The sequence below is a fragment of the Patiriisocius sp. genome, assembly GCF_051252435.1.
In the GTDB taxonomy this organism is placed as follows: domain Bacteria; phylum Bacteroidota; class Bacteroidia; order Flavobacteriales; family Flavobacteriaceae; genus Patiriisocius.
The window spans coordinates 1-57,671 of sequence record NZ_JBPOFW010000001.1; the positions used below are offsets into that span (position 1 = coordinate 1).

Sequence of the window (57,671 nt, forward strand, 5' to 3'; positions counted from 1 at the left end):
GCTCTTATTAATAACTAGAAAACTACTATATTTATATTCAATAAATTTAGAATGTAAACATACGAGCCGAGACCGTTGGTATTTATGCAAATCTGCTCAAAAAGAAAACAAAAATTGAGGCCAGTCATTACTTAAAAATGAGCTTTCTTCGAGGATTATAAAAGGAATTAATTTTAAAAAAGGTACACACGGAATTAATAAAGACACGTTTGCGGAATTAAGTTATGCAGGACAAGCTAGAACTCTAAATTCACAAATTTTAATTTTAGAAAAAGGTTTGAATGCAAATATAACAAGAGCAGTAAAAGAGGGTAAAAAAATAAATGAACTAAAAGGGAAATATAAGGTCCAATTGGAACGACTTATAAAAGGATTATTATAAAAAATGTTACTAATAATGTATATAATCCAGCTATCAAATTGGAGTTTAAGTACAGACCTTAACGATCTTACATAAATTACACATAAAAAAACCGCCACGGTTAAACGTGGCGGTTTCCTTAATAACATTAAAACGACTATTTTCTATTACGCTTTTCACGCCTTCTTTTACGCCAGGGTGCATTTTTCTGCCAGTCGCCTGCCATAATACAACCGTAAGGCAAAACTTCGTCCACAACGTATCCCAAATCAAATTGTTCCATTTGGTCTCGAACATTTGGGGCAGACTTGTATGCACTAGGTAGTTCGGAGATATCGATTTCATTACTGTAAAAACGAATATCCAATCCTTCCGTTTCTTCGGAAAAGATGTCTTCATCGGTCTTATGAGCTAAGTTCCTTTTATGCTGACTTCTGCTCATGTTCCTTCCTGCACCATGAGGTGCAAATCCTAAATTGTTTTTTGTTGTTGCTCCTTCCACGATTAATATAGGCTCAGCCATATTTAAGGGAATCAATCTTGGACCGGTAATATCCGGCATAAATTTAGGGTCTAAAGGGGTCGCTCCTTTGGCATGGTAAAACACATCTTCATCTTTAAAGACAAAATTGTGTTCGTTCCAAAATCTGTTCTCCTTTTCAACCTGCAACAAAGATGCTGTAGCCTCATGGATGACCTCGTGGTTCAATTTGGTCCAAGCCCTTATAATCTGCAATGCTTCCCAGTAATCCTCCCCTTCCTTTGTATCAAAGGGAATCCATGCATTCTGTGGTAAGGTTTCTGGAGACAAATGTTGTCTAAACTTATTGGCAACCTGCATCCCTTTACTGTACAAAAACGCCCCAGGCCCCCTTGAACCGTGATGTGTCACCATCATGGTATTACCAGTTGCTGCAGAGGTACCAATGTATAGAAAATGATTTCCATCTCCCTGTGTACCTAAGTGCTCTTGTGCCATCGACAACATTTTCTGAGAACTTAAAAAAGGATTGTTTTCAAAACGTTCTCTTAAATCGGTTGGCAATTTATGTTGTTGTCCTCTTGGCCTTCCACCAGGACCAAAATGTGTGCTCGATTGCGCTGCATCCAATAATAAAGATGGTTTTACATTTCCGAAGTCGGTCAACATTACCGAGCAACAAATATCGGCACTGTGCATTCCCGGATGAATCGCATTCTTGGCTGCCACTACCCCACCCACAGGAATTGTTCCCAAAGGTCCAGCTGGACAAGCATCTGGCATAACAGCCCCAGCAACTACCGTAGGGGTTCTCATTACAGCATTCATCGTTGCGGTAACTTTTTCCACATTCTCTTCCTCCAATACATTTTCGGCTACAATATTTTTAGCATATCCTATCGGTCTTTCAAATAAAGCTAAGGCAGGTGGTAATTTAAATTGCTCTAAGTAGAGCTCCATTTCATCTTGCGATAATTCATTTTCATTTATATGCGCAATCGCTTCCTTGTACCAAGCTCCTGGAGGGAATCCCAAGGCTCTGATTTCTTTTCCTGTAATAGTAGTTGTTTTTTCCATAATTTTGTTTCGTTAAGCCCCGCCACCTCCTTCGTGTGACGGAGCATTACTATTAAAAAGGTAGATACCTAAATGCCTTTTCTTATCTACACTACAAATATTTGCAAACTACTACGCAATCTTTTTGCGCAGTAGTTTTCTTTTTATAATTTACCCAAAAATTATTGGCCATGGCAATAAATAAAAATGCGCTTATCCGCTATAAAACCATTGACAAATGCTTACAGAATGGTATGCGCCATTGGACATTGGATGACCTAATTGAAAGTTGTAGTAATGCATTGTATGAACTGGAAGGTCGTGATGTTAATGTGAGCAAACGTACCATCCAGTTAGATATACAATTAATGCGGAGTGATAAATTGGGTTACAATGCGCCCATTGAGGTGTACGATAAAAAGTTTTATCGCTATGGCGATCCAGATTATTCGATCACCAATATTCCTTTGACAGAAAATGACATGAATGTGCTGACTGAAACCATGAGCATGTTAAAACAATTTCAGGATTTTTCGCTATTTGGGGAATTTAAGGGCATCATCAATAAATTAGAAGATAAGATATATACCGAAAAAAGTAATAGGCCAGCAATTATTCATCTAGATAAAAATGAGCTATTAAAGGGTTTGGGTTTTCTTGATGAGATTTATCAGGCTATTTTAAAGGAGGTGGTACTCGTACTAACCTACCAATCATTCAAGGCAAAACACCCCAATATTGTTGTATTACATCCCTATTTATTGAAAGAGTTCAACAACCGATGGTTTGTAGTGGGCAAACGTCATTCTGAAGATAGATTATTAACGTTAGCATTGGACAGGATCAATGCCATAGACTATAACTTCGAGTTGGAGTATCAACCCCGCAGTCTTGATGCAGATATTTATTACCAAAACACGATAGGTGTTACGGTCATGGACACACACAGTTTAAAGCATGTGCTTTTTAAAGTTGACAAGGATAATGCACCTTATGTACTTACCAAGCCATTTCACCATTCACAAAAAGAGATTGAACAACACAAAGACGGTAGTATAACCTTTGAGATTTATGTACACCTCAATTTTGAGCTGGAGCGAATGATTTTGGGGTTTGGCGAAAGTATTGAGGTTCTATCGCCTCGTCAATTACGGGGACGGATAAAAAAGAAATTGAGATTGGCATTGGGAAAATATGGGGATTAACGGAATGACTTAATAAACATAATAACCTATCTAAAAAGAGAATCACAAAGATGCTCGTTCACCATATATCTTGTGATATCATTTAAGGTTTTACCATTAATTGGATGTTCTCCCGGCATCGTATAAAGTTCCAAATCATTCTTACCTTTTTTATAATACCAAACTCTTGGTGAACCATCCTCATTGAAAAAGAAATCTTTTTCGCAGTCTGGTTCGACCTTTTTAAAATTTACCAGCAATCGTTGATCTATAGGTTTTGCATTCGCTTCTTCACAATGTATTTTAACATATTGATTGCCTTGCCAGATCATGCATTTTTTCCGGTTAAAGAAGAAAATCAATGCTATTATAAACGCTGAAAGAACAAATATGATAAACACATATTTTCTTTCCACGCTCTTTCCTTTTTGTAAGGAATTCTTAAAGGCAAAATAGCTTTCAAAATCCAAATAGCGAGCTAGTGAATCTCGTATTTCTTTCGATACTGTAACCTCATTTCCATCCTCAATACTCTTCAAATAATTTGTGAATGCTTTTTCTGAAATAGAAATATCTATTTTACTAGAAACATGTTTGGCAATGGCCAATTTAGTATTGGAAGCTCCCTCATCTAAGGCTTTTAAACGTACCACCTTTATTAATTCTTCTTGCATGGATTGATTGTATTAAGCCTTTGGAAAATTACGATTTCTTTTTGGAAATGAGTTGGAAACCTATTTTCCAAATCGTTTCCAGTTTCTTTCTATCCTATTCAAACAAACCTTTTTCATATTTGCTCTTGTATTGTTGATCGCCCGAGCGTAATAGGGTTTACGATTATTTCAACAGTATATATTGGAGTCGCAAAGTAATGTGGTAGGACCATTTGAGAAGTAATCTGATGCACCTTACTTATGCGCTCCAAACTTCTCAAACGAAGAGCTTGCTCTTCCCTTTAATGTATGGCTTCCAACCTAGCCCCAAAAACTGAGGAAAGACTCGGACAGCCATACGTATGTTCAATTTTTAACAATAAATAAAATGAAAAAAATACCCTATATTTTTTCGGTACTGTTGCTAATGGCAACCATACTATCCTGCACACCGGATAGACTGAATAGCAATGGAGATGAATACGGTTGTTGTACAGACGACGAACCTAACCCGCCGCCGCCACCACCTCCACCACCACCTCCAACAGACGATTAGGATTTATCATAATTGTTAGTACTTTAGAGGAATGAAAACAACGCTGTTTTTATTCCTCTTTTTTTTTGCTTCCAACATACTATCTGGACAGCAACCAGCAGATAGTGCCAAAATATATTACAATGTTATAACCAATTCACCTAAGAAATCTGATCTACCTTCGGCTATCAATTTTTTCAAAAACAGAAAGAAACAGAGCCTTAAGGTTAAGGATACGGCCAGTGCAATCTATGCAATTCGCCTAATTGCTCAAGCCACCTATAACGAAGGAAATTTTTCTGAAAGTGAACTGGAATCTGTTGAAGGGTTGACTTTACTCGGAAATAAGCAATCAGAGTCATTTCAAAACGACCGGATGGGACTATATACCCAACTAGGCATGGTGTATAGAAAATTATTGAATTATGAGGAAGCAATAAAAATTTATACCACCGCCCTATCACACAATCCAAATCCTACCGAAAAAACGAGAATACTCAATAACATTGGCAATGTGTATAAATCTCTGAAAAAGTATCCACAAGCCAAAGACTATCTAGAAAGAGCTTTTGTTGCTTCCAGATCTATGGAAAATGTAGATTTACAAGCCTTGGTTTTGGACAATCTGGGAGAAGTTCAACATTATATGGATGATGCTCAAGCGCTGAACACAATGCACAAAGCTTTGCGTTTAAGGGAGAAATCAAACAACCTAAAACACAAGTATACATCGTATATGAGTTTGGCAGCATTTTATACACAGTCAAATGCTGACTCTTCAAGATTTTACGCAAAAAAGGCAATCGCTTTATCGGATAGCTTACAAAATACGTTATACAAAAGAGATGCCTTGAACGTTTTGATGCAAACCAATCCGGATATGGATGTCAAAGAATATGTAAAATTATCAGATAGCATCTTAGCTGTGGTACAATTAGATGATAATAAATATGCGTTCCGCAAATGGAACATTGCAAACGCCGAAAAACAAACAGCACTTGTTGAAATTGAAAAAGAAGAAGAAAAGAACCAGCGCATTCTTTACCAATGGATTGGGATTTTGATTGTTTTTATAGGTATTCTGCTGTTCATTGTCTTTAGACTAAAGCATAAACGTGATAAAATAGAACAAGAGTACAATACTGAAACGCGAATAGCCAAAAAGGTACACGATGAAATTGCCAATGATGTTTATCAACTAATGGCTACGATTCAGACCTCTAAAAATGAGAGTGAAACATTACTGGATGATCTAGAATCTATATATCTCAAAACAAGAGACATTTCGAAAGAAATTAGCCTAATTCAAATGGATGAAGATTTTGGTAAGGTAATTAGTAGCTTATTGCTCAACTACCAAAGTGATCAGGTAAATGTTATTAGCAAAAATCTATCTTCTTTAAACTGGTCATCCGTTAGTGATTTAAAAAAGATTACCCTCTATAGAGTATTGCAGGAATTAATGACCAATATGCTAAAGCACAGCAAGGCTACAATTGTGGTAATTACTGCAAATCAATCGGGTAAAAAACTAGATCTTACCTATACCGATAACGGGATTGGAAGTGACCTAAAAAAAGGTAACGGACTCCTAAATACGGAAAACCGTATTCGGTCTGTAAAAGGAACCATTATATTTGACTCTACTATCAATAAAGGGTTCACGGCTAAAATAAGTCTATAATATGTTTACAAAAGTACTAGTCTCTGACGATCTGGGGAGTATCAATTCTGGAGTGGCCATTGTGCTCCAAGAGTTAATGGTGCGAGAGATTATTCAGGTACAATATTGTGATGATGCCTATCTCAAAATAAAGAGTGCTACAATGAAAGAAGCGCCTATTGAATTATTGATAACAGACCTCTCTTTTGTACCAGACCATCGCCAGCAAAGTTTCAACTCTGGAGAAGAATTGGTCGCTATTCTAAAAAAAGAACATCCTGAACTTAGAATACTTGTTTATTCTGTGGAAGATCGCAGCCTGTTAATTAAAAGACTCATAAATGATCTAAAAGTTGATGGATATGTGAGCAAAGGAAGAAATGGTTTAAATGAGTTGAAGCAAGCTATCAATACGATTGCAAAAGGGGATATATATATCTCACCACAACTAAATCAACTCATAAACCAAAAAAAAGGCTTAGATATTGATGATTATGATATAGAATTGATGCGATTATTATCATTAGGAAAATCGCAAGAGGAGATCAGTTCCAATTTCAAACAGAATAATATCTCGCCTAGCAGCTTGAGCACGATTGAAAAACGCCTAAACCGATTACGTATTCAATTTAAGGCAAACAATGCCATCCATTTAGTGAGTATTGTTAAAGATTTAGGATTAATATAGCCGATATACGGATACCCGTAAAATAGTTTCATTGAATAACAATATCATTGTAGTGTTGAATAGCCAAATGGCTTTTCACATTGGGGAGCATAGAGAAGACACTGTAAAAGGTGTCTTTTCTTGTGTTACGGGATACCGTAAAAATTGTCCAAAAACGATTTGTAGGTTTGGATAACATTAATCAAAAAGCAAAATGAAACCAACCAATAAAAAATCAGATGCAAAGGAAAGATTTATGGAAACCCATAAAACCCACACTGAAAATGAATTACTTGTGGAATTAATTTGGAACCTTAAGCGGAATTATCACTTACAAGAGAAAGTTAGACAAAACACCTCAAAACTAGTCTGGTGGTTAATTGCAATACCATTTATCGCAGGAGCCTTTATAGTATTTTTAGGATTTGCAGGAATAAACTCAATATAGTTTCAAAATTATTGAGAAATATTGGACAAAATGATTAAAAGAAATGGGTGTGGAAAAAGTTAAAGTTAAAAATGTCGATATTGCATCAAGTGTGGAAAAAGTAATTTATGATTTTATACAAAAATAATAACTACCGCTTCATTTTGTTAATGCTACTCATGTGTATTGGAGTAGTATCGTCTGGAGCATATAATCCATCCAAAACTTATGAGAAAACCTACCCTCTTGAAGGAGTAGTTACCTATATCACTGATGGAGATACCTTTAAATTGATATCAAGAGACTCTGTTTTGCACCGTATACGTGTTGCAAGCATTGACTGTCCCGAGAAAAAACAGCCTTATTCTAAACTAGCTAAGGAATTTACGTCGAATGCTATACTTGGAAAAACGGTTTGTGTTAACGTGGAGAGCAAAGATAGGTATGGTAGATTAATCGCAACAGTACATTATCAAGATTCCTTAATACTCAGAGAGGAATTATTAAAAAATGGATTTGCCTGGCATTTTATAAAATATTCCAAAGACTCAATTTTACAAAATCTAGAAAACAATGCCAGAAAACAAGGTTTAGGACTTTGGCAGGACCCGAAACCAATTCCGCCATGGGAATGGAGGTCTACAAAAAAGAAATAAAAAAATGAAATTATCATCAACTCCCCTTAATTTTTCAAAAGGTCTTCTTTACATCAGCATATTTATAGTTGGAACGGCCTTTACAGGATTTACTTCCAGTATAGAAAGTAATGTCTACATCTGCAAAGGCCCTGAAAGTAAAAAATATCATTATAAGAAAGACTGCCGGGGATTATCAAGATGTTCTACCAACACATACAAAGTAACGATAGCCGAGGCGAAAAAAATTGGCAGGACCTTATGTGGTTGGGAAGATTAAATTAGAAGAATTAAAAAAAACTCAATTGGTTTAAGGGTTTATACGTACAAATTGGTCTTTTGGAATATTTATATTTACAGAATTACCTTAAGCATCATAAATGATTAAAAAGAAAACAACCAAAAAAGAAAAATCAATCGAAGAAAGCCTTTGGGCTTCTGCGAACAAACTACGGGGCTCGGTAGAGAGTGCCGAATATAAGCATGTGGTGCTCGGACTCATCTTCTTAAAATTTGCAAGCGATAAGTTTGAAGTCAAACGTGCATTACTGATTGAAGAAGGCAAAGAAAAGTATTTGGAGATGAAGGAGTTCTACAACCAAAGCAATGTGTTTTACCTTGCGGAAACCTCCCGGTGGAACTACATAATGAAGCACGCCAAGCAAGACGATATTGCGCTTAAGATTGATACCGCCCTACATACCATTGAAAAGAACAATCCAAGCCTAAAAGGTGCCTTACCAGACAATTATTTTAGCCGTTTGCAATTGGACAAAAGCAAGCTGGCTTCCTTGCTCGATACTATTAATAAAATAGATACGCAGAAAGACGAAGCTCAAGACATTGTAGGGCGCGTATATGAGTATTTCTTATCTAAGTTTGCCTTGGCAGAAGGGAAAGGAAAAGGTGAGTTCTACACCCCTAAAAGCATAGTAAACCTTATTGCTGAGATGATAGAGCCCTATAAAGGCATCATCTATGACCCTGCCTGTGGTTCTGGGGGTATGTTTGTACAATCTATAAAATTTATAGAGAGCCATCACGGAAACAAACAAGAAGTTTCTATCTACGGACAGGAATACACCAACACCACCTATAAGCTGGCTAAAATGAACCTTGCCATACGGGGTATTGCTGCCAACTTAGGCGAAAAAGCAGCCGATACCTTTGGGCAGGACCAACACCCCGATTTAAAAGCCGATTATATCATGGCCAACCCACCTTTTAACCAAAAAGACTGGCGGGGTGTAAATGAATTGGTAGACGACCCGCGATGGATGGGATATGACGTACCTCCCAAGAGTAACGCCAACTACGGTTGGATCTTAAACATGGTAAGCAAGCTCTCTGAAAATGGGGTGGCAGGTTTTATCTTGGCAAATGGTGCCTTGAGTGGTGGTGGTGAGGAATATAAAATACGTCGTAAGCTGATAGAAAATAATCTGGTAGAAGCCATTGTGATTTTACCTCAGAATATGTTTTATACCACAAATATTAGCGTAACGCTTTGGCTTTTGAACAAAAACAAAAGAAGCCATACAAAAGATATTGGTGATGCCAAACGATACCTTCGGAACCGAGAGGAAGAAGTGTTGTTTATGGATTTACGCCAAGTAGGCATCCCTTTTGAAAAGAAGTTTATACAGTTTAGCGAACCGCAAATAAAAGACATTGCTAAAACTTACCACGATTGGCAACAACAAGACAACAATTACAAAGATGTACCCGAATATTGCTATAGTGCCACGAAAGAAGAAATTAAGAAAAAAGATTTCTCCCTGGTACCCAGCAAGTATATTGGATTTGTAAACCGCGATGAAAATATAGATTTTGATGAAAAGATGGGCGCTTTGGCTGCCGAAATGAAAACCTTATTGCAAGAAGAAGCCCAATCAAAAGTCGATTTATTAACCGTGTTTAAGGAATTGGGGTATGAGATCGAGTTATAAACGTATTGGAGATTATATTACAAGACTTAACGAGAAGAATAAAGAATCAATCTATAGTAGGTTGTTGGGTATAAATATCAATAAATATTTTATGCCTTCAGTCGCGAATGTAGTAGGCACAGACTTGTCAAAATACAAAATAGTAGCACCTGGTCAGTTTGCTTGTAACCGAATGCACGTGGGAAGAGATTATAGATTGCCTATTGCTTTATCAAAGGAAGAAAACCCTTTTCTTGTATCTCCAGCGTATGACGTTTTTAAAATTAATGATACTAATAAATTATTGCCAGAGTATTTAATGATGTGGTTTTCTAGGTCGGAATTTGACAGAAACTCATGGTTTTATACTGATACTGATGTAAGTGGGAAATTAGGCTGGGATTCTTTTTGCGAAATGGAACTCCCAGTTCCCTCCATATCAACACAACAAGCCATTGTTGATGAATATAATGCCATAGTTAACCGTATTTCTCTAAACGAGCAGTTAAATGCCAAACTTGAAGAAACCGCACAAGCCCTTTACAAACATTGGTTTGAGTCAGATCAAAAAGAAGATTGGGATGAAATAAAGTTAGAAAAAGTTTGTAATCTCATTACTGATGGAAAGCATGGTAATTGTCAAGATGAAGCTGATTCTGGTTATTATTTTATCAGTGTAAAAGACATTTCAAACAGTAATATTTATTATTCTGAAGCAAGACAGATAACTAAAAGTGATTTTGAAGAGACTCACAGAAGAACAAACCTCGAAAAAGGTGATATATTAATGTCAAATGCGGGCACCATAGGCAGACTAGCAATTGCGAAGAATATACCTGAAACCAGAAAAACTACATTTCAAAAAAGTGTTGCTATAATCAAACCGAATAAAGATTTTATTTCTTCGTATTTTCTGTATTCTATGTTGAATTTTAATATCAGAGAAATTAAAGAATTGGCAGGCGGCTCTACTCAATCAAACTTATTACTCGGCGATTTAAAGAGCTTTAAATTTGTGTATCCTAAAATTGAAAATGTAAAAAGATTTGAGCATAAAGTCACACCTATTTTTTTGAACTTAGAATTAAATTGGAGTGAAAACATCGCTTTGGAAAAAATGAGAGACTTGCTTCTCTCAAAAATGGCGACTGTTGGGAGTAAAGAAGAAATAGCAACTAATTAAAACCGATATATTATGAAAAGACAAGCAGTAAGTTCATCAAATATAGCCTCAATAGGTTATGATGCAAGCAGTAATACCTTAGAGGTAGAATTTAATAGTGGTCGTTTATATGAATATTATGATGTTCCAGCATCAGAGCACAGAGCTCTAATGAACGCATCTTCACATGGTTCTTATTTTAATGCGAATATTAGGAATAATTATCAATATAGGGAACTTTAAATTTTAGTTATGAAAGATATAATCATCGAAGCAGGACAGAATTTAAAAACAATTAACATAGACTATACTGAAAAAGATGGTTCTAATGAAGGTTGGCGAGAAGTGGAGCCTTATAGTTTTAGGGAAAAAAATGGAATTGAATATTTTTATGGGTATGACGTAAATAAAGATGGTATTCGGGGGTTTATTCTGGATTCCATAAACGATGTTGTCATCACGGAGAATAGTTATGAGCCACGGTGGGATGTAGAATTCTAGATTATGATTGAAAAAATTGATTTTATACGAGATTTTGGAATATACAAGAACTATTCTTGGAATACACAACAGGATATTCCACCATTCAAACAAAAGAATATTCTTTATGGTTGGAACTATTCCGGAAAAACCACTCTATCTAGGGTTTTTAGTTCATTAAGAGAAAAGTCAATTTTTCCAGATTATGTTGATGGAGATTTTAAAATTACCTTAAAGGAAGGTAGTAGTTATAATAAAGGAAACATAGGTGTGTTTCCTCATCCAGTAATAGTATATAATTCAGATTATATAAAGGAAAATTTAAGTTGGGAAAAAGATGATGAAATAAACACCATTTTATTTAAAGTTGGTGAAGACGCTAAAAGAGCAAAAAAGATAAAAGAATTAAAGAATAAAATTGAGCAAGTTGAAGGTACAGACTCTATTAAAGGGAGGAAAGAACCATTTTTAGATGATATTGCATCATTTAATGATTTTGAAATTCATCAATTTACCGAAGAATCTAGAAGAATAAAGAATGATATTTTTTCGAGTATAGTTGATTTTACGAAGAGAGATTTTAAGAGGCAACTTCCTTTAGTAATTCAAAATTTAAGTTCTTTTATTTTAAAAGATATAGTAGTTAAAAAATTAAGTAAAACGGTAAAAATTGAAGAACCAAAGCCTGAAATAAATAAAGTTGAAATCGAATTTAAATTACCGGAATTAATTAATGAAACCAATGATATTCTGTCAAAAACCCCTAAAAAAAATGATGTAATTGCCGTTCTGGAGAGAAACATTGAAGCGGTTAAATGGGTCAAAAAAGGGTTGGAGTTGAATAATATAGGAGAGGATTGTTTGTTCTGTGGTAATTTGATTACTGAAGAGAGGATTATACTTTTAAATAAATATTACGAAAACTATGGGTCAAAACTTAGAGAAAAAGCTAAAGAGGTATTAGATAAAATAGTTGTTGAAAAAGATAAAATTGAAAATCTTGATTTTCCAAAAAGTATTCAAGATTTGAATGATGGTTTTCAAATAGAATACAAAAAGAGTAAAAGTCATTTCGATAAATTTTCAAACCAGTATTTATCTAAATTAAAATTATTAGAAAAAAGGTTAAATCAGAAAATTACTAATAAATTATATAGAAAAATCCTCGAAGTTTCACTATATGATACCAATAAAATTGAAAAGCAGCTCAATACCCTAAATAAAATTATAGATTTAAATAATAATTTTAGTATGGATTTTGAGAATTTAATTAAAGGTGAAAGAATTAAATATATCAATCACTTAGTTGCAAAATATCTCAAAGAAAACAACTATTTGCAGAAGAAAAGCAGAAGAGATAAGGCAATTGTAAAGATTGAATCTTTAGATAAAAAAATAGCTGCTTTTCAAACAGAAATTGATCGTCTTGAAGCAAAAAATGATAGTGGAGAAGAGGGAGGAATTCAATTTGAATATTTTATCAAAAGTTTTCTTGGAAAAGATGACATTAAAATTAAATACCATTCCGAAACGAAAAATTATAGTTTATCCAGAAATGGAAAGCTAGCTTCCAATTTAAGTGAAGGAGAGAAAATGGCGATTTCATTTTCCCATTTTCTTGTAACCTTGAAAAGTTTTAAAGATAAAGATGAGCTGAAGGACTATATACTTTTTATTGATGATCCAATGTCTAGTTTAGATGGCAATCACATTTTTCAAATTAATGCTCTGCTCAAAGATTTTCTTTATGAAGAAATTACAAATCCACAAAATGCAAAACAAATGATGCGGGTTCAAACTTGTCTTCAATTATTCATATCTACACACAATTTCGAATTTTTTAATCTATTAAAAGAACTGCCGACAATTAGAGGGTTTAACTATAAAAATTATAGCACAAAAAAAGAATCTAGATATTTCATTCAGCGAAATGGAGATAATTCCAAAATAATCAAGCTTCCAAAAGTTTATGATTCATTTAAATCTGAATATCATTACTTGTTCAAGGTTATTTATGAGTTCAACGAAGACCCAAACAATACCACTTCAGATATTTTGATGTTAATGCCAAATGTTTTACGAAGATTCTTAGAGATTTACACACTGGCTAAATATCCAAGTGCGGATGAAGTAGATGTGAGATCAGATATATTATTTGGCAAAGTAGCATCCAAACGAATATGTAAGCCTTTTCATTATTTTAGTCATTTTAACAATATCGATAGAATAGGTAGACAAAGTGAGTTTTTAGCAGATGTAACTAAAGCTAGCAATGAATTAATAAAGCAAGTAAAAAAAGACACCAAACATTTTAAAGCTCTACAAACTGTAATTTCATAATCTAAATTATGCCTAATATAAAACTCAACCAAAAGCTTAAACGCGTAGAACTCCAAAAATTTGAGCTGGATAATGAAATCGTGTTCAACTACTTTGATAATCTACCCGCCTCAGAGCGAGATGATAAACTTGTACGTGCGCTGTATATTGGTGTCCTAGCTCTTATGGAGGATCGCTTGTCCTCGTTTTTGTCTAAAACCTCCAACGAGTTGGGTACCGAACTGGAAAGCCTAAAAATGATCTTTGAGATGAAAAAGGAGCTGTTTTACAAAAGCACCATCAAAGGCTCCTTGGCAGAAGATGATATTGCCGATTTCTTAAATGAGTATTTTAAAAGCAAACGTATGGCAGATAAAGCATTGCTTACAGGCAATGCCGCTGGCGCCCTACCCCGTAATAAAACGGGTGATATTATTTGTGAAGTAAATGGCTCACCAGATTTAAAAATAGCCATAGAGTGTAAGTTTGACAAAAGCGTAAAGTTGGGAGATATAGAAGGCAAAGACCTTTTTATACGAAAGACAGATACCGCCTGGAGCCAATTAATAGAAAGCAATGCCAACCGAAACTCCAAAGTAAGTATTATCGTTTTTGATATTTCGTTGGTAGACAATAGCATCTTAAAGTTCAACGAATACGTAGGCTTTATTCCTGAGATTGGTTTCATCGCTATTATAGATTCACAAAAAGGTGATTATACCAATCTAGTCATTGCTTATATGCTTGCCCGTGATATTGCCATAAACGCAAAAACACTAGAGCTAGATAAAGATATTTTAAGCATTTTAGTTACCCGTATTTTAAAGGATATTGGGGAAATAAAAGCCATTAAGACCTTGGTAGAGCGCAACATCGACACCAACCGGGAAATTTTAAAGCAAATTGAGAAATCAATGTTGTTAATGGATTTTAACCAACGGTATTTGAGTCAGTTCCTTGAAACGGGTACCCTTACTAAAAAAGACCTACTTGACTTTTATATGGGAGAGGAAGTGAAGGACCAATACAAGTTGATTGAGAAGGAGATAAATGAAATGTAAATTGTTTGAAAATGGAAGAAATAGAACAACTATTAGCGATTGCAGAAAGCTTGAGAAATCAATATAATAGAGGATTTTCAATAGATGGAAATATTGTAGGAGATATTGGTGAAGTACTTGCACAACAAAAATATGACCTTGAATTATACGATGCTAATCATCCTATCCACGACGGCTATACCCCTAATGGACAAAAAGTACAGATAAGAGCTACGTTAAAGAATAAGTGTTATTTATCTATTAGAGAAAATAATAGACCCGATTATTTTTTGTTTATTCATATTGAATCAAATGGCGAAATTGATGAAATATACAATGGCCCTGCACATTATGTTTATAATGAATATAAAACTTATGGAAAGACAGATGAACAAATTGCTCTTTTAAATGACGCTCAAAGAGTCATTAATGGGAACGCTGCTGGTTACGCTAAAATTTCTTCAAATAGACTGAGGCTGATGAATACAAACGTAGACATCAATGAAAAAATTGAAGAACGAGCATGAACGAAAACCATTTAAGACTTAAACATTTTTTAGAATCTGAAACTATTCCAAAAATAAAAAAGCAACCTAAAACTTTTTTAGGGATAGCCAAGCAACCGCATTATGAGAATGTGTTGAGTAATATTCTTGCTTTCTATTTTAATGTTGGTGAAACACATAGGCTTGGCGATCTATTTATTGTTAGTTTACTGGAACTAATTACAGAACAATTTGATGAAACTAGAAAGGATTTTGATGGGTTTTCAGACTTCCATGTGGAAACTGAAACCACAACCAATAAAGGGGGGAGAATGGATTTGCTTTTATATAACGATGAAAACTGTATTATTATAGAAAACAAGGTATACCATACATTAGGTAATGATCTGGATGATTATTATAATTCACAGATCAAAAAATATAATAAAAACAATATTGCTGGTGTAGTACTTTCGTTATTTCCTATTTCATTTATTTCCCACCCTCAATTTATCAACATAACACACAAACAATTACTCACCAGGGTAATGAAAAATATAGGCGGTTACCTATTAGATGCAGATACGACTTATATTGTTTTTTTAAAAGACCTTTACCAAAACACCTTGAACTTAAGCACCAAACAGATGAAGCCAGAAGATATTCAATTTTATAAAGAGCATCGTGATAACATTCACCAAACGGCTCGATTTCTAAACCGACTTAAAGACCATGTTAAAAAAGAGGTTGAAGCAGCGTGCAGTTTATTAAATGGGGAATCTGAATATTTAAACTTGAAAGGAACAACCAGTAATAGATTACGCTACTACGAATCAAAGGCAAACCCCGATTTAATGTTTACCATCGGATTCGACAGATTATATATAGATAACCATAAAGATATTTGGATTGTGGTAGAATTAAAAGGAGATGCGTTGCTCGACAGGTCTATTTATAACCAGATTGATTTCTATGCTGCTGAAAAACAATTGATTAATAATAACTTTTATAGTGAAAGTAAAACTGGATGGGCACACTTTGCATTCAAATCCTACCCATATGAATTAATTGATTTTAATGATTTAAGAAATTTTATTGTTCAAAATATAGAAGGAACTCCTTTGCTTTCTATTTTTAATAAATTAAATGCCTTCCTTACAAACCATAACAATTAAGGTATGTCAAAATTCACCGAAGCTAAATTAGAATCCGCCTTTACAGAACTATTAGGTCTGGAAGGGTATCCTCATACCTTGGGGACTAGCTTGCATCGCGATGAAGGTGACGTCCTTATTGAAGAAGATCTGCGGAATTATTTGCGCAATCGACATCAGGAAAACCAGATTACTGAAAGTGAAATAGATGCAATACTCCTTCGCTTAAAAAGTTTGCCTTCGTCAGATTTGTATGAGAGCAACAAAATTGTGATGCGTTTGTTGAGTGATGGATTTATTTTAAAACGGGAAGATCTAAAGCAAAAAGATTTTTATGTACAATTAATAGATTACCGCGGTTTAAACGCCCATAGAATCATTGAAAACATAGATTACATAGTAGCTGAAGAAGAACCAAGTTATAGCAACCCTCAAAATATTTATAGGTTTATTACACAGCTAAAAATAGTTGAGCACCACCCGCCGGGTCGCATTCCTGATGGTATTCTTTATATTAACGGTATTCCCGTTGTGATTTTTGAGTTTAAGACCGCTATACAGGAAGATTGTACCATATTCGATGCCTACCAACAAATAACGGTACGGTATGAGCGGGATATCCCAGAATTATTTAAATACAATGCATTTTGCGTCATTAGTGATGGCGCCAATACAAAAGCAGGTTCTTTTTTTGCACCCTATGAGTTTTACTATTCCTGGCGCCGTGTGGCAGGTTTAGCAAAAGATGTAGATGGTATCGATAGCCTTTTTACATTGGTACAGGGTATGTTACATCGCGATAGGTTGCGAGATGTAATCCGCAACTTTATCTACCTGCCCGATAGTTCCAAAAAGGATGAAAAAATTGTTTGCAGATACCCGCAGTATTATGCTGCCCGTGCTTTGTACGATAATATCTTAAAAGCACAACAACCCGCTGGGGATGGAAAAGGAGGCACCTATTTTGGTGCCACGGGATGTGGCAAGAGTTTTACCATGTTGTTTTTGGCGCGATTGCTAATGCGTAGTGTTCATTTTGAAAGCCCCACCATTGTGATGGTTACAGATAGAACAGATTTGGACGATCAATTAGCTACACAATTTACAAATGCAAAACAGTATGTGGGTGACGATACAATTGTAAGTGTAGAGAGCAGGGCACAGTTACGTGAATATTTGCAAGGAAGAGAAAGTGGAGGTGTATTTTTAAATACCATCCATAAGTTTACAGAGGATACTCAATTATTGACCACCAGAAATAATGTAGTGTGCATTAGTGATGAGGCCCATAGAAGCCAGATAAACTTAGATCAAAAAATTACGGTTACAGACGAGGGTATCAAAAAAACGTATGGATTTGCGAAGTATTTGCATGATTCATTGCCCAATGCAACCTATGTTGGGTTTACAGGAACACCCATAGATGGAACATTAGACGTATTTGGCGACATTGTAGATACATATACCATGACCGAATCTGTAAAAGACGAGATTACGGTTAGGATAGTATATGAAGGACGTGCTGCAAAAGTTGCTTTGCACAACAACGAACTTGCCAAAATTGAAGCATATTACGAAGAAGCTGCCGCCGCTGGAGCTAATGAGTACCAAGTAGAAGAAAGTAAAAAGCAGTCGGCAAGTATGAACGCTATTTTAGGCGATCCCGACAGATTGGAGGCAATTGCTAAAGACTTTGTCGTTCATTATGAAAAACGAGTAACAGAGGGCGCTACTGTGGTTGGTAAAGCTATGTTTGTATGCAGCAGCAGAAGTATTGCCTACGAATTATATAAGAACATAATAGAGTTACGTCCGGAATGGGCTGAAATAAAAGTAGCTGCTGATGGTATCGTTTTAACTAAAGAAGAAAAGAAAAAGATAAAACCCATTGAGCGTATTAAAATGATTATGACACGTGGTAAAGATGACCCGAAAGTGTTATATGAAATGCTTGGCACCAAAGAATACCGAAAAGATCTTGACAGACAGTTTAAAAACGAAAAATCAAATTTTAAAATTGCTATTGTTGTAGACATGTGGCTCACAGGTTTTGATGTTCCTTTTTTAGATAGTATTTATATAGACAAGCCCATACAACAGCATAATTTAATACAAACGATTTCCAGGGTAAACAGAAAATTTAAAGGAAAGAATAAAGGGCTGGTTGTAGATTATATTGGTATAAAGAAGCAAATGAATTTGGCGCTTGCCCAATACAATAAGGGCGACCGCGAAAATTTTGAGGATATTGCTGAATCGTTGGTAATCGTGCGAAACCATTTAGATTTGCTCGCTAAAATTTACCATAAATTTGATTCAAGTAATTATTTCAAGGGTACACCCCTGGAACAGCTTAACACATTGAATAAAGCGGTAGAATATGTCATGGTTACCAAAGAATTGGAAACCCGTTTTATGGCATTAGTAAAGCGTTTAAAAGCTGCCTATGATATTTGTTCAGGAAGTGAACAAATCACACAGAAAGAAAGAGATTTAACCCATTTTTATCTTGCTATTCGCTCTATAGTATTTAAACTAACCAAAGGTGAAGCTCCCGATACTGCACAAATGAATGCTAAGGTTAGAGAAATGATAAAAAATGCGCTCCAAAGTGAGGGCGTTGAAGAAATATTTAAAATGGGAGATGAAACTGAAGCTGCCCAAGATATATTTGATGAAGCTTATCTGGAAAAAATAAACAAGATAAAACTACCTAATACCAAAATCAAACTCTTACAGCAATTACTAGCCCGGGCCATTGGGGAAATGAAAAAAGTGAATAAAGTAAAGGGTGTAGATTTTTCAAAAAAAATGGAATCACTAGTACAACGCTATAATGAACGCAAAGAAGATGACGTATTCCGCAGTGAGGTATATGAAGAAATGGCTGATCAGCTTACAGAACTAATATGGCAGGTGCACAGTGAGTTTTCAGCAGGAGATGACTTAGGGATTGACTTTGAAGAAAAAGCATTTTATGACATACTAAAAGAATTATGTCTGAAATATGATTTCCGCTATCCTGAAGATAAACTAATTAATTTAGCTCAGGCAGTTAAGGATCTGGTAGACGAACAAGCGAGATTTCCAGATTGGAGCAAGCGAAGTGATATAAAAGCAGCATTAAAAGTTGGTTTAATCTTGCTTCTTGACGATCACGGATACCCACCAGTAGAACGTGATGAAGTATATCAAGATATCTTTGAGCAAGCGGAAAATTTTAAAAAGAATAGAAATCTTTAATTTTTTTGACTAAAAGGTATATTTAAAACAACCACTGTTTTCTAACTAGTCGATATAACAAAGAAAATGCTAAACGACCTCGCCAAAAAAATAAACCAACATCCCTTTATCCATATCAAAATAAGGGGCTTTCCCATAATGGTCTGGTTCTAGATTATTGATCCGGTGGTATCGCTTTAAGTGTTGGCTAATTTTTTGAAGGTCACCTTTGGTCGCTGGCCTATCCTCATCTTTGGTCAATATTCTGGAGAGAACATCTACGGCAACGACTCCAGCAGCTGCATTCCCGATACCAGCAAAGCTCATCTTTTCTATTTTGGTCTTTTTTTTGGTGGGAGCAGGTTCAGAAGGTGCATTCAAGGTTGCAACTTTCTTGGTTGTCGTACGTTGGTGATATGCCTTGGATCTGCAACTATCACTACAATATTTCTGGACCCTTCTTCTCTTTGGGATAAATTTCCCATAGCAATAATTGCAGGTATATCTATGATTGTTCGTATCATGAACGTTTGTTTGACGCATAATTATGTCTTTTGAGTTGGTTTTCTATTTTTGAATACGGTCCTGAGGATAAATGCATCCGCCTCTGCCCTGCCCAACGAGCACCTTTTTTCCAAAGGTTGGATTTCCCCATCCGAAATGGTAGATCTCATCATTTCCAACAGGGACTTCTGCTCTTCCATGGGAAGTGCCCGTACGATGCTGAAAACTATATTGGCGTTCATTTTCTACTTTTGTTATCCTTGCGCACAAAATGCTGAAAATAAAATTGGACGGGGGAGCTTTCGGTAGCTTTTGGTAGGAAAAGATAGGAAAAGGTAGGAAAAGGTAGTTTACTGGTGTTTTCTTATGGTTTCTTGAATCGTTCTGGTCAAGATATGATTCAAGATTTCTGTCCCGGTCCATTGAGAATCTCTAAGACCTATAATATATTTATAGCTCCCAAAAACAACCAGAACTGAAAAAATTGAAGTAGGCATCCATCCATCGCATAAAAAACAATCAGGACAATAGTACCCATTCCATCTAGAATGTTTTCTTTGGGGGAGCGACCAAGGGTAACGCGACGATCTATCTATTGTCACTGTTTGAGATAGTCGGAGTAATCTTCCGGTAGTGCGGCATCTATGTCACGGAGGTATTTTTCGAGCGCCTGCATACTCGAATGGCCCGTTATGAGCATCATCCTGCTCTTTACCTCAAAGGGTGTCGCACCCTTTATCATTTCGCGGTAGAGCCGTGTGATGAACGTGTGCCGGAACGAATAGAGCCCGTAATCCCTGCCCAGCCCAAAATGTTTCTTTACCACCGTATTGAAGCGTTTGGTGAAATGGTCGCGGCGGTTGACAGGGGTCGCATCCCACTCGCCACCGATACCGTCCGGAGTGAACAATATGTGTTCCGGGTCCATCCCGGAAAGGTCGGGGATGGATCTCAACATGATATCCGGTATGATCTTGATCTTCACGGGCTTGTTCTTCGCACGTACATACAGTCGCTTTTCCCTGACATCGACATCCCCTACGCGAAGGCGGCATACCTCCACGGGGCGCAAAAAGTTGAACGAGATGAACTGGACGAACAACAGGAGCAACCTGTCGTTCTTTTCGAGGTATCCGTAGATCTCCGACTGTTTTGCATCCGAATAGGTCTTGTGGCGTTCCGGACGGGTCTTCAGTACATTGATGGATTGTACAAAATTGACGGGGATGACATCATTGTCCACAAGGGTCTGGAATATACTGCCGAGCTCCACACGGGTATTGTTGCGCGTACGGGCACTGGAACGCTCTAGTACCTCGTTGAGGAAGGATACGACGTCCTTCTTGGTCACCTGTTCGATAGTCACACCCTTGCCCACATTTTTCTCCAACCAGCGCTCGAACTGTTTGGTCTTGTTCCTATAGTTTACGATGGTCGATCTTGCCACCACATTTTCCTTGATGGCGAGGGCCTTTTCAAATGCCCTGCCGATGGGCATGCCCTTTTTCCTTATTTCCGTTACAGGTGTGTTAGCGACCTGCACCGTGGGTACATTTTCCTTGGTATCCTGCCCCGGGTCGTGTTCCGGGATTTGTTCCGGCGCATAGGGATCGTACCCCTTTTTCAGGAAATCCGCCAGACTGCGCCGCAACATGGTAAGTACCTCCAACCGCTCCCCTTTTGTGGAATAGCTATTGGCATTTCCGTAGACGGGATTCTGCCGTTCCATCTTCCCCGTAACGGGGTTGCGGAAGGAGAAATATACGTACCATCTCTTGCTCAGGTCGCCCTTGGCGTCGTAGATCTTTGGTTGTGAAAATTGTTTCTTTTTCTTCAAATCGTATTCTAAAACGTATTCCAAATCGTATTCAAAGGTAAGAAAAGTCGACAATGATGACATAAAAAAAGCGGTTTAGCTTTCGCTAAACCGCTCTGGTATTGGATTTCTCCTTAGTAGCGGGAACTGGACTCGAACCAGTGACCTTCGGGTTATGAGCCCGACGAGCTACCTACTGCTCTATCCCGCGATATGTGTTTCCAAAAATTTCACTTTAGCTTTTAACAATCCGGTTCATAATGCCGGCAGAAATATTGGACTGCAAAGATACAAGGATTTTAAGAAGTTCCAACAAATTGAAGGAATTAATATTTAAATATTTCATAAATATAATGTCCGAATCAAAAGGTTCATTAACTTTAATCTATGAACAAAACATTACGCTGGATAATCTACATCACACTCACATTAATCGCCCTTTATATCATTGGGCTAATTTCGGTCAATGGAATAATTAAAGGAAAAGTAGAGAACTTTTTGGCAACTCGTTTACCTGCAAATATTCAGCAAAAATATGAGAATATGACCCTCGACACTTTTGAAGGCACCATAACGCTAAGCAATGTTGAAGTTTCCATTAGCGACCAAACCTCAAAAGTAAAACATACTACTGTTAATGTAGATTCATTTATTATTGAAGATGTGAGCTACTGGCAATATCTATTCAACAAAAAGATAGTTATCGAAGACATCAAACTTAAAAAACCACGAATCACCTATTACAAAGATGTGTATCAACAACCAAAAGATTCCGCAGTAAAAAAAGAACCACTCAAACTTTATAAAGATGTTATCATAGAAGAGTTGAGTATCGACAATGCAACATTACATATTTACGACAAAAGCAAGGACAGCCTGTTTTTATATGCCGAAAATGTTACCGTGGAACTTGATGATATTCTCATTAACCAACAAACATTGACAAAAAAAATACCTGTAGAATTTAGTGATTATGAAGCCGAGTTGGATTCTCTTTTTCTGAAATCTAACAAATTTGAAAACTTAAATGTTGGAAAATTAATCGTTAAGGACAAACAAGTCACCATCAACAATATCTCTTTAAAAACAAAATATTCTAAGGCACAATTGTCTCAAAATATAGCTACGGAAAGGGATCATTTCAACCTCTTAATTCCACAACTTAAAGTTGACGCAATAGATTTCGGCTTTAAAGAAGGTGAGCTCTTTGTGAAAAGTAACATGATAACTCTCAAAAATCCAACAGCCACTATTTATAGGGATAAACTAGTGGCAGACGACCCTAAAATAAAGCCTTTGTATAGCAAAATGCTCAGAGATTTACAATTCGCATTAGCAGTAGATAAAGTTAATATAGAAAACGCTGCTATTACTTATCAAGAAAAAGTAAAGGCCGGAAATGGTGCCGGCGAAATTAACTTTGACAAATTCTATGCTTCTATTTTTAACGTGGGGAATGCATATGAAAAAAATGTTGAAACCCAAATTAAAGTAAAAGCTAATTTTATGAGTGTTGCTCCTATCAACGTAGACTGGAGTTTTAAAGTTCATGACCCAACAGATGCATTTATCTTTAAATTTGATGCCGCTTCATTGCCAATAGAAAGATTAAACAAGTTTACAACGCCCAATTTAAATGTAAATATTGAAGGGAAAATAAGTAAGGTTTACACAACAATTTCAGGAACTTCAAATGCATCACACGCAGATATGAAATTGGATTACGATGATCTAAAAGTCAATATATTAACAGAAAATGGCTCTAAGAAAAATAAATTGCTTTCGGCTATTGCTAATATTTTTGTGAAGAAAAATAGTGACAATGAAGCTGATGGGTTTAGAGAAGGAGTGGCAAATGTAACACCGGATAAAACAAAATCGGTTTTCAATTATGTGTGGCTCAACATTAAAGGTGGATTGCTTGATGTGCTTACCGGAAACGGAAAAAAAGACTAGCTCATATCAGAAACCCAACTCAAAGCATCTAATCTATCCTCGATAGCAAAATGTTTTATTGTTGAACTAAGAAACAGTTTTTCAAATGCAACACAAGCCTTCGCCCATTTCATGTCACTTACAATGGCAATCTTATTAATTTGCAGAGCATGTTTGTGTTTAAAATAAATTTGCTGAATTACGGCCGAAAGGGTGAAATTCTCAATGCCATCATCTTCCAAGAACAAATTGACAGCACCATGTTGATTTATTTTATTGAGGATAACTTCTTCTAATTCATCGACAGCTTTTGTATTAAAATCACCATCTATTAGAAAGCCTATTGTTTTTTGAGAAAAAGAAAAAGTTGAGAGCATGTGGTTGTATCTTGAGGTTGAGCACAAAACTACAAAAATATATACAACTCACTTATTATAAGCACCTTAAAACAATAGTGAATTTAGATGATTAAATAATTTACAAGTATTCTGAAAAATTATTTTTACAATAAAACCCAACTATTCCTTTGGCTCAGAAATCGACGAAATTGCTTTTAAACGATCACTAACCATAAAGTTTTTTATATTAACTCCTACAAGCACTGTGTCTAAAACACCTAGCGCATGTATCCACTTTCGGTTTGTGACTAATGCAATTTTGTCAAATCTTTTGTGAAACTCCATAGGAAACAATGTTGCAATAACGACAGCATTTAAAGAAAAATGAGTTATGTTATCGTCTTCCACGTATAGATTAATTTTGTCGTGGGTTTCAAATTTTTCTAGAATTTGAGACTTCAATTCTTGAATCGCAGCCTGATCCATCACACCATCAATTATATAACCGACGGTCTCTTCCGAAAAACTAAAATTTAAAGTCATGTTTTGGGCTGTTGTAAAGTAAATCTAAGGAAAATATCGAGATACAAGAAATTCCAAACACTTTATTGTTCAATACTTTCAGCATTAAAATACTGCAACTCCATATTTTCAAAAGAGGTGGTAATTTGTATCGGATTACAACACACCTCGCAATCCTCCACATAACTCACACTAGCAGAAGGATCTAGCAACATAGAAATTTCTTCCCAACAATACGGACATTGAAAATAGTGCTCGTGCATAATTTTGAATTAGATAATCTTTTCTTCGGAAATATTAGATCTTTAAATTAATTACCATTGATGAAATAACAGAATGAATGCCACACCTAAAAGTCGACATTCAACAATTGCCCCGACAATTGGAGCACTTGCAATTCAGCCAACTTAGCTTGATATTTCGCTAGGTTTTTATTCGTCTTTGCATTCAAAAGATTGACTTGCGCCTGCCTTAATTCCACAGATGAAATTTGCCCTAGTTTATAACGCTCGTTGCTTCTCTCAAAGTTATTTTCGGCAGTTACAACATTCTTTTCCTGTAAATCAAAAATCTGCAATCTGTTCAAATAATCGCCTTCGGCATTTGCAATATCGCGCTTGATCTCTTTCTTAAACTGCTCTTGAAATATCTCTTGATTACTAATCGCAATTTTAGAATTCTTTACTGTCGTTATACCGCTACCACCATCAAACAAACTCCAAGTTAAATTCACTCCCGCCGAAAATCCCGTGGACGTACTCGACGCAAGAAAATTCGTCGCTGGAAAATTACCTTCATTCCAGCCGTAAGAACCTGTCAAGCCAACAGTAGGGAGAAAAATTGACTTACTCGCTCTGTAATTAAGTGTACTTATATCCTTATTTTTCTGAGCTTGCAACAACCGCACATTACTATTTTCAACATCCCTTACATATTCATTCAAGACTAAAGAAGGTATAAAAACAACTGTGGTATCAACCGCGAATGTTCGTTCTAATTCTACATTAGCAACTACGTTTAAATCTCGTTTTGTATTTGACAAAAGCTGTCTCGCGTTCATTAAATTAATACTGTCTGTAACAATATCAACTTCAGCATTGAGAACATCAAGTTTATTGTTTTGTCCATATTCAAATGCGTATTGAGCGCGTAGCAACCTTCTTTTTGTGTTTGAAAAAGTTTCCTCTAGTACTGTAATGTTTTCTGTGAGCCGTGCTACTTCATAATAGACTGTAAATAATTGGAGTACAGAAGTCTCAATCGTTTCTCTTGTTTGGAGTTCGCTCAAATTGTATTCTTCTTTTAAAGCCTTGTAATCGTAATACCTTCCTAATCCATCAAACAATGTGTAGTTCAAATTAATAGAAGCGTTATATCGTGTAGTTTCAGCACCATCCACAATATTTGCTGTTCCATCTTGAAAGGTAGCATCTTGATCCTGCAGATCATAACTCGCGCCGGCATTTCCCGTCAATGATGGAAGATAGCCAGAGTTTAATATATTTTGATTGTTATCAGCAATTTCCAGATTGTTGTTAGCAACTTGAATTCCGAAATTATTCTGCAACGTTTCGGCTATTGCTTCTTGTTTTGTGAGCACTTCAAGTTCCTGTGCAGTCACATTTCCGAAACACAACAGCATAAGAATTATCAATACATTAATGTTCTTCCGCATTTTTCTCTTTTATTGCACGTTCTACTTCTTCTCTACTTACTTTCTTTCCTGTTGCCAGCCATTTACTACGAGCCTTAATTGTGTTTGTTGTTGACAATAAAACGGGCAATATAAGCAACGTAAGCACGGTTGCAATCCCTATCCCATAGGCTATGGAAATTGCCATGGGTTTTAAAAATTGCGCTTGTCTACTTTTCTCCAATAGTAACGGGGCGATTCCCGCAATTGTAGTCAGTGATGTTAAAAATATGGCTCTAAACCTTGATTTTCCCGCTTCAAATAAGGCATCGTCAAAATGCATTCCTTCCTGTAAAAACGAATTAAATTTACCGATTAAAACCAACCCATCGTTGACCATAATCCCAATCAATGCAATAATACCAAGCATTGAGAGAATGTTTATTGGGAAATCATGCACGTAATGCCCCCATGCCACAGCGATGAAACTAAATGGTATCAATAACATTAATAATAGTGGCTGACTGTAACTTCTAAAAGTAAATGCAATCACCACATAAATTAAAAATAAAATTACAGGAACGGCAGTTTCTGCAGATTTTGTGAGTTTGTTTGCTTCTCTATTTTGCCCTTCATAAGAAACAGAAACCGTTGGGTATTTTGATAAAATTTCAGTCATGGCATTTGACTTGAGATCATCTAAAATTTCCGTAGGGCTTCCTTTTGGGTCTTTAAGATCTGCGTTTACTTGAATTTCTCGTTGTCCATTTAAGTGGCTAATACTTTCATCGCCACGCTTAATGGTGTACGTTGCAATTTCAGCAAAAGGAACTCGTTCTCCCGAAGCCGTGACAATGCGCATATCGTCAAGATCATTAATCGACTCTCTGTTATCCCTATCGTAGCGCACCCAAACTCTAATTTCATCTTGCCCTCTTTGAAATCTTTGTGCCTGTAAACCAAAAAATCCAGCTCTCACTTGGCTCATCACCGAAGCTAAATTTAGACCTAACGAATATGCTTTTTCCTTTAATACTACATTGATCTCTTTAATTCCTTCAGGGTCTGTATCAGATACGTCGGCTAGTAATGAGTTGTTTTCTAGAACTACTTTTAGCTCTTCTTTTGCTAACTTTAATTCTTCTGTATTATTACCTAATAATGAAATTGAAATAGGACTTCCACCAAAATTTCCACCAGAACCAAACGTGAGTCTTTCAACACCAAACACCTCACCTACTTGTTCCCGAATAGCATTTGTAATGTCTTGAGAGGCAAAATCTCTTTCTTCACCCGGCAAAAGGTTTACATTTAAGGATGCCTTATTATTCCCTGGCCCCACACGTTTAATTATATTTTCAACGACTTGCTTATTGCCTGACTGCCTAGACGTAAAATCTTTATTTACCTCCCAAGCAGCGCTCTCAACTGCGGTAATAATCGAGTCTGTGATTTTTGGGTTTGTACCTTCTGGCATCAATAAATCAATGCTCACACGGTCACTCGCAATACTAGGAAAAAAAGCTCCTCTAATAATTCCTCCTTTGAAAGAACCAATAGTCAAAATCATTAACGCCGCTAGTATCGCTATGGTTAAAAAACGTTGGTCAAGTACAAAACGTAATACCGGACTGTACAAATTATCTCTCAAGTAACGCATAAAGCGATCTCCATATTCATTAAAAACTCTTAATTTGAGAAATAATTTTGCAATTCCCTTTTTCTTGTTTTGAATTTCTTGCGACTCATTTACCAAAGCTTTAGAGTGTGCAATGTGCGCTGGTAAAATTATCAAGGCCTCAATGAGTGAAACAACCAAAGTTAAAATAACGACTACGGAAACTTCACTAAAAAACTCCCCTATTCTTCCATCTAAAAACAGGAAAGTAGAAAAAGCCAAAACAGTAGTAAGAATTGCTGAAATTATAGGCGGTAAAACTTCGACAGTACCATCAATAGCTGCTCTTACGGGGGTTTTTCCTTTTTCGTAATGCTGGTATATATTTTCTGCGATAACGATACCGTCATCAACTAGAATACCAATAACGATAATCATTCCGAATAAAGAAAGAACATTTATAGTAACGCCAAATTGCGCCGCAAAGATAAACATCCCTAAAAAAGAAATGGGCAATCCAAAGGCAACCCAAAACGCCAATCTCGTATTTAAGAAAAATGATAAGAAAAGTAAAACCAACAAAATACCTACCGCTCCATTCTCCACGAGTAATTTTGTTCGCTCATTGAGACGGATAGATGAGTCGCTCACCACATCAATCTTTACGCCCGTATATTTTTGGTTGAATTCATCAACATACTCATTCACTTGATCTGCCGTCGTTAATAGGTCTTCGCTATTTGTATTTGTAATTTCTACATTTACTGCAACATTTCCGTTAAAGTAAGATGCGTTGGGCGTTTCAGAAAATCTATCGGAAACCGTTGCTACATCTTGCAATTTTACGACTGTACCATTGTTATTTGCTCTAACGACTAAGTTGTTCAGCTCATTTCCGTAGTAATTACGGTTATTGGCGCGAATTAAATAATCTTCAGAGTTTGTTTTGATATTTCCACCTGTGGTTAAAATATTTGCCTGGGATACAGCTTGAGCAACTTCAGTAAAACTTAAATTGTACGCTAATAAATCATTCTCTCTTACGGCTATTTCTATTTCTTCCTCGGGATACCCCGAAATGGTAATTTGCGAAATCCCTTCCATGGCACGCAAATCGTTCTCAATTTGACGCCCTATTTGTTTTAATGAAACTAAATCAATCCCCTCACCACTTATTGCAAAATCAATAGTTTGCCTTATTCTTTCTTGTTTTGCAACAACGAGAGGCTCCATTCCTGTTGGGAAATTTGGCACTCTATCAACCGCATTTTTTACTTCGGCAACCATAACGTTGATATCCTCGCCGCTTTCGATTTCTATGGTAATACTACCGCCGTTTTCTCTTGATGTTGAAGTTACTCGTTCAACACCAATCAATCCTTTTAAATTGTCCTCAATTTTAAGTATAATTCCTTCCTCGATTTCTTCTGGGGCTGCTCCTGGGTAGGCAACACTTATCCCGATAATTTCAGATTCCTGTAGGGGGAAGAACGAAGATTTTAATTGCAACAATCCCACAACGCCGAAGATGACGAAGGCTATGATTACAACATTTACAGCAACATCGTACTTTATGAAATACGTGATTATTTTTTTCATAATTCCTCGTTGCTGTTATTCTCCGTTGTTTCTTCAGTGGATTCTTTGTCTATTTTCACCAACATTCCTGAGTAAGCACCAGGTACTGACTTTGATAACAATTTTGTTCCATTGGGCACTCCTTGAACCACTACTTTATCTGGCGCAAAATAAACAGGGTTTACTTCAATAAGGTCTAAAATACTATCCTTGACAATATATACCTGATTTTCATTGACTAAAAGTTTTCTTGATATTTCAATGGCATTGGGTTGTTCTCTAGCTTCTAACTGTGCTTCTAGATACATTCCTTCTTTTAGGTTTTCACCCTTTACCTCTACAAACACTTTGATGGTTTGCGTGGCTTGATCTATTCGGCCATTAACCCGGCTCACTGTACCAACATACATTTCGTCACTGTCTGGAACCGAAAGTTTAACATCTTCTCCCACTTTCAACAAATCGCTATATACTTTTCCTATCGCTAATTCTACTTCAAAAACCGAAGTATCGATAAATTCGCCTAATTTTTGTCCTGGACGAATAAGCGTTCCTTTTGTCACTAATGCTTCGGTCAAGACACCGGTAAACGGTGCCGTGATACTATATTTACCAAGACGTTGTTCTAAATTTTTAATATTATAATACGCAGCTTGCAATCCGCGACCGGTAATGAAATAATTTACCTTTTCCGAAGTAATTTCAGGTAAAGCAGGAAGCGTCTTTGATGGATCTAGACTATTTAAATAACGCTCCCAAACTGGAAAGGCATCTGGATAGTCCAATCGCAGATCAGGCATTATTGATGTTACAAGATTTCTGAAGTCACTCTTGGATGCCTGCACAGATGCATAATATTCTGCTGCGTCAAGGCGGATAAGGCTTTGCCCTTTTTTGTATTCCTGTCCAGATTTAAAGTCGTGCGCACTGTATTGAAAAATACCTTGATTATCGGCATAGAGCTCTAGTCTATTTTTGGCTATTAACGTTCCGTTTGTAGGTATAATGATGGCAACTGTATCATTCTCAACCGTTTCAACAAAAACAGTTTTCACAACTTTCTCAATTTTAGGTTTAGGTTTGTTGTTGTTATCAATGATGTATTTGGCACCAAAGATGGCACCAACTACCAATACTACACCAATAATGGTCAAGGTAATGTTACGCATGAGCTGTAAATGAATGTTAGTTTCCAAAAATACAGTTACAAAAGAACGCTCAGCGTTAAAGGTTTCTTAATAAACTACCTATCTATCCCAAATCTTCCAACTCCAAAGTCACATCCTCCCATTCTCCCATTAATGAAGACACCTTCTCTTTCTTGGCTTGATATTTTTTAAAGAAGTCTGGCTTGGCAATTGTCTCATCATAATTGATGGCTAGTTCCACATCAATCTCTTTGATTTCGCGCTCTAGTTTATTAATATCCGCTTCAATTCTATTTAAGCGGTTTGATAAAGATTTTTGTTTCTTTTGATCTTCGTACGATTGTTTACCAGATGTTTGTTTCTTATCCTCACTAGCGACAACAGTTCTTTTTTCAGCTTCACGAAGGTTTTCCAGATTCCTTTTTTCTAAAAAATATTCAATGTCACCAAGATATTCTTTGAGCTTATGGTCTTTAAATTCGTAAACCTTGTCGGTTAATCCTTGTAAAAAATCTCTATCGTGAGAAACCAAAATCAAGGTTCCTTCAAAATTCATCAATGCATCTTTTAATACATTTTTTGATTTAATATCGAGGTGATTCGTAGGTTCATCCATCACTAAAACATTGAAGGGTTGCAACAGCAATTTTGCCAAAGCTAGCCTATTGCGCTCACCACCACTCAAAACTCTTACATATTTATCTACTTCTTCTCCTCGGAAAAGAAACGAACCCAAAATATTACGCACCAAAGGCCTTGTGCGTTCGTCTGCGGCATCAATCATGGTGTCCTCGACAGTCTTTGTGCCGTCGAGGTAATCAGCTTGATTTTGTGCGAAATAACCAATTTCAACATTATGACCCAATTTCATGGACCCGCCGTATTTAATTTCGTCATTGATTATTTTTGCAAGCGTAGATTTTCCCTGTCCGTTTTGACCAACGAACGCTATTTTTGAGTCTCGCTCGATAGTCAAATCAACACCTTTCAATACATGATTATCGCCATAGCTTTTTGAAACATTTTCTATTTCCACTGCAATTTTCCCCGGCACTTTTGAGATAGGAAATTTTAATGACATCACACTATTGTCATCTTCATCCACCTCAATCCTGTCAATTTTATCCAACTTTTTAATAAGCGATTGTGCCATCGTGGCTTTACTCGCCTTTGCTCTGAACTTTTCAATCAACTTCTCTGTTTGCTCAATCTGCTTTTGCTGATTTTTTTGAGACGCCAACTGTTGCTCTCTCAATTCCTGTCTTTGAACCAAATATTTGGTGTAGGGTTTATTGTAATCGTATATTTTTCCAAGTGAAATTTCTATGGTCCTATTTGTAACGTTATCTAAAAACATTTTATCGTGACTTACAACTACCACAGCACCCGTATAACCCTTTAAGAAATCTTCAAGCCACAAAATAGATTCAATATCTAAGTGGTTTGTGGGCTCATCCAGTAATAAAATATCATTGTTTTGAAGTAAAAGTTTCGCGAGCTCAATACGCATACGCCAACCTCCCGAAAATGTTTCGGTAACCTTATCAAAATCTTCCCTTTTAAATCCTAAACCTTGCAAAATACGTTCGGTTTCTCCTTGATAATTATAACCTCCATGTATTTCATATTGATGTTGGATTTCATTTAAATCAATCATCAACTGGTTGTAGCCTTCACTTTCATAATCGGTTCTAGTGGCCAATTGCTCGTTGATTTCGGCTAATTGCGCTTCTAGTTTTTTTATTTCTGTAAATGCTTGATAGGATTCTTCGAGGACTGTTCTTCCTTTTGTAAAATCAATATCCTGTTTTAAGAAACCAATGGAAACTTCCTTATCCATAGCAATAGCACCTTCATCATATTCTTGTTCGCCAGAAATAATTTTCAGCAACGTAGATTTACCCGCTCCATTTTTTCCAACAAGTCCCACGCGCGTACCTCCCGTGAGTTGAAATGTGATTTTTTCAAATAAATATTCGCCCTGAAAAGAGACTGATAGGTTATGGATATTAAGCATTCAATTATAATTATAGCAGGTGGGGTAATTTTGGTGCAAAGATGCCTAATTTTACAACGGTAAAAAAATTGAAGTTCGTTCAATAAAATTTCAAATGGCTGCCTCATAACTCAATTGCTTACCATTTTCGCGGAAGCTATAACCACATAATCAAAATGCTTAAAGGAAATAAATTATATAGTATTTTTAAGGGCAAATGTCCTGTTTGCCATACGGGCGATATGTATGTGGAGAAAAATCCTTACAAGATTTCCACCACGCTTGAAATGCACGAAAGGTGTCCACATTGCAATACTAAATTTAAGATTGAGCCGTCGTTTTTCTACGGCGCTATGTATGTAAGTTACGGCGTGGGGATTGCATTTGCGACCGCTGCGTTTACCATTTCGTACGGCATGTTAGAACTTGGATTAACGCCTACTTTCATAATAATCATAGCTACACTTATTGTATTTCTTCCAATAATTACCCGGATTTCACGCAATATTTGGATCAACTTTTTCTTCAAATACGATAAAAGCAAGGTGTAATTATTTGATAAATCTCTTTAAATCAATCTCTGGTGGAAGCGGTTTTTGAATTTCCAAAAAGTCAAACAAAAGCTGCGAAAGTAAAGGTGCCATGGAAAGTCCTCGAGTTCCCAGACCGTTTAAAAATGCCACATTATTGTGTTGCGGCAACCTACCTATAAGCGGTTTTCTATCTTTTACCGTAGGGCGCACTCCTGCAACTTGATTAACTATCTCATAACTACAATCAACCATCGTATCTAGCTTTTCTACAATTGTGTTTTGCGCTTTTTTAGTTGTGTTGGTATCTGTTTCATCACGCCCATAACTTGCTCCCACTTTATACAAATCGTCCCCTAAAGGAATCAACATCATCCCCCCTTTTAAAATTGCATCTAGCTTTAAATCGGCCGCTTTGATGATAATATATTCACCTTTGTTTGGGACAAATACCTTATCATTTTCGGGAGAAATTGAGAGCGGAAATAGCGGATTATGAATCACTCCCGAACCCTCAGCGAAAACGATTGTATTCGCTTCAATATTTTTATAATTAAGTTTTTCTTCGGAAATGTGTAGACTATTGTAATCAAATACTTCGGAAATGAGTTTTTTATTATCCTTCAGATATGTGCGATAGGATTTTATTAATTCTAACGGATTCAACTTTGAAGCTTCCTTTACTTTCCCCAATCCAAAAGGTGCTTTTATTGATGGATTTTCATTTTTTAAAATTTCTGAAGAAAGAAATCTGCTGAGTTCTTTTTTGTCACTCGCAACTATCCAATTATTTTGTTCTTCGATGTTATTTAAAATTCGGTAAACTGGATATTCTTGGATAATTTGTTTTGACAAACGGACTTCAATAGCTTTATAAAAAGGGAGTGCGGTGTCTAAAAATTGGGTTGCATTCCAAGCCGCTGTAAATCTTTTAAGCACCGTAGGGTTCAAAACTCCACCCGAAGTTGCAGTTGCTCCTTTTTGATTATCATCGATAACGACAAATGACTTATTGTGCTTTAGCAATGTTTCGGCGAACGCGATTCCCGCGATGCCCAAACCAACTATTATATAATCCAGATTTTTCACTTTGTAAAGATAGCTTAGTGAAGATGAAATTTAATTGCTTTCAGATATCACTTTTTTAATCGTTTAAAGCAAAAAAAAGACTGCCATTGCTGACAGTCTTTTTTTAAAGTTTCCGAAGAACTATTAGTAGTTCCAAAGGTCAATTTCAATATTCCTTATTTGTTCTTGGATACGGTCTGATTCCAATAACTGCATTAATGCGTTGTCATTGATGTACTCATTAACCTCTCTGTCTCCTTGAACGTTGTCTTCTTTATAAACCACACCGTGGAAACGACGTGAGTTTAATAAGTGATCATACGAAATAGGCTGTGATGTATTTTTACGGTTGAATGCTTTTGCTTTGTGCAAAACGTCTCTCGCTCCTGGAAAATATACCCAAAACAAGTCAACCTTAGCATCCATTCCTTCCTCATCTCCAAAAGCCTTAGAACGAGCTTCACCAGCAACAGGGCAAATACCCAATAATCTGTATTTTAACTCTCCTTGACGCTTGTCAATATACCAAATACCACGGATTTTCCATTGTTCAACATCTGCAGCATCTAATGTAAACTCACGAATATATTCGTCATCTACACGTCCTTCTGCGTTGAATTGATCAATACCATAATCTGTTGTATCTCTATATACTAAAGAAGCATCAAGATCATCCAAGGTTCGCTTTTCAGTAAAATATGAATCTGCATATACATCTTGAATATTACCGTTTTTCATGTTTTTTACTAGTACATCGTACAAAGAACGTCTTTCGCTACCTATATTGTTTGTATCAATAGGATAATACAAAGGAAAATTTACACGTTCGTCAAGATCGATAATTTCCCATGTGGATTTAGACCACAATACATCACGCTCATCCACGTAACCATAAGGTAATGCCTCATCGTTATCATACGCGATTTGATCCGGCGTTTTAACACCAATCTCATCAGGAGTCTTGGCGTTCAAGATATTGATTTGGGCATTTGCAGAAGCTACAGTCATAGTAACTGCAAAGGCACCTAAAATTACGTTTCTCAATTTCATATAATCTGTTTTAATCTTAGTTTGTTAACTCGATACAAATAGGAGAAATCTTCTTCAATTTATATCCGCTGTTTCCAGCAATGTTAGCGTTGATGTCAAAAATTTGAACTGTCTCTCCTCTTTTTGCTCTTCTAAGAGCACCAGATGCAGCACCGTCTAATTTTCTACCATTTACTTTAATCGTTGGTTGCCCCGATACTTTAAAACTAAACCCTGTTACATTAAGGTTCAAGTCAAAGTCAAAATCTTGTAATGCAGCACCAACACTTGATTTTTCAAGTCCTTCGCGTTGCATACGCACACAACCACCATCACCGTCTTCCCCACGAATGGTACCCGTAGGACGAGGAATATCCTTAATACGGAAAGTTGCAGCATCAGTAACTGTCCCTCCACCATTAGGTAATTTACCAGAAACATTAATAGTAACTTCTCTACCTGAACCAGGAGTCATTGTATATTTTGAACCTGAGCTTTTTGACAATCCAGCAGCACTAGCGCTAATATCTTTACTTTCAATACCTGCAAATGTAATTGTCATTGGGTTTGCAACCCCACGATATACAACATTCATCTTATCTGCAGCAATAGTAGCAGCGTTAGGCTTACTGATTGTAGTATATTTTTTATCAACTTTTACTTCAACATCTTCACCATCTTGCGGGTAAAATAAAGAACCTGTAATTGTATGATCTCCAACACCACCAGCACCCATTTTTAAGGCAAGTTTACCACCTTCAAATGTATATTGACTTTCACTAATTGGACGACCATCTATTTTTAACTCAACTCTTGAAGGTTTTGTAGAAGCATCAACTCTACCTAAAGAAAGAACACCGTCAAAAGTGTCACTTGTATAATAAGCACCCTTAGTTGTAGTCATTACAGTTTCGTAATTTTCTTCAATAGATGCCAATGACTTTAAGTTTCCAGAAAGTAATTTAGATAACAACTCGTTTTGAACTGTTTTAACGTCGTTTTGGATTTGTGTCATTTTGGTTAAAGAAGAAACCGATGGAAACCCAACAAAGTTATAAGAGATATAATCCTTCTTAACTCCTTCTCCATCTTCAATATCACTTGTATCAAAATCTCTCTTGATTTGATCTGCAATAGCTGGATTTGATGTTCCAATTAACGCAACCATACCATTACGGTATTTATCCATCTCAGCTTTAAATTGTTCTCCTTCAGGAGTTAATTTTCCACCTTTAAAGTACAACTCATCCAAAAATTGTGACTTATCCATTGCCTCATAATCTGTAGGATCTTTAACATCAGAAAGCAACAATTGTTTTTGCGATTCTACATAATTGTAGTACTCATCAGAAAGTGTTTGAGCTGAATTTGCAGTTGCTGCAGCATCTTTAAACTTTTCATTCTCGTTTGCTTTCTTAGATAAATCTGCTAAAGCTAAAGAGTTTTTTTGCTCATAACTCGTATTTGCACGACCTAATTTTTCGTTTATAGAACCAAAAGCCGATAGTACTTCTTTTGACATGTTCAATGCCAACATTGCGATGAAAACCAAATACATTAGGTTAATCATCTTTTGCCTTGGGGATAGTTTTCCTCCTGCCATTATCTTATAATTTTATAATTAATAAATGTTGAGAAAATTCCCTTAATTTCTGCTCATTGCTGAAAGCATACCTCCGTAAACTCCATTCAATGAAGAAAGGTTTGTAGTAAGGTGCTCCATTTGTGCTTTTAATTGCTCAGCGTTTTCAGCTACACGCTCGTTTGCCTCAGCTTGGCGGCTTGTAGATTCAACCTGTACTTTGTAAAGACTGTTCAATGATTCCATTTGTGCAGCTGCCATCGCCATTTCTTCACTGTACTTTTTAGTAGAGTTCATTGCCTCAGCAGTTGGTGCCATTCCTTTTGCAGCTCCTTCAAAAGACTTAATGCTCGTAGAGAGGCTATTCATTAGCTCGCTATCAATACGAGCGTCTTTTAACATTTCATCTAATTTTTTAGATAAAAGACCTTGCGCATCTTCTGGTTGCTTGTTAGCTTTTTTTCCGCTAACAGCACCACCAGCTAATTCTGGATACACTAAAGACCAATCTAAATCTTCATCAACTGGTTCAAATGCTGAAATTGCAAATACGATTGCCTCTGTTACAAGACCGATAATTAACATTTCATTTCCAAATTCCCAGTGCATAATTTTAAATAATGCTCCAATGATTACAATTGCGGCACCAAGACCGTATACCATGTTCATTAATTTCTTTCCAGTTTTTGACTGTGCCATAATAAGTGAGTTTTAAGTTTAGTAAGTATTTAAGTTTAAGTTTTAAGTAAGAGTTGACGTTTTTTTATCTCGCGTCACCGAAGTTTTCATTTAAAGTAACATCTGTACCCATGTAATCCTGAACAGTTCTAAAGCCAATATAGCTACGAGCAGAATCTGCATATTCATAATCACGAGTACTTACCTGTAAGAAGTAAGCGACGTCTTTCCAAGAACCACCACGAACAACTTTACGAGCATTTGTATCATCATTTACGTTAGGGTTCATTGTAGAAGTATATTCGTAAGAAGCAGGGTCATAAGAACTATCAACCCATTCTGCAACATTACCAGCCATATTATACAAATTATAGTCGTTAGGCTCGTAAGCATCTGCCTCAACCGTGTACAATGCTTGATCCGCGGCATAATCACCACGCAATGGCTTAAAGTTAGCTAAGAAACAGCCTCTGTCATTTTTAGTGTATGGCCCACCCCAAGGGAAATCTCCACCTTGAAGACCACCACGAGCAGCATATTCCCATTCAGCCTCAGCCGGCATACGGAATGAATTCACGTAGTTACGATTTCTTTTCTTTTGGTATCCATTTTTATATAATGTTCTCCAAGCACAAAAAGCTTTTGCTTGTTTCCAAGAAACCCCAACCACTGGATAATCACTATAAGCCTGGTGCCAGAAATAATCATTATGCATTGGCTCATTGTATGAATAATTAAAATCTTTAATCCAAACTGTAGTATCTGGATAAATATTCACTTCTTCTTTAATGATAAAATCTTTTCTTCTCTTCGTTTTATCTCTTGCTGCTTTTTGAATATCCATATACGTATATTGGAAATTCAATTTTGAGACATCAATAGTGCTTTGACCATTATAAGCCTCTTCAGCAGGAATGTACATACTGTCCATTACCTCTACATAATATTCATCTGGGTATTCTTGTTTGTCCCAAATAAGATCAATATCGTTATTGATTTTTCTACCCGCATAGAAATCATCTCCCATACCGTAGTAGTTATCTTCCATGTACTGGTCGTAAGGAGATTTTTCTTCTTCTGTATTATCAACAAAAGCAAAATCACCAATACTAGCTTCACCGTCTCCAGGAGTAGCACCCACCTCATCAGCAAGGATAGCAAGTTTTAATCTAATTGTAGAATCACGAACCCATTCTACCATTTGGCGGTACTCGGCATTCGTGATTTCAGTTTCGTCCATGTAGAAGGAACGAACTGTAACCGTTTTTGTAGGCGCATCTTGCACCGCTACAAAATCGTCACCAGATTTACCCATAATAAAGGCACCACCTGGAACTAAAGTCATACCATATGGTTTTTCTGGATACCATTTTTTCCCTTTTGCCCCAACAAGTTCCCCTCTATCTCCAGAGTTACAACTAGCCATAAAGGCAACAATCGCAGTTAATGCAATGAATTTTTTCATAGTATTAGGTTAAATTCTAAGATTCAAGGGCGTAAACCTATCATTATTATTTCAAAAAAACAAGCTTTTTTGAAAACCCTTGAAGCAAATTATTATAATTTAATTGATCAAACTTCATTCTTCCGTCTCGCTTTCAACCAGCGCTCAGGAATCTCTTGATTTGTTGCACCCAAATATTCGCCATAGGTGCAAGGTAATAACGTGTGGCTTTTTAATTTATTATCAATTTTTGAAATAAATGGTAATTCTATCCACCATCGTCCTGTTTTACTGCTTTTCTTGAATATTAAAATTTCGTCGTTTAACGGAACTTTATACGTCGTAAAGCAATTTTCATCGGTAAAATCATCATCTTTTACCCTAAAATTTACCCCTTCCACAATATACCAAAGCATTTGTGCTATCAACATTGCTCCGCTCCTATTTTTTTCAAAATCAGGAATTTCAAATAAACTAAAAGAGGTTGCCCTGTTACTTATACCAGCGTATCTCGCAATGGCACAAATTTCTCTTCCATCAAAGCCGTTTGGACTTTCAGCGTTAGAATAACCCAATTCGCTACTTTTTATTGCCGAAATGTCAAAACTTATTACATCGGCATTTCTCAAAATTGGCTCTACTTCTTTAATATCCGAAGTCACCTCACCCAAACGGTACGCATCAAAAAACAAATGATCCATCAATGCAATTTCTTGCGGCGGATTAAAATAAGACTGATAGCCCAACAGACTGTAATTGAATAAATTATAAGGCTTCTCAACAATAATTTTACCTACGTAGCTTTTGTTTGAAATGGCCGCATCTGCATCGCCCAAGTCAAACCGACTATCGACATTGACAATATTAATCATCTTTGCAAAATTGTCGTAAGCTCTATACTGTGCATACATAGCGTCTTGACTACCTCCGAGAATTATGGGAATAATATCTTTCTTTACAAGTGTTTCGGTAATCGTACGCAAAGCGAAATAACTATCCTCAACGGTCTCTCCTTTTTCAATATCACCAATATCTGCAATAGTATGCTTCCAATTTCCGGGATAGAGTGAGTAAAACGCTTTTCTAACCGCATCAAAATTTACTTCGGCACCCATAAAATTAACGTCGCGTCTATTTTCCTTTATTCCGAAAAGTGCAAACTTGACGTTCTGTAAATCAATTGAAATTTCCGAAGAACTATACACGAGTATTTCTTTACCCAAAGTACCAACGGGTAAAACTTCGCGATGTGCAATGACAGATTTTGAAACGGGGAAAAGGAATTCTTTCAAATTCTAAATAATCAATATTTAAGGTTAAATTTTAGATTAGTCAAACTTATGACTTATGTTTAATATATGTTACATTTTTGAAGAAAATAAAGCGCTTATTTTTTAACAAGAACTTTTTGAAAGCTATTTCTTTTTAGCCGCAGCTTTCTTTTTCGCAGGTGCTTTTTTCTTTGCAGGAGTCTTCTTCTTTGCGGCCGCCTTTTTCTTGGGCGCTTTCTTTGCTATGATTTCCTGTGCCTGTTCCAGCGTCATTTCTTCTGCCTTTGTGTCTTTTGGCAATTCTATTTTTGTCTTTCCTTTGAGCAGATTGTAACGGCCCCATCTTGCCTTTTCCAAACGAATACCTTCCTCTTCCCAGTTATGAATCAACTTGTCAATCTCCTTTTGCTTCTTTGTTTCAATCAATTCAACAATATCTGCATCGCTCAAGTTATCAAAATCGTACTTTTTATTTACGTTGACAAACATATTGTTCCACTTAATAAAAGGACCAAATCTTCCCGTTCCCTTTTGCACTGGTAAATTTTCGTATTCATAAATAGGCGCATCTGCTTTCTTCTTTTCCTCAATGAGTTCCTTTGCAAATTTCATATCCACATCTAATGGATCCATTCCTTTTGGTAACGAAACAAACATTTTATCAAGGCGCACATATGGGCCGTAGCGACCATTGTTTACCTCTACTTCAGCGCCGTCATAAATACCCAAAGTTTTAGGCAATTTAAACAAGTCAATTACCTCTTCAAAAGTGACCAAGTGCAATTGCTGGTCTGGTCTCAGACTTGCAAATTTTTTCTCTTCATCGTCCGGAGCACCTATTTGTGCCATGGGGCCAAATTTCCCCAAACGCACTAAAACTGTACGTCCACTTTCTGGGTCTTCGCCCAAGATTCGCTCGCCACTTTCACGGTCGGCGTTTTCTTTAACGTCCTCTACCTTAGGGTGAAATTTAGAATAGAAATCTTTCATCATCTTCTTCCATTCCATATTTCCATCAGCAATATCGTCAAAGCTCTGCTCTACTTTTGCTGTAAAATTGAAATCTAAAACAGATGAAAAATGCTCTACCAAAAAGTCATTTACAATCAACCCTATATCTGTTGGGACTAATTTTCCTTTGTCGCTCCCTACCATTTCAGTAAGGTTGTTGTCCTTAATATTATTTTCCTCGAGTGTCATTTGCAAATACGCGCGCTCTTTACCTTCAATAGTCCCTTTTTCAACGTAGTTACGGTTGATAATCGTAGAAATCGTAGGCGCGTAGGTAGACGGACGACCAATACCCAATTCTTCCAATTGTTTTACCAAAGAAGCTTCGGTAAATCGATATGGAGGTCTTGTAAAACGCTCCGTCGCGGTAATGTAAGTATTGTCGAGGGCGTCACCTTTCACAAGTCGTGGCAACATTCCATCCTGCTCTTCCTCTTCAAAGTCGGTTCCTTCGAGATATACTTTAAGGAAACCATCAAACTTTATCATCTCTCCATTCGCAGTAAACTGTTCCTTTAAAGGCTTTGAACCGTGAATCCCGATTTTTACATTGGTTCGTTCCAACTGCGCATCGCTCATTTGTGAAGCCAGTGTACGTTTCCAAATCAAATCATACAATCTCGCTTGGTCGCTATCCACATTTACGCTATGCTTAGACATATCCGTCGGTCTAATTGCCTCATGCGCTTCCTGTGCGTTTTTGGATTTTCCTTTATAGTTACGTGGCTTGCTATATTCGTCCCCGTATGATTTTTTAATTTCTTTTTCGGCTGCTGCCTTGGCGTCGTTTGATAAGTTGACGCTGTCCGTTCTCATATACGTGATCAAACCCGCCTCATATAAACGTTGCGCCATGGTCATGGTTTTACTTACCGAAAAGTATAATTTACGCGCCGCCTCTTGTTGCAAGGTCGAAGTTGTAAATGGAGCTGCAGGAGATTTTTTAGCTGGCTTTTTAACCAAATCTGCCACATCATAACTCGCTGCTATATTTCTATCCAAAAAGTCGCGCGCTTCCTTCTCTGTCTCAAAGTTCTTTGGCAACTTAGCTTTAAACTTAGCGCCATCGGTCGTTGTAAACTCGGCATCCACTCTATAGCTTGCTACTGCAGTAAATGCTTCGATTTCGCGTTCGCGTTCTACGATTAATCGCACAGCAACACTTTGCACACGTCCTGCCGAAAGCCCACCTTTTACCTTACGCCATAAAACAGGCGATAACTCATAACCCACTAAACGGTCCAAAACTCTACGAGCCTGTTGTGCATTCACTAAGTTGTAGTCAATTTTTCTGGGATTTTCAATAGCTTTTAAAATTGCCGTTTTTGTAATCTCATGAAAAACAATACGTTTTGTATTCTCATCTTTTAAATCTAGCTCCTCCGCCAAGTGCCAGGCAATGGCCTCACCCTCTCGGTCCTCATCACTCGCTAGCCATACCATATCAGCATTCTTCGCATCCTTTTTCAACTCTCGCACAAGTGCTTTCTTATCGCTTGACACTTGATAGTGAGGAGAAAAATCACCCTCCACATCTACTCCCAATTCCTTGGAAGGAAGATCTGCAATGTGTCCAAAACTTGACTTTACCATAAAATCTTTTCCAAGAAATTTTTCTATGGTCTTTGCCTTTGCCGGGGACTCTACAATCACTAAATTTTTTGCCATTTGATAGTTTTAAATATTGATTCCCTAAGAAATAGGAAACTCTGATTTGGGCTACAAAAGTATGTGAATTTTTTATTAAGAAAATTCACTCCTTAAATTTTAAGTTGAATTTAACGCTGTATCCCTTGATTTTACTACTATTTCAAAACGATGTATTTTTCATTCGCTTCGGAAATTTAACCCATTTAGTATCTTTTTGCTGTTGTTTGGGGATTGGGAATGGGAGAATTTGTTGTTTATATATAGGAGCGGTGTGAAAAAATCTTTTATATCATTCATAAATGAACTTTTGAGTTAACAATATCATTTAACAATTTTCAACTACCTTAGTGAGCATATTTCAGCAGAAAATATTGAATATCGTTTTTAAATAGCTCAAAAATGAACAATCACTTTCTTCCAAAAAAAATCACCACAAAAGCAACTTGGAAACAGCTACTTATAAGCGACAGCGAGTTTAGGCAAATAAAAAAGCTAGAGGCGCAGTTAAATAATAATGATTTCAGTAACGGAAAAAATCACGTCGCTTTATTTCACGGGCCGCCAGGAACAGGAAAAACACTTACGGCGAGTTTATTGGGCAAATACACAAACCGAGATGTCTATAGAATTGATTTGTCGCTTGTCGTATCAAAATACATAGGCGAAACAGAAAAGAACCTAGCCACCATTTTTGATAAATTTCAAGAAAAAGATGCCATTTTATTCTTTGATGAAGCTGATGCTATTTTCGGAAAACGCACTAACGTAAATGATGCGCACGACAGCTACGCAAATCAAGAAGTTTCTTATTTGATGCAAAGAACCGAAAACCATCCAGGATTGGTGATTATCTCAATCTCCCGTTTAAAAAATTCCACCGAAACTTTTAAAAAATCTTTTTCAACCATCATTGAGTTCAAGCCCCTTTCTCCTAGCCAGCGGTACGTTTTACGGTTTAAAAATTATTTTAGAAAGTTTTAAAAAGCGAAATATTTTACATCATTTCACACTTTTTTGACATTTGAAAACGCTATAATCAACTGCTATCCCGTAGGTTTGAACCATTAAAACATACCGATTTGAAAACCCTACCATTTATCGTAATTACATTCGCTACATTATTCATTTCCTGCAAAGGACAAACTCCAACAGACCAAGAAAAAATTGCTGATACCTCGTTCAGCTTGGGCAAAGTAGTTTCAGAAATGGATTCAAGTATTTGGCAAATATTTCAAGACTCAAAGGACAATTATTGGTTTGGCAGCAATGGAAGTGGAGTCTATTTTTTTGATGGAAAACAACTCATAAATTATACTACAAAAGATGGTTTGGCTGGAAATCAAATTCGAGTAATAGAGGAAGACGAGTTTGGAAACATATTTATTCAAGCTGCCGCAATCACTAAATTTGATGGCGAAAAATTTACCACTTTGATACCTAAAATCCCTGCATCACCAATGAGCGATTCCTTAGAAAATGAATGGAAATTTTCTCCAACCGATTTGTGGTTTAATCTAGATGGTGAGGTGTATAGATATGACGGCGAAGCGTTGATAAAATTAAAACTTTCGGAGAAAGATTTAGAAAAAACCTTTTCAAATGGCGTAGATGGGTTACCATTCAAAAACCAAAATAGTAGTCCGTATTCGGTTTTCGGGATTGACAAAGACAAAGATGGCAATATATGGCTGGGTACTGCTCAGGCCGGGGCTTTCCGCTATGACAATGAAGCTTTTTTGTGGTTCCCAGAGCAAGAACTTTCAACACTCGAAGATGGTCGCGTGCCAGGCGTTCGTTCTATGATTCAAGATAAAAATGGGTACTATTGGTTGAGTAATTTCATTAGCAAATACAAAGTAAATGAAGATGGAACTGGATACGAAAAACTGCAAGGAATCGCCAAAAAAAGTGGGTATTTTAAAGACCGTCTTCCTTATTTCAATTCAGGACTTGTAGATAACTTCGGAAATTTGTGGATGACAACATATACGGGCGGTGTTTGGAAATACGACGGTACAACGCTTTCAAATTATCCCATCGTTAATGGTGGCCAAGAAGCACTATTGATTAGTATTTACAGTGATAATGACAATATTTTGTGGATAGGTACAGATAATGCCGGCGTATATAAATTTAACGGAAAGAATTTTGAAAAATTTGAGCCATTTAAAAAGTGAGTAATTCTGCAATACGGACTCGCAAAATTTATTTAAACAATATCAAAAAGATTAAAACACCTACTATTTCCGAAGACATTTAGAGATCTAAACTTTTCATAAAGGTTGTAACATTATTTTCTGAGCCTTTTTAATTCCTCTAATTTTGTTAATCGAATTAAAAGAAGAACCATGAACTTACTTAAAATTTTTACCGTAACTGTCATTTTGGTTACGCTCCAATCGTGTGCAACAAAGCAAGCTACCACCACACTATGGGTAAGCGGAAGCAAAGTTGAATGTGATGCTGGCGCTGGCAAAATACAATGTCTCCAAATACACAAAGGCGAAAATATAGACAATCCCAAATGGGAAAATTTCTATTCAACAATCGAGGGTTTTACTTTTGAAAAAGGCTTTCTTAAAAAGATAGAAGTCAAAGAAGAACAAGTAAAAAATCCCCCAGCCGATGCTTCATCAATTAAATATACTTTAGTCAAAGAACTTAAAAAGCAAGTAGATTTTAAAGCTCAAATAGATGGAAAATGGAGATTAGCTCGCTTGAATGGCAACCCCATCAATAGAATGGTGAAACTCCCAGAGATGCTTATAAAAAGTAATGAAATGCAAGTGAGCGGAACGGGTGGTTGTAACAATTATTCGGGGGAAATCAAGAAATTAACCTCAACTTCGATTGAGCTTGGCCCAATTATAAGTACTAAAATGGCATGTATCAATGAAAATATAGAGCAGGAATATTTTGAAGCACTTAACACCGTAAGCACGTATAAAATAGAGAAAAACGAGCTTTCTTTTTTAAACAGCGAAGGCAACGAAGCGTTATTCTTTATTCCAGCAAATTAAATTGAGCATTTCAAATAAAAAAACCTCTTTGTCACTATTAACAAATAATGGCAAAGAGGTTTTTTGTTTTTAATATTTCGGCTTTGCCTACTTATGGGCTAGCTTGTTTTAAAACTTTTCTAACTGAGAAGGTACTGCATCACTAGCATCATCATCAAAACCCACCGTATCTTTATATGCATAATACATAGGGATGTACGCAAACATTGCGGTAAAAAACACACCCACGAAGCAAGCAATTATCCCTGCATACGAAATTAGTCCACCAAGAATAAGCAGTCCAAAAAGAGGCAACCAATATTTATTGCCTAGTTTAAAAGATGCGCTCAAGTTTTCTTTAACGGTCAATTCAGGATTGAAAGCAAATATTACGAGCGACATGCTCAAAGGAACAATCACATATAAAAGAGGCAAATAACAAGCTAATGCCGCCACTAGCGCAATACCCATAGATGCAAGTGAAAGCACAAACAGTTTTTTAAAACTTGCCTTTTGTAGATATACAAAATAACCTCCTGTTTCATTGTGGGTTCCCAAATCTGCTTTTTTACATACCTGATAAAAATGCGCCGAAATAGCAATAGAAAGTGTTTGCATAATGGCACCCACAATCAAGACCAAAAGAAACAACCCAATAAACGATGGTATCATTGCGGGGTCAAAACCTTCACTAGCATTATAGGTATCAAAACCTCCCGCAGCATTAGTTGCAAAAGCATTTACTCCAACGACCAAAAACATTCCAATATAAAATATAAGAATTACAGGGATAGAAATTGCCATCAATAATAACAAATGGACAAAGCCCTCGACCCATACTTTTTTAAAAAGGTCAAAACTTTTACTCAACACATCCCCAAAATCAAAGGAAGTGGATTGCTCAATTTTCGATAATAGTCTTTGGTACATAGTTTTTTGGTTTAGGTTAATGATAAGCTAATATAAGAAATTCATTTCTGCCACAATGGCAGAACGTATAAATAATTCTTATCTTTGCACGCTAATTGACCACCACCTTGGTAAGCCGGTTATACAAATGCTTATGGAAAAGATTATTGACGAAACGAAACAAGGAAATTCTCTTGTAATTGAAGCTAAAAAAGACAATAAACGCAAACTCTTTATTGAGAGTTATGGCTGTGCAATGAATTTTAGCGACAGCGAAATCGTCGCTTCCATACTTTCTGAGCAAGGTTTTAACACCACAAATATTCTTGAAGAAGCAGATTTGGTTTTAGTGAACACCTGCTCTATTCGTGATAAGGCAGAGCAAACCGTTCGCAAACGTCTTGAAAAATACAACGCTGTTAAAAGAGACATCAATCCAAAGATGAAAGTGGGCGTCCTCGGCTGCATGGCTGAACGTTTAAAGGAGAAATTTTTAGACGAAGAAAAAATTGTGGATATGGTCGTTGGTCCAGATGCCTATAAAGACCTCCCTAATCTCCTTGCCGAAGTTGAAGCTGGAAACGATGCAGTCAATGTAATTCTCTCAAAAGAAGAAACCTATGGCGATGTTTCGCCAGTGCGATTGAACACGAATGGCATTAACGCACTTGTGAGCATTACGAGAGGGTGCGATAATATGTGTACGTTTTGCGTAGTCCCTTTCACTCGTGGACGTGAGCGAAGTAGAGACCCGCAGAGTATTTTGGATGAAATTCAAGATTTAGCAAACAAAAATTATAAAGAAATTACATTGCTAGGTCAAAACGTAGATAGCTATGTTTGGTATGGCGGCGGACTCAAAAAAGATTTTAAAAATGCTACCGAAATGGAAAAAGCAACCGCTACTTCCTTCGCGCAGTTATTGGACATGGTGGCTACGGCACAACCACAAATGCGCATTCGGTTTTCCACAAGCAATCCGCAGGATATGACGGAGGATGTATTTCACGTTATGGCAAAGCACGATAACATTTGCAATCACATCCATTTGCCCGTTCAAAGTGGAAGTAATCGCATTTTGAAAGAAATGAACCGCCAGCACACAACAGAAGAATACCTCGAACTCATAGAAAAAATAAGAAAAATTTTACCCAACTGTACCATTTCTCAAGATATGATTACAGGATTTCCTACTGAAACGGAACAAGACCACAAGGACACCCTCGCATTGATGGAAAAAGTACGTTATGTTTTTGGATACATGTACAAATACAGCGAACGCCCAGGCACTATGGCTGCTCGTAAATTTAAAGACGACGTACCCGAAGAAGTAAAGAAAAGAAGATTGATGGAAATCGTTGACGTGCAAAGAAAACACAGTGCCGAAATCACTAAAAGTTTTATTGGCAAAACGACCGAAGTACTAATCGAAAAAGAATCAAAAAAGAATCCAGATGAATGGAGCGGCCGCAACGAGCAAAGTATTGTTGTAGTCTTTCCAAAAGGAAATCACAAAGCGGGCGATTTTGTAAAAGTAAAAATCAATGGTTGCACAAGTGCGACGTTGATTGGAGAAGCAGTAGCCATCTAACCCCCGAAGGGTAAAATGTTGAGAAATTATTAGTGTTAAATTATAAAAAAATTCACTTGCAAACATGTTACCATGAGTTTATTAAATAATATATACTTAAAATTGAAAATGAAGAAAAATACAATTATTTATTTAGCACTACTGTTAATTATATCCATGTCATGTTCAGAAGACGATACAACTGAACAAAACATGGAAGATGATGAGCAAGAAATTGTGCTTCAAAAAACAAAAACAATAATATCCACTTCTGATGGTGTTCAAGATGAATATATTTATTACTACAATGAATTAGGCAATATAAAGAAAAGTTCAAGTCACTCAGTTGGAGTAAATGAAGAAGATGATAACTATGCAATAAATATTTATGATTCCCAACAGAATTTATTACGTGAAGAGCTTTTTTTTCCAAATGGCGATTTCGACAGAAATCTTAGAGAATATACCTACAATAATCAACAACAGTTGATAAGCATGAAAGATTATGGAGATCAAACAACAAACCCGAAAACAACAACATTTACATATTCTGAAAATAGAGTAGATTTTGTTGAATCAATTTCAAATAGGAGTGGTTATTTTATTTTTGATAGTCTTGGTAGAATCATAGAATCTATGGCAGACAAAAATGGTATTGGTCAATTTCGTTATAATTATTACACCTATGAAAACAATCAAATTAAATCTATAACGTACCTTGACACTACATATACCTACAGTACAAATGAAATAGAGAATCCTCTCTTTAATAATTTTGTTACTAATCCTATTCAATATTTAATAGTTTATCATTATATCTACGATATTGATTTTAATACTGACAGAGCATTTAGCGCTAACTTAATTGCTAACATCGATGCAAACTATCAGGGTTCGAGCTATAATTTTGAACAAAGCAACTACCAATACAACGAAAACAATTACCCAATTTTTTGTAGTTTCAATAGATCAGATGATTTACAAATTACTACCGAATATAGTTATAGATAACAAATTTGAACTTTATTAAAGAATCACAAATAACATAACAGTACCTTCGATATCAGTTTCGATTTCGATTTCAAATCATTTAAATATGGAAAGCGTACAAGCAACAAAACAGCGATTTGGAATTATAGGGGACGACCCTAAACTCAACCGCGCTATAGAAAAATCTATCCAAGTTGCCCCTACTGATATTTCGGTATTGGTGACTGGGGAAAGTGGTGTGGGAAAGGAAAGTATTCCACGAATCATCCATGCGCTTTCACACAGAAAACACGGTAAATACATTGCCGTAAACTGCGGCGCCATTCCCGAAGGTACCATTGACAGTGAACTTTTTGGACATGAAAAAGGTTCGTTTACAGGAGCAACCGCAACTCGCAGCGGCTATTTTGAAGTTGCAGATGGCGGAACTATTTTCCTCGATGAAGTAGGCGAACTACCACTCCCCACACAAGTACGCCTTTTGCGTGTTTTGGAAAATGGAGAGTTTCTAAAAGTAGGTTCATCAAAAATTCAAAAAACAGATGTTCGCATTGTCGCGGCGACAAATGTAAAAATGGTTGAGGCAATCGAAAAAGGGAAATTTAGAGAAGACCTTTATTATCGTTTGAGCACAGTTGACATTAACTTGCCACCACTTCGCGAACGTGCTGATGACATTCATTTATTGTTTAGAAAATTTGCTTCAGACTTTGCTCAGAAATACAAAATGCCAACCGTTCGTTTGGATGAAAGTGCCGTAAGTTTACTATTGCAATATCGCTGGAGCGGAAATATTAGACAATTAAGAAATGTCGCCGAGCAAATAAGCGTATTAGAACAACAACGCGAAATAAACAGTGCCAAATTGAGACAGTATCTACCCAATATGAGCAGCAACCTTCCTGCTGTAATCGGTACTAAAAAGTCTGAAGGAGATTTCAGCAACGAAAGAGAAATATTGTATAAAGTATTGTTCGATATGCAACGGGATGTCAACGACCTTAAAAAACTAACGCTAGAGCTAATGAACAATGGCAATGCCAGCAAAGTGAAAGAAGAAAACAGTTCGTTGATTAAAAAAATATACAGTGAAGACCAAAACCACGAAGAGGAATTAGCCGCGTATGTAGATGAAGATTACAATAACGACCGCTCGCATGATATTGAGGTGGTTGAAGTCCCAACAAAACAAATGGACCAAAGAAAAGGAAATTACGATTTCGCTGAAGAAATAGAGGAAGAAGAAAACCTTTCGCTTCAAGAAAAAGAATTGGAGCTTATCAAAAAATCCTTAGAAAAATACGATGGCAAACGCAAAGACGCCGCAGATGAGTTAGGAATTTCAGAAAGAACTTTGTACCGCAAGATTAAACAATATAACTTGTAACCCTTATGAATGTATTTCTCAAAATAGCTTTCTTTGCAATTTTCACGCTAACCACATTTCAAAGTTGTGGCGTTTATTCGTTTACGGGAGCTGATATTGACTACAGTAAAACCAAAACATTTCAAGTTAATTACTTTCAAAACAATGCTCAAATTATTGAGCCCGGGATTGCAAGAACATTTACGCAACAATTACAAGAAATACTTTTAAATCAAACAAGTCTGGACCTTGTAACCAGTAATGGCGACCTTACCTACGAAGGAGAAATTACAGAATTTTACACCGCACCCATCACTGCAACATCACAAAATACAGCAGCTCAAAACAGATTGACCATTTCTATAAATGTTCGCTTTTTTAACCGAAACGACGAAGAAAAAGCTTTCGAGCAGCGGTTTTCATTTTATAAAGATTATCCGGGGCAACAGTTATTATCAGGTTCGGCATTGGACGATGTGGTAAACGAAATCTTTGAACGTATCACACAGGATATTTTTAACAAATCACTCGCAAACTGGTAAAACCCGTGAATACAAAAACGTACACATCATTGTTGTTAAATCCCAGCCAAATTAAGGCTGAGGATTTAAACGCCCTCAATAATGTCGTGGATAAATATCCTTATTTTCAAAGTGCGCGCGCCTTGTTGCTCAAAGGTTTAAAAACCGAGGGGAGTTTTAGGTACAACGACACCCTTAAAGTAACCGCTGCACACACCACCAATAGGGACATTCTCTTTAGTTATATTACTTCCGAAATTTTTGAACAGAATGAAATTTCGAGACAGGTTTTACAGCACGATGCGGCTGCAAACGATATTGAAGTAGTGTTAGAAGATGTTTCAAAATCGGTGAGTTTGGAGCTAGACAAAAATATGAAAGTGGAGCTTCAAAAAGCTGAAGCAATCTTAGACCCTTCCCTATTTGAAAGAAAAGCCGTTGATGTAAAACAACTTTTAGATTTACAGGAACTACGAACAAGAGCTTCGGAAATTTTAAAGGGGAAAGAAAAAGGTGCTGAACCTCCTAAAAAGGTGGCGAATTCTAACAGCCAAAATGTTTCCGAAGAAAAAGAATTTTCAGAAATACAAGAAGTCGAAAAGAGGAAAGAGGAAAGAAATACTAGGGTCAAATCAAATGATGTTGCTTCTGCATTTGAAATTTTCGAAGAGAAAAAGAATGATGAAAAAATTGAAATCGATGCTCCTTTAGATTTCAAAAAAGAAGACACACACTCTTTTAGCGAATGGTTAAAGTTAACGCAGGCAAAACCCATTGAACGTTCTGCGGAAAAAATTGATACTGAAACAAATATTTCCGAAGAAAAAAATAAAGAAAAAGAGGTCGAAACCGAGGATGAAGAGAAGTTGCGTAAGTTTCAATTGATTGAAAAGTTTATCCAAGAACGGCCAAAAATAATTCCCAACGAAAAAACGAGCCTTCAAAAAAACACTTCGACGCCTTATGTTGAATCGTCAAACTCCTTGATGACAGAGACTTTAGCGAAGGTTTACTTGCAACAAAAAAATTATAAAAAGGCAATCCAAGCATATAAAATATTAATTTTGAAAAATCCCGAAAAAAGTGGTTTCTTTGCAGACCAAATTCGAGCAGTAGAAAAACTGATAAATAAAGAAGAATCATGAGTACGTTTACAATATTTTTAGTCTTGATCATTTTCGTAGCATTTTTGCTAATAGTAGTCATTATGGTACAAAACCCTAAGGGTGGCGGATTATCATCGTCTTTTGGAGGTGGTGGAACTCAGCAATTGGGTGGTGTTCAAAAAACAACCGACTTTCTTGACAAGAGCACATGGACTTTGGGAGGTCTTTTATTAGTACTTATCCTTCTTTCAAGCATACCATTAGTTGGTAGCATGGATGCGGTACAATCAACTGCGCAGGACACAGAAGCAATTGATGTAACAGCTCCTACCCCTGCAGCTAATGATGTTATTACAACAGATCCAGAAACTGACGGAGGGAACTAACAATATTTTACTTTTTATAAATCAAAATGCCAGCTTAATGACAAGCTGGCATTTTTTTTTGGTACAATTTATAATGTGTCATATTTTAGGAATTGGCATACTTTCTGCCTAATAAGAAGCAGACTAATTAATTTTAATAACAATAGATTTCCGCTCTCGCGGAAATTTTAAAACAAATTCTAAGATGGCATTAAAAATTCAACCTCTTTCAGACAGAGTAGTCGTAGAGCCCCAAGCGGCCGAAACGAAAACCGCATCTGGATTATACATACCAGATAGCGCAAAAGAAAAACCACAACAAGGCAAAGTTGCCGCAGTGGGCGCAGGAAAAAAAGACCACAAAATGACTGTTAAGGTCGGCGATACCGTATTGTATGGCAAATATTCAGGTAGTGAATTAAAATTTGATGGCAAGGATTATTTGATAATGCGTGAGGATGATATCCTAGCGATTATTTAATTTTTAAAGAAATCTAAAAATTAACAATGTCTGGTTGAGCGCCCGCCAGAATGAAATTTTATTTCGTGCTGGCAGTCGAAACCTACATTGAACGCTAAAATTTAAATAAATTAACAAATTAGATTCCCATTTTTTGGGAATGACTAAAATAAAATTAGAAATGGCAAAAGATATAAAATTTGATATTGAAGCACGTGACGGTATTAAGCGCGGTGTTGATGCATTAGCGAACGCAGTAAAAGTAACGCTAGGCCCAAGAGGACGTAATGTAATTATAAGCAAATCTTTTGGAGCTCCCGTAGTAACAAAAGACGGTGTGAGCGTAGCAAAAGAAATTGAATTAGAAGACCCACTTGAAAATATGGGAGCTCAAATGGTGAAAGAAGTAGCAAGTAAAACAAATGATCTTGCTGGTGATGGTACTACAACTGCAACGGTGCTTGCGCAAGCAATCGTAAAAGAGGGATTGAAAAATGTAGCTGCGGGTGCAAATCCAATGGATCTTAAAAGAGGAATAGACAAAGCTGTTGAAGCCATTGTAAAAGATTTAGAGAAACAAGCTACAAAAGTGGGCAACTCTAGCGAAATGATTAAGCAGGTAGCTGCTATTTCATCAAACAACGATGAGCAAATTGGTGAGTTAATTGCCAAGGCTTTCGGAAAAGTAGGTAAAGAAGGAGTTATCACCGTGGAAGAGGCTAAAGGAACAGAAACATATGTGGATGTTGTGGAAGGAATGCAATTTGACCGTGGATTTTTATCACCTTATTTCGTGACCGATAGTGAGAAAATGCAGACCGAACTAGAAAACCCAATGATTCTTCTATATGATAAGAAAATTTCAGCAATGAAAGATTTGATGCCTATACTTGAGCCAGTGGCACAACAAGGAAAATCTCTATTGATTATTGCAGAAGATGTGGATGGTGAAGCATTAGCGACACTTGTTATCAATAAAATGAGAGGTTCATTAAAAATTGCCGCAGTAAAAGCGCCAGGTTTTGGTGACCGTAGAAAAGCAATGTTAGAAGATATTGCAGTTTTAACAGGCGGAACGGTAATCAGCGAAGAAAGAGGATTTACGCTGGAAAACGCTACTATCGATATGTTAGGTACTGCTGAAACGGTAACACTTGACAAAGACAATACTACAATTGTAAATGGTGCTGGTAAAAAAGCTGATATCCAATCACGCGTAGGTCAAATTAAAGCCCAAATTGAATCTACAACAAGTGACTACGACAAAGAAAAATTGCAAGAACGTCTGGCTAAATTAGCTGGTGGAGTTGCGGTTTTATATGTTGGTGCTGCTAGTGAAGTTGAAATGAAAGAAAAGAAAGACCGTGTTGATGATGCACTACACGCAACAAGAGCTGCTGTTGAAGAAGGTATCGTAGCTGGTGGTGGTGTTGCTTTAGTACGCGCTAAAAGCGTTTTGAGTAAAATTACAACGGACCATTTAGACGAAACTACTGGTATCCAAATTGTAGCAAGAGCTATTGAAGCTCCATTGCGCACAATTGTTGAGAATGCTGGTGGTGAAGGTAGCGTTGTGGTAAGTAAAGTACTCGAAGGAAAGAAAAACTTTGGATACGATGCTAAAACTGAAAAATACGTAGATATGCTAAAAGCGGGAATCATTGACCCTAAAAAAGTAACACGTATCGCACTTGAAAATGCAGCGTCTGTAGCAGGAATGATTTTGACTACTGAATGTGCACTGATTGACATTAAAGAAGATACACCTTCTATGCCAATGGGCGGCGGAGGAATGCCTGGAATGATGTAAATTTTGAAGTGATATTGAATAAAAATTCCGCATTTTTTCTTACGAAATAATGCGGAATTTTTATTTTAGCTACATCTTTTCTATGCTAAATATGCTTTACAAGCTTTGATACATTTTCTGCAAGCCTCAGCGCAATCTTGACAATGTTTATGGTCGTGTTTTTCACAAGTCGCAAGACAATCTTCACATACTGAAATACAATATTCTACTAATCCATTTACATTTTTGTAATTCGTGGCAAGAATTTGACTTAATGAACTGCAGACTTCTGCGCATACTCTATCGGTTCGAATGCAGTCGCGCATCATAGCTACATTATCTTCATCGAGACATGCGTCTGCGCAATAATTACAATAGTTGATACAGCTTCCCAAAGCTGAAATAAGGTCTGAATTTCTCATAATTTTTGTTTTGATTTAAGATAAGAAATATCGTCAAAAATCAATCTCAACAAAAAGCTAAAGTATAAGTGCGAATTCTTAAAATAAAGTCAATTTTCATTTTTCGGACCAAAAATACGGAACAAACTAACTCCCACAAGCGTTAGCACTACGGGCCAAATAACAAACAAATCTGTTCGCATTACATCTGCGCCACCATCTGGTTGATATGATAGCCACTGTTGCATATAATACTCCCAAACAATAGCTGCGATAATTACCGCTACTGTAATAATATAAAGTAATATTTTAGGTGATAATCTCATAGCTTAAAAATACGAAAACCATCCGCAAGACGAATGGTTTTCTTTTATAGTTTGTTGTAAAATATGCACCTAGTGCATGAACAACGGGAAGTTCTATTTCGTGAACTTCAATATCAAATTACTTCTTTTTTGAAGCAGTCTGAGTACTCTTAGCAGGAGCCTTTTTAGGAGCTGGTTTTGCTTGAGGTTTACCGTTTGACTTTTGTGTTGCCATAGTAAAAATTGTTTAAAAATTTGAAAATTAAAACATCGCCTAGCGAGTTTTAAAATGAGAAGTTCTATTTCACGAACTTCACTTCAGATTACTTCTTTTTTGAAGCAGTCTGAGAACCTTTAGCAGGAGCTTTTTTAGGAGCTGGTTTTGCTTGTGGTTTCCCGTTTGACTTTTGTGTTGCCATAATATTGTTTGCTTTAAAAGACACTGTAAATATATATCTGAAATATTCATTATTATTCTCTTCTTAACTATGTTTTAACTAAAACAAATGTGTTAAATTTTTTCGAAAAAATCCTGCTCAACGCAACTATACAAAGACCTCAGCAAATTCAGCGTGTTTGAAAAATTTCAACAAAAAGAACATAAAAAAAACCGCTAATCGAGTAGCGGCTTTTTTTAAAATTGAAATTTTAATTTCACATTATTGATGTTCTTTTTGAACTTTTTCATCTCTATAAAGACAGCAAGGATGAACACTATTATAAGCTTCATTTGTTGCCTTAATTTCCTTGCTATCGTGACCTACATCTGCAACATTTTGCTGAATCGTTTCCAAATCTGTTTTACGCTCGTCATAAATGAGACTCAACTCTTTGGTCTCTAAATTCCAAACGGCACTTTTAACACCTTTCGTTTTTATACTTGCGGTTTCAATGCGCTTTTTGCACATACCACAAACACCGTCAACCCAAACGGTAGAACGTGCATTTTTATCCTGAGCGTAAAGTGTTGCTCCCATAAATAGTACTGTACAGATAATCAATATTTTTTTCATATTTTTTTTATTTTATTGTTATTTCTGAAATGTGACTTCCATACAATCATCGTAATAAAAGCACATTCCTGCCCACCAAGGTACGACAGGCGGGTCCGAAGTTAAAAATTTAATTTATTTTATATCTAAGTCCAGCATAAAAGTTACTACCAAATATAGGACCGTACACGAAGGTAGTATCAAAATTTGAACCAAAAGGATTTTCAGCATCAATTATAGGGGTTTCTTGCGTCTCATTTGTTAGGTTCTCAGCACCTGCATAGATTTCAAACTTTGTTGAAAAAACTCTAGTAATCTGTGCATTCAACGTCCCAATCGAAGGCGAATATTCTGGCAATCTAAACTCCTCCGGATTTCCCGCGGTGGAAGAGTAGCGTTGTTCGCCCAACCAATTGTAGGTTGCATCAAATTTCCAATGTTGCCCTTTACTTTGTACAGCAGTCTCGTACCCTAAATTCGCAAAAATACGGTGACTAGGCGTTAAAGGCCGTTCCAGTTTTCCCGAATTATAATCTGTTTGAACGTCATAATATTTATAGGCTGTTCTCAAGTCAAGACGCTCTGCAAGGGTGTAATTTAGTTCCATTTGAAAGCTATTGGCAAAGCTCTCTCCATCCAAGTTATAGAACCTAATTTGGTTAACGTCTTCCCAATCCACCACTACTTGATTTTGAAAATCCGTTCGATAAAAATCAAACGTTACATCTCCTTTTTGTCCAAATAGATTAAATCCTTGTAAAAATGATATTCCATAATTCCATGCAATTTCAGGATCAAGACCATAAATCTCTCCACCGTTATTGACAATTGAGATAGTCCTACTCGTAGAAAACAACCCTAAATTTTCAGTAAATATATTGGCACTTCTTTTCCCCCTACCCACAGAACCACGAAGTGCTGCTTTATCCCAAGGCGTATATCGCACGTGCAATCTAGGGGTTATAAAGGTTCCTAATAAATTGTGAGTATCAGCTCTAAGTCCTGCTGTCAAAGTTAAATCCTCTAAATCATCATACGAATACTCAAAAAATGCACCAACCGACTGTTCCACTCTATCAAACTCAGTAGTCTCCA

At 36.4% G+C, this 57,671-nt stretch carries 53 protein-coding genes and 1 tRNA gene (1 of these 54 running past the window's edge); 29 read left to right on the forward strand and 25 right to left on the reverse strand.

All coding sequences use genetic code 11. The annotated features are described in order from the left end of the window. Window positions 1-518: 518 nt before the first annotated feature. Complete coding sequence (locus tag ACSHW7_RS00005) at window positions 519-1,919, reverse strand: RtcB family protein (protein WP_435677263.1); 1,401 nt, start codon at window positions 1,917-1,919, stop codon at window positions 519-521. Window positions 1,920-2,089: 170 nt separating this feature from the next. On the opposite strand from ACSHW7_RS00005, the gene ACSHW7_RS00010 reads away from it, so the two are divergent. Continuing rightward, window positions 2,090-3,103 (forward strand): helix-turn-helix transcriptional regulator, encoded by a 1,014-nt coding sequence (locus ACSHW7_RS00010; RefSeq protein WP_435677264.1) that lies wholly within the window; start codon window positions 2,090-2,092, stop codon window positions 3,101-3,103. 26 nt (window positions 3,104-3,129) lie between these two features. Here the strand turns inward: ACSHW7_RS00010 and ACSHW7_RS00015 are convergent, their stop codons facing one another. Continuing rightward, entirely contained in the window at window positions 3,130-3,756 is a 627-nt protein-coding gene (locus ACSHW7_RS00015; RefSeq protein ID WP_435677265.1) for a hypothetical protein, read from the reverse strand. 367 nt (window positions 3,757-4,123) lie between these two features. Between ACSHW7_RS00015 and ACSHW7_RS00020 the strand changes: the two genes are divergently transcribed. From ACSHW7_RS00020 to ACSHW7_RS00090, 15 genes are all read left to right on the forward strand, one after another. Further along, complete coding sequence (locus tag ACSHW7_RS00020; RefSeq protein ID WP_435677266.1) at window positions 4,124-4,291, forward strand: hypothetical protein; 168 nt, start codon at window positions 4,124-4,126, stop codon at window positions 4,289-4,291. 31 nt (window positions 4,292-4,322) lie between these two features. Further along, entirely contained in the window at window positions 4,323-5,954 is a 1,632-nt protein-coding gene (locus ACSHW7_RS00025) for a tetratricopeptide repeat-containing sensor histidine kinase (RefSeq protein WP_435677267.1), read from the forward strand. 1 nt (window position 5,955) lies between these two features. Then, window positions 5,956-6,621, forward strand: coding sequence for a response regulator (locus ACSHW7_RS00030; RefSeq protein WP_435677268.1), 666 nt, complete (start codon window positions 5,956-5,958; stop codon window positions 6,619-6,621). 193 nt (window positions 6,622-6,814) lie between these two features. Next, the gene (locus ACSHW7_RS00035; RefSeq protein WP_435677269.1) at window positions 6,815-7,048 is read left to right on the forward strand and encodes a hypothetical protein; all 234 of its coding nucleotides are present in this window, start codon (window positions 6,815-6,817) and stop codon (window positions 7,046-7,048) included. A gap of 158 nt (window positions 7,049-7,206) precedes the next feature. Beyond that, a complete protein-coding gene (locus ACSHW7_RS00040) occupies window positions 7,207-7,683 on the forward strand; it encodes a thermonuclease family protein (protein ID WP_435677270.1) in 477 nt (158 codons plus the stop codon). A 4-nt stretch (window positions 7,684-7,687) separates the two neighbouring features. Further along, entirely contained in the window at window positions 7,688-7,942 is a 255-nt protein-coding gene (locus tag ACSHW7_RS00045; RefSeq protein WP_435677271.1) for a hypothetical protein, read from the forward strand. 100 nt (window positions 7,943-8,042) lie between these two features. Beyond that, a complete protein-coding gene (locus ACSHW7_RS00050; RefSeq protein ID WP_435677272.1) occupies window positions 8,043-9,611 on the forward strand; it encodes an N-6 DNA methylase in 1,569 nt (522 codons plus the stop codon). Continuing rightward, window positions 9,595-10,773 (forward strand): restriction endonuclease subunit S, encoded by a 1,179-nt coding sequence (locus tag ACSHW7_RS00055; protein WP_435677273.1) that lies wholly within the window; start codon window positions 9,595-9,597, stop codon window positions 10,771-10,773. The genes ACSHW7_RS00050 and ACSHW7_RS00055 overlap by 17 nt, the downstream gene beginning before the upstream one ends. Before the next feature lie 12 nt (window positions 10,774-10,785). After that, complete coding sequence (locus ACSHW7_RS00060) at window positions 10,786-10,995, forward strand: KTSC domain-containing protein (protein ID WP_435677274.1); 210 nt, start codon at window positions 10,786-10,788, stop codon at window positions 10,993-10,995. A gap of 9 nt (window positions 10,996-11,004) precedes the next feature. Beyond that, on the forward strand, window positions 11,005-11,253 hold the full coding sequence (locus ACSHW7_RS00065; protein ID WP_435677275.1) for a WYL domain-containing protein: 249 nt from the start codon (window positions 11,005-11,007) through the stop codon (window positions 11,251-11,253). A gap of 3 nt (window positions 11,254-11,256) precedes the next feature. Beyond that, entirely contained in the window at window positions 11,257-13,572 is a 2,316-nt protein-coding gene (locus ACSHW7_RS00070; RefSeq protein WP_435677276.1) for an AAA family ATPase, read from the forward strand. A gap of 80 nt (window positions 13,573-13,652) precedes the next feature. Next, window positions 13,653-14,612, forward strand: a complete 960-nt coding sequence (locus ACSHW7_RS00075; protein WP_435677277.1) for a hypothetical protein — start codon at window positions 13,653-13,655, stop codon at window positions 14,610-14,612. Window positions 14,613-14,623: 11 nt separating this feature from the next. Further along, window positions 14,624-15,118 (forward strand): DUF6998 domain-containing protein, encoded by a 495-nt coding sequence (locus ACSHW7_RS00080; RefSeq protein WP_435677278.1) that lies wholly within the window; start codon window positions 14,624-14,626, stop codon window positions 15,116-15,118. Further along, the gene (locus ACSHW7_RS00085) at window positions 15,115-16,251 is read left to right on the forward strand and encodes a PD-(D/E)XK nuclease family protein (RefSeq protein ID WP_435677279.1); all 1,137 of its coding nucleotides are present in this window, start codon (window positions 15,115-15,117) and stop codon (window positions 16,249-16,251) included. Before ACSHW7_RS00080 ends, ACSHW7_RS00085 begins: the two co-directional genes overlap by 4 nt. A 3-nt stretch (window positions 16,252-16,254) precedes the next feature. Continuing rightward, window positions 16,255-19,473 (forward strand): type I restriction endonuclease subunit R, encoded by a 3,219-nt coding sequence (locus tag ACSHW7_RS00090; RefSeq protein ID WP_435677280.1) that lies wholly within the window; start codon window positions 16,255-16,257, stop codon window positions 19,471-19,473. A gap of 69 nt (window positions 19,474-19,542) precedes the next feature. Here ACSHW7_RS00090 and ACSHW7_RS00095 read toward each other — a convergent pair whose 3' ends face one another. The 4 genes from ACSHW7_RS00095 to ACSHW7_RS00110 all read right to left on the reverse strand — a co-directional run bounded on the left by ACSHW7_RS00095 (window position 19,543) and on the right by ACSHW7_RS00110 (window position 21,983). Then, entirely contained in the window at window positions 19,543-19,995 is a 453-nt protein-coding gene (locus ACSHW7_RS00095) for a hypothetical protein (protein WP_435677281.1), read from the reverse strand. A gap of 24 nt (window positions 19,996-20,019) precedes the next feature. After that, window positions 20,020-20,226, reverse strand: a complete 207-nt coding sequence (locus ACSHW7_RS00100) for a hypothetical protein (protein ID WP_435677282.1) — start codon at window positions 20,224-20,226, stop codon at window positions 20,020-20,022. A 328-nt stretch (window positions 20,227-20,554) separates the two neighbouring features. Beyond that, window positions 20,555-21,817: a tyrosine-type recombinase/integrase gene (locus ACSHW7_RS00105; RefSeq protein WP_435677283.1), complete on the reverse strand. Its 1,263-nt coding sequence runs from the start codon at window positions 21,815-21,817 to the stop codon at window positions 20,555-20,557. A gap of 93 nt (window positions 21,818-21,910) precedes the next feature. Then, a tRNA-Met gene (locus ACSHW7_RS00110) sits at window positions 21,911-21,983 on the reverse strand. A 176-nt stretch (window positions 21,984-22,159) separates the two neighbouring features. On the opposite strand from ACSHW7_RS00110, the gene ACSHW7_RS00115 reads away from it, so the two are divergent. Then, window positions 22,160-23,728: a hypothetical protein gene (locus ACSHW7_RS00115; RefSeq protein ID WP_435677284.1), complete on the forward strand. Its 1,569-nt coding sequence runs from the start codon at window positions 22,160-22,162 to the stop codon at window positions 23,726-23,728. On the opposite strand, the gene ACSHW7_RS00120 is transcribed toward ACSHW7_RS00115, so the two are convergent. The 7 genes from ACSHW7_RS00120 to ACSHW7_RS00150 all read right to left on the reverse strand — a co-directional run bounded on the left by ACSHW7_RS00120 (window position 23,725) and on the right by ACSHW7_RS00150 (window position 32,561). Then, the gene (locus tag ACSHW7_RS00120; RefSeq protein ID WP_435677285.1) at window positions 23,725-24,084 is read right to left on the reverse strand and encodes an STAS/SEC14 domain-containing protein; all 360 of its coding nucleotides are present in this window, start codon (window positions 24,082-24,084) and stop codon (window positions 23,725-23,727) included. The genes ACSHW7_RS00115 and ACSHW7_RS00120 overlap by 4 nt on opposite strands. 141 nt (window positions 24,085-24,225) lie before the next feature. Then, the gene (locus ACSHW7_RS00125; protein ID WP_435677286.1) at window positions 24,226-24,588 is read right to left on the reverse strand and encodes an STAS/SEC14 domain-containing protein; all 363 of its coding nucleotides are present in this window, start codon (window positions 24,586-24,588) and stop codon (window positions 24,226-24,228) included. 62 nt (window positions 24,589-24,650) lie between these two features. Then, window positions 24,651-24,830 (reverse strand): CPXCG motif-containing cysteine-rich protein, encoded by a 180-nt coding sequence (locus ACSHW7_RS00130; protein WP_435677287.1) that lies wholly within the window; start codon window positions 24,828-24,830, stop codon window positions 24,651-24,653. A gap of 86 nt (window positions 24,831-24,916) precedes the next feature. After that, the gene (locus tag ACSHW7_RS00135; protein WP_435677288.1) at window positions 24,917-26,242 is read right to left on the reverse strand and encodes a TolC family protein; all 1,326 of its coding nucleotides are present in this window, start codon (window positions 26,240-26,242) and stop codon (window positions 24,917-24,919) included. Beyond that, on the reverse strand, window positions 26,226-29,417 hold the full coding sequence (locus ACSHW7_RS00140; protein WP_435677289.1) for an efflux RND transporter permease subunit: 3,192 nt from the start codon (window positions 29,415-29,417) through the stop codon (window positions 26,226-26,228). Before ACSHW7_RS00140 ends, ACSHW7_RS00135 begins: the two co-directional genes overlap by 17 nt. After that, window positions 29,414-30,592, reverse strand: a complete 1,179-nt coding sequence (locus ACSHW7_RS00145) for an efflux RND transporter periplasmic adaptor subunit (protein ID WP_435677290.1) — start codon at window positions 30,590-30,592, stop codon at window positions 29,414-29,416. The genes ACSHW7_RS00140 and ACSHW7_RS00145 overlap by 4 nt, the downstream gene beginning before the upstream one ends. A gap of 55 nt (window positions 30,593-30,647) precedes the next feature. After that, window positions 30,648-32,561 carry an ABC-F family ATP-binding cassette domain-containing protein gene (locus ACSHW7_RS00150; RefSeq protein ID WP_435677291.1) on the reverse strand — a complete coding sequence of 638 codons (1,914 nt, stop codon included), beginning with the start codon at window positions 32,559-32,561 and terminating at the stop codon, window positions 30,648-30,650. Between the two features lie 155 nt (window positions 32,562-32,716). Between ACSHW7_RS00150 and ACSHW7_RS00155 the strand changes: the two genes are divergently transcribed. After that, window positions 32,717-33,091, forward strand: coding sequence for a DUF983 domain-containing protein (locus ACSHW7_RS00155; RefSeq protein ID WP_435677292.1), 375 nt, complete (start codon window positions 32,717-32,719; stop codon window positions 33,089-33,091). Here ACSHW7_RS00155 and ACSHW7_RS00160 read toward each other — a convergent pair whose 3' ends face one another. The 7 genes from ACSHW7_RS00160 to topA all read right to left on the reverse strand — a co-directional run bounded on the left by ACSHW7_RS00160 (window position 33,092) and on the right by topA (window position 42,821). Further along, the gene (locus tag ACSHW7_RS00160) at window positions 33,092-34,159 is read right to left on the reverse strand and encodes an NAD(P)/FAD-dependent oxidoreductase (protein WP_435677293.1); all 1,068 of its coding nucleotides are present in this window, start codon (window positions 34,157-34,159) and stop codon (window positions 33,092-33,094) included. 123 nt (window positions 34,160-34,282) lie between these two features. Continuing rightward, window positions 34,283-35,188, reverse strand: coding sequence for a gliding motility protein GldN (gene gldN, locus ACSHW7_RS00165; RefSeq protein WP_435677294.1), 906 nt, complete (start codon window positions 35,186-35,188; stop codon window positions 34,283-34,285). A 16-nt stretch (window positions 35,189-35,204) separates the two neighbouring features. Beyond that, window positions 35,205-36,770: a gliding motility protein GldM gene (gldM, locus tag ACSHW7_RS00170; protein ID WP_435677295.1), complete on the reverse strand. Its 1,566-nt coding sequence runs from the start codon at window positions 36,768-36,770 to the stop codon at window positions 35,205-35,207. Between the two features lie 42 nt (window positions 36,771-36,812). Then, window positions 36,813-37,448: a gliding motility protein GldL gene (gene gldL, locus ACSHW7_RS00175; protein ID WP_435677296.1), complete on the reverse strand. Its 636-nt coding sequence runs from the start codon at window positions 37,446-37,448 to the stop codon at window positions 36,813-36,815. A gap of 64 nt (window positions 37,449-37,512) precedes the next feature. After that, window positions 37,513-38,892, reverse strand: coding sequence for a gliding motility lipoprotein GldK (gene gldK / locus ACSHW7_RS00180; RefSeq protein WP_435677297.1), 1,380 nt, complete (start codon window positions 38,890-38,892; stop codon window positions 37,513-37,515). 107 nt (window positions 38,893-38,999) lie between these two features. Continuing rightward, complete coding sequence (locus ACSHW7_RS00185; protein ID WP_435677298.1) at window positions 39,000-40,163, reverse strand: formimidoylglutamase; 1,164 nt, start codon at window positions 40,161-40,163, stop codon at window positions 39,000-39,002. Window positions 40,164-40,286: 123 nt separating this feature from the next. Then, window positions 40,287-42,821 carry a type I DNA topoisomerase gene (gene topA, locus ACSHW7_RS00190; protein ID WP_435677299.1) on the reverse strand — a complete coding sequence of 845 codons (2,535 nt, stop codon included), beginning with the start codon at window positions 42,819-42,821 and terminating at the stop codon, window positions 40,287-40,289. 381 nt (window positions 42,822-43,202) lie between these two features. On the opposite strand from topA, the gene ACSHW7_RS00195 reads away from it, so the two are divergent. The 3 genes from ACSHW7_RS00195 (at window position 43,203) to ACSHW7_RS00205 (ending at window position 45,823) form a co-directional block, all read left to right on the forward strand. Beyond that, window positions 43,203-43,784 (forward strand): ATP-binding protein, encoded by a 582-nt coding sequence (locus ACSHW7_RS00195; RefSeq protein WP_435677300.1) that lies wholly within the window; start codon window positions 43,203-43,205, stop codon window positions 43,782-43,784. A 98-nt stretch (window positions 43,785-43,882) separates the two neighbouring features. After that, on the forward strand, window positions 43,883-44,980 hold the full coding sequence (locus ACSHW7_RS00200; RefSeq protein ID WP_435677301.1) for a ligand-binding sensor domain-containing protein: 1,098 nt from the start codon (window positions 43,883-43,885) through the stop codon (window positions 44,978-44,980). A gap of 171 nt (window positions 44,981-45,151) precedes the next feature. Then, the gene (locus ACSHW7_RS00205) at window positions 45,152-45,823 is read left to right on the forward strand and encodes a DUF4377 domain-containing protein (RefSeq protein ID WP_435677302.1); all 672 of its coding nucleotides are present in this window, start codon (window positions 45,152-45,154) and stop codon (window positions 45,821-45,823) included. 108 nt (window positions 45,824-45,931) lie between these two features. On the opposite strand, the gene ACSHW7_RS00210 is transcribed toward ACSHW7_RS00205, so the two are convergent. Beyond that, window positions 45,932-46,732 carry a hypothetical protein gene (locus ACSHW7_RS00210; protein WP_435677303.1) on the reverse strand — a complete coding sequence of 267 codons (801 nt, stop codon included), beginning with the start codon at window positions 46,730-46,732 and terminating at the stop codon, window positions 45,932-45,934. 133 nt (window positions 46,733-46,865) lie between these two features. On the opposite strand from ACSHW7_RS00210, the gene miaB reads away from it, so the two are divergent. From miaB to groL, 8 genes are all read left to right on the forward strand, one after another. After that, window positions 46,866-48,302 (forward strand): tRNA (N6-isopentenyl adenosine(37)-C2)-methylthiotransferase MiaB, encoded by a 1,437-nt coding sequence (gene miaB, locus ACSHW7_RS00215; protein WP_435678243.1) that lies wholly within the window; start codon window positions 46,866-46,868, stop codon window positions 48,300-48,302. A gap of 156 nt (window positions 48,303-48,458) precedes the next feature. Beyond that, the gene (locus ACSHW7_RS00220) at window positions 48,459-49,292 is read left to right on the forward strand and encodes a hypothetical protein (protein ID WP_435677304.1); all 834 of its coding nucleotides are present in this window, start codon (window positions 48,459-48,461) and stop codon (window positions 49,290-49,292) included. Window positions 49,293-49,377: 85 nt separating this feature from the next. Then, on the forward strand, window positions 49,378-50,658 hold the full coding sequence (locus tag ACSHW7_RS00225) for a sigma-54 interaction domain-containing protein (RefSeq protein ID WP_435677305.1): 1,281 nt from the start codon (window positions 49,378-49,380) through the stop codon (window positions 50,656-50,658). A 5-nt stretch (window positions 50,659-50,663) separates the two neighbouring features. After that, a complete protein-coding gene (locus ACSHW7_RS00230) occupies window positions 50,664-51,179 on the forward strand; it encodes an LptE family protein (RefSeq protein ID WP_435677306.1) in 516 nt (171 codons plus the stop codon). Window positions 51,180-51,184: 5 nt separating this feature from the next. Next, window positions 51,185-52,303 carry a hypothetical protein gene (locus ACSHW7_RS00235; protein ID WP_435677307.1) on the forward strand — a complete coding sequence of 373 codons (1,119 nt, stop codon included), beginning with the start codon at window positions 51,185-51,187 and terminating at the stop codon, window positions 52,301-52,303. Beyond that, window positions 52,300-52,650: a preprotein translocase subunit SecG gene (gene secG / locus ACSHW7_RS00240; RefSeq protein ID WP_435677308.1), complete on the forward strand. Its 351-nt coding sequence runs from the start codon at window positions 52,300-52,302 to the stop codon at window positions 52,648-52,650. Before ACSHW7_RS00235 ends, secG begins: the two co-directional genes overlap by 4 nt. Window positions 52,651-52,834: 184 nt before the next feature. Next, complete coding sequence (locus ACSHW7_RS00245) at window positions 52,835-53,110, forward strand: co-chaperone GroES (protein ID WP_435677309.1); 276 nt, start codon at window positions 52,835-52,837, stop codon at window positions 53,108-53,110. Between the two features lie 160 nt (window positions 53,111-53,270). Then, window positions 53,271-54,899 (forward strand): chaperonin GroEL, encoded by a 1,629-nt coding sequence (gene groL, locus ACSHW7_RS00250; protein ID WP_435677310.1) that lies wholly within the window; start codon window positions 53,271-53,273, stop codon window positions 54,897-54,899. An 80-nt stretch (window positions 54,900-54,979) separates the two neighbouring features. Here the strand turns inward: groL and ACSHW7_RS00255 are convergent, their stop codons facing one another. From ACSHW7_RS00255 to ACSHW7_RS00270, 4 genes are all read right to left on the reverse strand, one after another. Then, entirely contained in the window at window positions 54,980-55,300 is a 321-nt protein-coding gene (locus ACSHW7_RS00255) for a four-helix bundle copper-binding protein (protein ID WP_435677311.1), read from the reverse strand. 89 nt (window positions 55,301-55,389) lie between these two features. Continuing rightward, window positions 55,390-55,605: a hypothetical protein gene (locus ACSHW7_RS00260; RefSeq protein WP_435677312.1), complete on the reverse strand. Its 216-nt coding sequence runs from the start codon at window positions 55,603-55,605 to the stop codon at window positions 55,390-55,392. Between the two features lie 638 nt (window positions 55,606-56,243). Further along, the gene (locus tag ACSHW7_RS00265) at window positions 56,244-56,597 is read right to left on the reverse strand and encodes a heavy-metal-associated domain-containing protein (protein ID WP_435677313.1); all 354 of its coding nucleotides are present in this window, start codon (window positions 56,595-56,597) and stop codon (window positions 56,244-56,246) included. A 109-nt stretch (window positions 56,598-56,706) separates the two neighbouring features. Next, window positions 56,707-57,671, reverse strand: the final stretch of a protein-coding gene (locus tag ACSHW7_RS00270) for a TonB-dependent receptor domain-containing protein (RefSeq protein WP_435677314.1). Its footprint extends 1,270 nt past the window's final position; only the last 965 of its 2,235 coding nucleotides appear in the window; its start codon lies beyond the right edge, outside the window; the stop codon is at window positions 56,707-56,709.

What these genes read in the sequence shown, in the direction of transcription:
- ACSHW7_RS00040 (WP_435677270.1), top strand. Translation starts at nt 7,207, where the DNA reads ATGTGTATTGGAGTAGTATCGTCTGGAGCATATAATCCATCCAAAACT.
- ACSHW7_RS00025 (WP_435677267.1), top strand. Translation starts at nt 4,323, where the DNA reads ATGAAAACAACGCTGTTTTTATTCCTCTTTTTTTTTGCTTCCAACATA.
- ACSHW7_RS00265 (WP_435677313.1), bottom strand. Translation starts at nt 56,597, where the DNA reads ATGAAAAAAATATTGATTATCTGTACAGTACTATTTATGGGAGCAACA.
- ACSHW7_RS00210 (WP_435677303.1), bottom strand. Translation starts at nt 46,732, where the DNA reads ATGTACCAAAGACTATTATCGAAAATTGAGCAATCCACTTCCTTTGAT.
- ACSHW7_RS00230 (WP_435677306.1), top strand. Translation starts at nt 50,664, where the DNA reads ATGAATGTATTTCTCAAAATAGCTTTCTTTGCAATTTTCACGCTAACC.
- ACSHW7_RS00220 (WP_435677304.1), top strand. Translation starts at nt 48,459, where the DNA reads ATGTCATGTTCAGAAGACGATACAACTGAACAAAACATGGAAGATGAT.
- ACSHW7_RS00045 (WP_435677271.1), top strand. Translation starts at nt 7,688, where the DNA reads ATGAAATTATCATCAACTCCCCTTAATTTTTCAAAAGGTCTTCTTTAC.
- ACSHW7_RS00260 (WP_435677312.1), bottom strand. Translation starts at nt 55,605, where the DNA reads ATGAGATTATCACCTAAAATATTACTTTATATTATTACAGTAGCGGTA.
- ACSHW7_RS00195 (WP_435677300.1), top strand. Translation starts at nt 43,203, where the DNA reads ATGAACAATCACTTTCTTCCAAAAAAAATCACCACAAAAGCAACTTGG.
- ACSHW7_RS00085 (WP_435677279.1), top strand. Translation starts at nt 15,115, where the DNA reads ATGAACGAAAACCATTTAAGACTTAAACATTTTTTAGAATCTGAAACT.
- ACSHW7_RS00070 (WP_435677276.1), top strand. Translation starts at nt 11,257, where the DNA reads ATGATTGAAAAAATTGATTTTATACGAGATTTTGGAATATACAAGAAC.
- ACSHW7_RS00245 (WP_435677309.1), top strand. Translation starts at nt 52,835, where the DNA reads ATGGCATTAAAAATTCAACCTCTTTCAGACAGAGTAGTCGTAGAGCCC.
- ACSHW7_RS00140 (WP_435677289.1), bottom strand. Translation starts at nt 29,417, where the DNA reads ATGAAAAAAATAATCACGTATTTCATAAAGTACGATGTTGCTGTAAAT.
- ACSHW7_RS00130 (WP_435677287.1), bottom strand. Translation starts at nt 24,830, where the DNA reads ATGCACGAGCACTATTTTCAATGTCCGTATTGTTGGGAAGAAATTTCT.
- gldK (WP_435677297.1), bottom strand. Translation starts at nt 38,892, where the DNA reads ATGAAAAAATTCATTGCATTAACTGCGATTGTTGCCTTTATGGCTAGT.
- ACSHW7_RS00120 (WP_435677285.1), bottom strand. Translation starts at nt 24,084, where the DNA reads ATGCTCTCAACTTTTTCTTTTTCTCAAAAAACAATAGGCTTTCTAATA.
- miaB (WP_435678243.1), top strand. Translation starts at nt 46,866, where the DNA reads ATGGAAAAGATTATTGACGAAACGAAACAAGGAAATTCTCTTGTAATT.
- ACSHW7_RS00080 (WP_435677278.1), top strand. Translation starts at nt 14,624, where the DNA reads ATGGAAGAAATAGAACAACTATTAGCGATTGCAGAAAGCTTGAGAAAT.
- ACSHW7_RS00125 (WP_435677286.1), bottom strand. Translation starts at nt 24,588, where the DNA reads ATGACTTTAAATTTTAGTTTTTCGGAAGAGACCGTCGGTTATATAATT.
- ACSHW7_RS00015 (WP_435677265.1), bottom strand. Translation starts at nt 3,756, where the DNA reads ATGCAAGAAGAATTAATAAAGGTGGTACGTTTAAAAGCCTTAGATGAG.
- ACSHW7_RS00205 (WP_435677302.1), top strand. Translation starts at nt 45,152, where the DNA reads ATGAACTTACTTAAAATTTTTACCGTAACTGTCATTTTGGTTACGCTC.
- ACSHW7_RS00135 (WP_435677288.1), bottom strand. Translation starts at nt 26,242, where the DNA reads ATGCGGAAGAACATTAATGTATTGATAATTCTTATGCTGTTGTGTTTC.
- gldN (WP_435677294.1), bottom strand. Translation starts at nt 35,188, where the DNA reads ATGAAATTGAGAAACGTAATTTTAGGTGCCTTTGCAGTTACTATGACT.
- gldL (WP_435677296.1), bottom strand. Translation starts at nt 37,448, where the DNA reads ATGGCACAGTCAAAAACTGGAAAGAAATTAATGAACATGGTATACGGT.
- topA (WP_435677299.1), bottom strand. Translation starts at nt 42,821, where the DNA reads ATGGCAAAAAATTTAGTGATTGTAGAGTCCCCGGCAAAGGCAAAGACC.
- ACSHW7_RS00115 (WP_435677284.1), top strand. Translation starts at nt 22,160, where the DNA reads ATGAACAAAACATTACGCTGGATAATCTACATCACACTCACATTAATC.
- ACSHW7_RS00095 (WP_435677281.1), bottom strand. Translation starts at nt 19,995, where the DNA reads ATGCGTCAAACAAACGTTCATGATACGAACAATCATAGATATACCTGC.
- gldM (WP_435677295.1), bottom strand. Translation starts at nt 36,770, where the DNA reads ATGGCAGGAGGAAAACTATCCCCAAGGCAAAAGATGATTAACCTAATG.
- ACSHW7_RS00060 (WP_435677274.1), top strand. Translation starts at nt 10,786, where the DNA reads ATGAAAAGACAAGCAGTAAGTTCATCAAATATAGCCTCAATAGGTTAT.
- ACSHW7_RS00050 (WP_435677272.1), top strand. Translation starts at nt 8,043, where the DNA reads ATGATTAAAAAGAAAACAACCAAAAAAGAAAAATCAATCGAAGAAAGC.
- ACSHW7_RS00155 (WP_435677292.1), top strand. Translation starts at nt 32,717, where the DNA reads ATGCTTAAAGGAAATAAATTATATAGTATTTTTAAGGGCAAATGTCCT.
- ACSHW7_RS00255 (WP_435677311.1), bottom strand. Translation starts at nt 55,300, where the DNA reads ATGAGAAATTCAGACCTTATTTCAGCTTTGGGAAGCTGTATCAACTAT.
- ACSHW7_RS00035 (WP_435677269.1), top strand. Translation starts at nt 6,815, where the DNA reads ATGAAACCAACCAATAAAAAATCAGATGCAAAGGAAAGATTTATGGAA.
- ACSHW7_RS00065 (WP_435677275.1), top strand. Translation starts at nt 11,005, where the DNA reads ATGAAAGATATAATCATCGAAGCAGGACAGAATTTAAAAACAATTAAC.
- ACSHW7_RS00090 (WP_435677280.1), top strand. Translation starts at nt 16,255, where the DNA reads ATGTCAAAATTCACCGAAGCTAAATTAGAATCCGCCTTTACAGAACTA.
- ACSHW7_RS00055 (WP_435677273.1), top strand. Translation starts at nt 9,595, where the DNA reads ATGAGATCGAGTTATAAACGTATTGGAGATTATATTACAAGACTTAAC.
- ACSHW7_RS00010 (WP_435677264.1), top strand. Translation starts at nt 2,090, where the DNA reads ATGGCAATAAATAAAAATGCGCTTATCCGCTATAAAACCATTGACAAA.
- ACSHW7_RS00005 (WP_435677263.1), bottom strand. Translation starts at nt 1,919, where the DNA reads ATGGAAAAAACAACTACTATTACAGGAAAAGAAATCAGAGCCTTGGGA.
- ACSHW7_RS00150 (WP_435677291.1), bottom strand. Translation starts at nt 32,561, where the DNA reads ATGCTTAATATCCATAACCTATCAGTCTCTTTTCAGGGCGAATATTTA.
- ACSHW7_RS00020 (WP_435677266.1), top strand. Translation starts at nt 4,124, where the DNA reads ATGAAAAAAATACCCTATATTTTTTCGGTACTGTTGCTAATGGCAACC.
- secG (WP_435677308.1), top strand. Translation starts at nt 52,300, where the DNA reads ATGAGTACGTTTACAATATTTTTAGTCTTGATCATTTTCGTAGCATTT.
- ACSHW7_RS00030 (WP_435677268.1), top strand. Translation starts at nt 5,956, where the DNA reads ATGTTTACAAAAGTACTAGTCTCTGACGATCTGGGGAGTATCAATTCT.
- groL (WP_435677310.1), top strand. Translation starts at nt 53,271, where the DNA reads ATGGCAAAAGATATAAAATTTGATATTGAAGCACGTGACGGTATTAAG.
- ACSHW7_RS00225 (WP_435677305.1), top strand. Translation starts at nt 49,378, where the DNA reads ATGGAAAGCGTACAAGCAACAAAACAGCGATTTGGAATTATAGGGGAC.